This window comes from Corallococcus aberystwythensis (assembly GCF_003612165.1).
Classification (GTDB): domain Bacteria; phylum Myxococcota; class Myxococcia; order Myxococcales; family Myxococcaceae; genus Corallococcus; species Corallococcus aberystwythensis.
Genome location: NZ_RAWK01000058.1, coordinates 1 through 40,465, shown reverse-complemented (window position 1 = coordinate 40,465; position 40,465 = coordinate 1). Strand labels below are relative to the sequence as shown.

The window sequence follows — 40,465 nt, the reverse complement described above, 5'->3', positions numbered from 1 at the left end:
GTGCTGGGCGGGCTGGGGCGGCCGGAGTGCCTCCCCGCGCTCGAACAGGCGCTGTCGGTGGAGCAGGACGCGCTGGCCCGGGTGGCGCTGTCGGACGCGGTGGCCCGGTTGTCGGAGCGGTGAGGGGAGGACTCGGATGCCACGCTTCGACGAGGGCCGCCCGGAGATGACGCTGGAGGAGTTCCGGCTGCTGCGCGACCACGTCTACGCGCACTGCGGAATCCTCATCCACGAGAACATGAAGTTCGTGATGGAGCGCCGGCTGTGGCCCCGGCTGGAGGCGTTGGGCATCCAGGACTTCGGCTCCTACCACCGCTACCTGCGCTACGACGCCCAGCGCCACGCGGAGCTGGAAGCCGCGGTGGAGTCCCTCACCACGCACGAGACGTACTTCTTCCGCGAACCCGCGCAGCTCAAGGCCTTCTGCGAGGAGCTGCTCCCCATCCTGGAGAAGCGCAACGCGCACACGCGGCGGCTGCGCCTGTGGTCGGCGGGGTGTTCCTCCGGCGAGGAGGCCTACACGCTGGCCATGCTGCTGAAGGACAGCGGGCGCTTCAACGACTGGGACGTGGAGGTGATTGGCACGGACCTGTCGCGCCGCGTGCTGGCCGTGGCCCGCCGCGCCGAGTACGGCCCCAGCGCCCTGCGCGCGACGGCGCCGGACCTGCTGGAGCGCTACTTCATCCCCGTGGGGGTGAACCGCGTCCGCGTGCGCGACGACGTGAAGGCGTGGGTGAGCTTTGGCCACCACAACCTGGCGGACGTGGCGGGCAGCCAGCTGGTGCCGCGCACGGACGTCGTCTTCTGCCGCAACGTGATGATCTACTTCGACCAGGCCGCGCGCCGCCGCGTGCTGGGCGTCATCCGAGACAGGCTCTGTCCCGGGGGCTACCTGCTCCTGGGCCACGCGGAGAACCTGCTCAGCCTGGGCGCGGACTTCGAGCTGGTGCACCTGAAGGGTGACCTCGTCTACCGCCGGCCCGAGCTTCCGGGCGGGGAGGGCCGCTGATGTCACGCCCGCTCACGGTGCTCGTCATCGACGACTCCGCCACCAACCGCCGCACGCTCACCACGCTGCTGGAGTCCTCCTCCGACGTGCGGGTGCTGGACTGGGCGGGTGACGGCGAGGAGGGGCTCAAGAAGGTCCTGGAGCTGAAGCCGGACGTGGTGACGCTGGACCTGGAGATGCCCCGGCTGGGCGGCCACACCTTCCTGCGCCTGCTCATGAGCGCGTCGCCCACGCCCGTCATCGTCATCTCCAGCTACGCGCACAAGTCGGACATCTTCAAGGCGCTGGAACTGGGCGCGGTCGACTTCATCGCCAAGCCGCCCCAGGGCACACCGGCGGCGCTGGAGCACCTGCGGCGCGAGCTGCTCGACAAGGTGCACGCGGCCCGGCACGCGAAGTCCGGCGGACGCCCCGGGGCCGCGCTGCGCAGCGCCGTGCTGTCCGGGGAGGTGCCGCAGGTCATCGCCGTGGGCGCGTCCACGGGCGGGCCTCCCGCGGTGCAGCGGCTGCTGGAGGGGCTGGCCGCAGAGCCGGCCGTCAGCGTGCTGGTGGGCCAGCACATGCCGGCGCAGTTCACCCGGGCCTTCGCGGAGCGGTTGGACCGCATTGGTCCCTTCACGGTGACGGAGGCGTGCGAGGGCGACGTGGTGACGCCGGGCCACGTCTACATCGCGCCGGGCGGGCGGCACCTGCTCTTGTCGGACCGCACCGGGCGACTGGAGCTGCGCACGCCGTCGCCGGTGCCCTCGGAGAAGTACGCCCCGTCGGTGGACCGGCTCTTCGAGAGCGCGGCGGAGGTGCTGGGCCCACGGGCGGTGGCGGTGGTGCTGACGGGGATGGGCGCGGACGGAGCCCAGGGCGTGCGTGCCGTCCGCCGCGAGGGCGGCGAGACGTGGGCCGAGTCCGAGGACACGGCGGTGGTGTACGGCATGCCCAAGGAGGCGGTCGCCACCGGGGCGGTGACCCGGGTGCTTCCATTGGACGACATCGGTGCGGAGCTGGCCCTGCTGGTGCGCCGCCGCAAGCAGTCTTCCGGGCAGTGAATCGCCCGTTGCAGGACAGCCGCCGCACAAACCCGGGCCGGGCGGCGCGCGGGTGCTAGGCTGGGAGCCATGTCGCAGCAGATCCGCGCGCTGGTGGTGGATGACTCGCAGGCCATGCGCCGCAGCATCATGTACGCGCTCCAGCGCCTGACGGACGTGGTCTGCATCGAGGCGCAGGACGGCGTGGAGGGGCTGAAGAAGCTCGCCACGCAGGGGCGCTTCGACCTGGTGATGACGGACATCAACATGCCGTTGATGGACGGGCTGAAGCTCATCCACCACATCCGCCAGACGGACGCGCACCGGGCGGTGCCCATCGTCGTCGTGACGACGGAGGGCGCGGCCGCGGACCGGGAGCGCGCCATGGCGTTGGGCGCCACGGCCTACCTGGTGAAGCCCGTGCAGGCCCGCGTCGTGCTGGACACGGTGAAGGAACTCCTGAAGCTCGGCTGAGCTTCGACCAGGAGGCCCAAGGGCACGCATGGAACCGGCGCTGGACGTCGAGGGGCTAGAGAAGACGTACGGCGCGGTGCGGGCGGTGCGCGGGCTGTCCTTCCAGGTGGCACCGGGCGAGGTGTTGGGCCTCGTGGGTCCCAACGGCGCGGGCAAGACGTCCACGCTGCGGTGCCTGGCCGGCATCCTTCCGCCCTCCGTGGGGCGCGTGCGGGTGGCGGGGCACGACCTGTCGGTGGCGCCGGTGGAGGCGAAGCGGCGGCTGGCGTTCCTGCCGGACGAGCCGCGCTTCTTCGAGTACCTCACCGTCTGGGAGCACCTGAACTTCACCGCGCGCCTCTACGGCGTGGAGGACTGGGAGGAGCGGGGCCGCGCGCTGCTGGAGGAGATGGAGCTCACCGGCCGGGAGAAGTCGCTGCCCGGTGAGCTGTCGCGGGGCATGAAGCAGAAGCTGTCCATCGCGTGCGGCTTCCTGCACCAGCCCCGGCTCATCCTCCTGGATGAACCGCTGACGGGGTTGGATCCGCTGGGCATCCGCCGGATGAAGGCCTCGCTGCGCCGCCGGGCGGAGGAGGGCACGGCGCTGGTGCTGTCGTCGCACCTGCTGCCGCTGGTGGAGGAGCTGTGCCACCGGTTGCTCGTCATCGCCGGAGGACGCGCGGTGGCGCTGGGTTCGCTGCCGCAGATCCGCGAGCAGATGGCGGGCGGGGCAGGGGACGGCGCGTCGCTGGAGGAGCTGTTCGTGCGCATCACCAGCGCGGCGTCGGAGGAAGAGGAAGCGCGGGGGAACGAACCGGCGTGAGCTTTCCGAGCGCGGTGGCGTTCCTCTGGGTGAGGACGTGGCGCAACCGGGTGGTGCGCCAGGTGCAACGGCTGAAGCGCCCGCGCTACCTCCTGGGCGCGGCGGTGGGGCTCGCGTACCTGTACTCGCTGGTGGGGCGCAGCGTCTTCGTCCAGGGCACGGGCCGCGCGGTGTCCCCCAACGCGAGGCTGTTCGCGGAGTTCTCGCTGGAGGTGTCGGTGCTGGGCACGCTGGTGACGGCGTGGGTGCTGGGCGCGGACCGGCCGGCGCTGACCTTCACCCAGACGGAGGTGCAGACGTTCTTCACCGCGCCCGTCACGCGCCAGGCGCTGCTGCACTACAAGCTCCTGCGCGGCCTCTTGAGCGCCATGCTCGCGGCGCTGGCGGCGACCCTCTTCGTGGGACGCTTCACCAGTCCAAGGCCGGTGCTCTTCTTCCTGGGCGCGGCGCTGGCCATGGGGACGCTGTACCTGCACGGCACCGCGGCGTCCTTCGTGCGTGCGTGGCTCGTGTCGCGCGGGCGCTGGGGCAGCGTGGTGCGGTGGGCGGTGGTGGCGCTCGTCCTCGTGGCGGTGATGGGCACGCTCTTGTCCACCCTGAGCGAGCACCCGATGCCGGAGAACCTCTCCGCGCCCTTCGCCGTGCGCGAGTGGCTGCGCGACGTGCTCAACGCCCCCGGGCCCCGAGCGGTGCTGTGGCCAGGCCGGGCGCTGGTGGCTCCGTCGATGGCGCGCAGCAGGGAGGGGTTCCTGCGCTACCTGCCCGCGTCGCTGGCGCTGCTCGTGGCGCACTACGCCTGGGTGCTCGCGGTGGAGGTGCCCTTCGAGGACTCGGCGGTGGCCGGGGCGGACGCACGGACGCGGCAGCGGGCCCAGCGGTCCGCGCGTGCGGGGAACCTGCGCGTGGGGCGGGTGCCCTTCGTGCTCAAGGCCCGGGGGCGTCCGGAGGTGGCGCTCTTGTGGAAGAACCTCATCGCGCGCAGGCGCATGGGCAGCGGGCTGGTGATGCTGCTGGCCTTCGGCGTCCTGGGCGCCGTGTTCGCGCTGGTGATGGGGGACACGCGGCTGTTCTCCAACAGCCGTGAGTTCCTGGGACCCATGGCGCTGATGGTCGCGGTGGCCATGGCCGTGATTGGCCCGAGCGCGTTCCGCACCGACCTGCGCATGGACCTGCCCAAGCTGGAGCTCTTGCGCGCGCTGCCGCTCACGGGGCGGCAGGTGGTGGGCGCGGAGCTGGCGGCGTCCGCGCTGACGCTGGGCGTGGCGCAGTGGGTGATGTTGCTCGTGGCGCTGGTGCTGGGCGTGGGCACGGACGACGAAACGCTCGCGCCGTGGTCCGTTCCGGTGGTGTTGGGGCTCCTGCCGGTGTTGCCCGCACTGGGGCTCGCGGGGCTGTTCGTACAGAACGCGGCGGTGGTGCTGCTGCCCGCGTGGATTCCGGCGGACTCCGAGCGGGCGCGCGGCGTGGAGGCCCTGGGCCAGCGGCTGCTCACGCTGGTGGGCACGCTGGTGGTGACGTTCCTGGGACTGTTGCCCGCGGCGGTGGTGGCCCTCCTCGTGGGCTATCCGCTGTTCACTGTCATGGGGCGCTGGGCGGTTCCGCTCGCGGGGCTGGCGGCGTCAGGAGCACTCTTCGCGGAGGTGGCGCTGGGCGTCGCCGTCCTGGGCCGCGCCTTCGAGCGGCTGGACGTGTCCGAAGAACAGTCGAACGAAGCGTGAACGCGAAGGGAGCATCTCCATGAAGGTCGGCTTCATCGGGTTGGGGAACATGGGCACGCCCATGGCGAAGAACCTGGTCAGCGCGGGCCACGAGCTCAGCGTCTGGAACCGCACCGAATCCAAGGCGGACCCGCTGAAGCAGCAGGGCGCGCGCGTGGCGAAGACGCCCGCGGACGCCGCTCGTGACGCGGAGGTCGTCGTGTCCATGCTCGCGGACGACCACGCCGCGGAGGAGGCCGTGCTGGGCCGTGACGGCGTCGTCAGCGCCCTTCCGAAGAACGCCATCCACGTCTCCTCCAGCACCATCTCCGTCGCGCTGTCGGAGCGCCTGACGAAGGCGCACACGGACGCGGGGCAGGGCTACGTCTCCGCCCCCGTCTTCGGCCGGCCCGAAGCCGCCGCGGGCAAGCAGCTCTGGGTGGTCGCCGCCGGACCCAAGGCCCAGGTGGAGCGCGTGCGCCCGCTGCTCACGGCCCTGGGGCGCGGCCTCACGGAGCTGGGAGAGCGGCCGTCCGCCGCGAACACCGTGAAGCTGTCCGGCAACTTCCTCATCGCGTCGATGATGGAGGCCCTGTCGGAGGCCTTCGCGCTCTCGGAGAAGTGCGGCGTGGAGCGCGCCGCGTTCCTGGACGTCTTCAAGTCCGTCTTCGCCAAGGCGCCCATCTTCGAGAACTACGCGGGCGCCATCGCGAAGGGGCAGTACTCGCCCGCGGGCTTCGCGCTGCGCCTGGGCCTCAAGGACGTGACGCTGGCGCTTGAAGCAGGCCGGGCCGCGGAGGTGCCGCTGCCGCTCGCGAGCCTGCTGCGCGACCACTTCCTCACCGGCGTCGCGCAGGGGCGCGGAGACGAGGACTGGTCCGCGCTCGGAGCGCTCGCCCAGGAGCGAGCGGGCATCAAGCCGAAGGGCTGAGACACGAAGGGCCTCCCGGGAACGCGCCACGGGAGGCCCTTGCTGACTTCAGTGCGTCGCGGCGCGGGCTAGAACGTCGCGGAGCCCGGCACGCGCGGGTAGGGGATGGCGTCGCGGATGTTCTGCAGGCCGCACATGTAGACGATGAGCCGCTCGAACCCCAGACCGAAGCCCGCGTGCGGCACCGTGCCGTAGCGGCGCAGGTCGCGGTACCACTGGTAGTGCGCGGGATCGAGGCCGAACTTCCGCATGCGCGCGTCCAGCACGTCCAGGCGCTCCTCGCGCTGGCTGCCGCCGATGATTTCGCCAATGCCCGGGGCGAGCACGTCCATGGCGGCCACGGTCTTCCCGTCCTCGTTGATGCGCATGTAGAAGGCCTTGATGGCCTCCGGGTAGTTCATCACCACCACGGGCCGGCCCACGTGCTCCTCGGTGAGGTAGCGCTCGTGCTCCGTCTGGAGGTCCTTGCCCCACTCCGGCGCGTACTCGAACTTCTTCTTCGCCTTCTGGAGGATGGAGACGGCCTCCGTGTAGTCGATGCGCTCGAAGCTGGAGCCGATGAACTTCTCCATCCGCTCCGTGACGCCCTTCTGCTGGCGCTCCTCGAAGAACTTCATGTCCGGCGCGCACTCGTCCAGCACGGCCTTGAACACATACTTGAGGAACCGCTCCGCCAGCAGCGCGTCCTCGTTGAGGTCCGCGAAGGCGATCTCCGGTTCAATCATCCAGAACTCGGCCAGGTGCCGCGTGGTGTTGCTGTTCTCCGCGCGGAACGTGGGGCCGAACGTGTAGACCTTGGACATGGCCAGGCAGTACGCCTCCACGTTCAATTGCCCGGACACGGTGAGGTAGGCCTCCTTGCCGAAGAAGTCCTTGCCCCAGTCAATCTTGCCGTCCGGCCCGCGCGGCGGGTTCGTCGCGTCCAGCGTGGACACGCGGAACATCTGCCCGGCTCCTTCCGCGTCGCTGGCGGTGATGATGGGCGTGTTCACCCAGCAGAAGCCCTCGGAGTGGAAGAAGCGGTGCACCGCCTGCGCCGCAGCGTTGCGCACGCGCGTGATGGCGCCGAAGGTGTTGGTGCGCACGCGCAGGTGCGCCACCTCCCGCAGGAACTCCAGCGTGTGCTGCTTGGGCTGGATGGGGTAGGTGTCCGGGTCGTCCACCAGCCCCAGCACCTGGACTTCATCCGCCTGGATTTCGAACGCCTGCCCCTTGCCCTGGGACTGCACCAGCGTGCCCCGGCAGATGACGGAGGCGCCCGCGGTGAGGCGGAGGATCTCCTTCTCGTAGTTGGCCAGCGAATTGGGCGCGACGACCTGGATGGGGTCGAAGACCGACCCGTCGCTCACGTTGACGAAGCTGATGCCCGCCTTGGAGTCGCGACGCGTCCGCACCCAGCCGCGCACCTCCACCTTCGCGCCCGCTTCGACGGCCCCCGACAGGGCCTGCTTCACACTCACGACCTGCATGGTGCTCTCCCTCTGCTCCAGACCGGGAAGGCGAGTTAGTCGCGCCCGGCCCCGAGGGCAAGCACCGAGCGAGGCCCACCCCGGCCAGGGCTGTCCTTGGGGCCCCTCCTACACGGCCGCCCGGTCAGGAGCCCGGGGGCGCCAGCCGTCCAGGCTTTCGACGCGCCAAGACTTGTTGCCCGCGTGTCCTACCTCCCGCTAAGAGTCCGAGGAGCCATGGCGATGAACGAGCGTTACGAGCCGCAGTCGATTGAAGGAAAGTGGCAGACCCGCTGGGAAGAGGAGGGTCTCTTCCGGGCAGGCAGGCGTCCGGACGCCCCCAAGAAGTACGTCCTGGAGATGCTGCCGTACCCCAGCGGCCAGATGCACATGGGGCATGTGCGCAACTACCTCATCGGGGACGTCTACGCGCGCTACTACCAGATGCGCGGCTTTGACGTGCTGCACCCCATGGGCTGGGACGCCTTCGGCCTGCCGGCGGAGAACGCGGCCATCAAGGACGGCGTCCACCCGGCCATCCGCACCCGCGAGAACATCGAGTCGTTCAAGGCGGAGATCAAGACGCTCGGCTACAGCTACGACTGGACGCGCGAGGTCAACACCAGCCAGCCGGAGTACTACCGCTGGAACCAGTGGTTCTTCCTCCAGATGCTCGAGCGCGGGCTCGTCTATCGCCGCTTCAGCAAGGTGAACTGGTGCACCGGCTGCCTCACCGTCATCGCGAACGAGCAGGTGAAGGACGGCCACTGCGAGCGGTGCAGCAAGGAGGTGCAGGACAAGGAGATGCCCGAGTGGGCGTTCCGCATCACGAAGTACTCGCAGGACCTGCTCGACGCGCTCGACACGCTCAAGGAGTGGCCGGACCGCATCACCGCCGCCCAGCGCCACTGGATTGGCCGCTCGGACGGCGCGGAGGTGGATTTCCGGGTGCAGGGGCATGACGCCGCGCTGCGCGTCTTCACCACCCGCGTGGACACGCTCTTCGGCTGCACCTACGTGGTGCTCGCGCCGGACCACAAGCTCGTCGCCCAGGTGACGACGGCGGACCGCCGCGCGGACGTGGAAGCGTTCGCGAAGAAGATGGCCGCCCAGAGCAAGACGGAGCGGCTGGGCGAGGACGCGGAGAAGGAGGGCGTCTTCACCGGTGGCCACGCGCTCAACCCGGTGACGGGCCAGCCGGTGCCCATCTGGATCGCCAACTTCGTGGTGAGCGACTACGGCACCGGCGCGGTGATGAGCGTACCGGCGCACGACGAGCGCGACTTCGCCTTCGCGCGCAAGTACGCGCTGCCCGTACGCGTCGTCATCCAGCCCGCGTCCGGCGACAAGCTCGGTGCCGGCGAGACGCTGACGGAGGCCTTCACGGACGACGGCGTGCTGGTGGACTCCGGTGAGTTCTCCGGGATGCCCTCCGCCGAGGCGCGCCGGACGTTGACCGCGAAGCTGACGGCGCAGGGGCAGGGGACGGCGGCGGTGACGTACCGTCAGAAGGACTGGGGCTTCAGCCGCCAGCGCTACTGGGGCACGCCCATCCCCATCGTCTACTGCGAGAAGTGCGATCCGCAGCATCAGGGCATCCCCGTCCCAGTGGATCAGCTCCCGGTGCGGCTGCCGGACATCGACACGCAGACGGTGCTCACCGGCATGGGCGAGCCGCCGCTCGCGAAGGTGCCGTCCTTCGTCAACACCTCGTGCCCGAAGTGTGGCGGCCCCGCGCGCCGGGAGGCGGAGACGATGGACACCTTCGTCGACTCCACCTGGTACTTCGCGCGCTACCTCTCGCCGAACTACGACGCGGCACCCTTCGATCCGAAGGAGGGGAAGCACTGGCTGCCGGTGGACATCTACGTGGGCGGCCCCGAGCACGCCACGATGCACCTGCTCTACTTCCGGTTCTGGACCCGGGTGATGAAGCTCCTCGGGCTGTCGCCGGTGGACGAGCCCGTCACGCGGCTCATCACCCAGGGCATCGTCAACGGCGCGGACGGCACGAAGATGAGCAAGCGCCACAGCAACGGCGTGGCGCCCAACACCATCGTGCAGAAGTACGGCGCGGACACCGCGCGCACCTACGTGCTCTTCGCGGGCCCGCCGGAGCGCGACTTCGACTGGTCCCACGAGCAGGTAGAGGGCGTGTTCCGCTTCCTCAAGCGCGTCTGGACGCTCGCCGCCACGCACCATGCTTCGTCGGCGGACGCCACGCACTCGGGCCCCTACGAGGGCAAGGCGCTGGAGACGCGCCGCGCGGCGCACAAGTGCGTCAAGCGCGTGACGGAGGCCATCGAGCGCCTGTCCTTCAACACCGCCGTCGCCGGCGTCATGGAGTGCGTCAACGCGCTCTACGCGGTGGGCACGCCGGAGACGCCCGCGGAGAAGGCGGCGATGGGCGAGGCAGTGCGGCTGCTCGCGCGCATCCTCACCCCGTTCGCGCCCCACATCGCGGACGAACTGGCGGAGGCCTACGGCGCGAAGGCGTCCACCGTCACGGAGGCCTGGCCGGAGTTCGACCCGGCGCTCGTGGTGGACGACGTGATTCCGTACGCCGTGCAGGTGAACGGCAAGCTGCGCGCGGAGGTGCGCGTGGCGGCGGACGCGGATGAGGCGGCGGTGCGCGCGGCGGCGGAGGCGGACGACAAGGTGAAGGCCGCCCTCGAAGGCAAGACGCTGCGCAAGTTCGTCTTCGTCCCCAAGCGGCTGGTGAACTTCGTCGTCGGCTGACGGCGGGAGAGGGAGGGGCGGTGCCCGCGGAAGTGCTCGTCATGTGCTCCGCCTGCGGGCGCCCCCAGACGGCGGCCCGGCGCCGCTGCGCCTTCTGCAACGCGGAGCTGCCGGAGGCGCCCCTGCCGCCCCTGTCTCCGGCGGCTCCAGCTCCGCGGCCTCCTGTCGCCCCGCTGGCGGTGGACCTGGGCAACCGGCGCGCCCTGGCGGTGAATGACACGCAGCTGTCGTTCCAGGGGCGCCCGGGCGGAGGCCCGGCGCTCGACGTGCCCTGGTCCCGGGTGCGGCGCCTGGAGTGGCACACGCGGCCGTACCTGGAGGCCCTGGGCCTGCTCGCCTTCACCGCGCTGGGCCTCTTCTGGGCGCCGACGCAGGCGGTGCGGCTCATGGCCCTGATGGCGGGCGTCCTCAGCGTGATGCTGACGGGGCTCTACCGTCACCATGGCCTCACCGTGGAACTGGATGACGGCACGCGGATGCGGTGGCCGCTGGGCATGGCGCCACGAGGCTCGGCCCGCGAGGCGCGACTGCAGGCGGCCCGGGCCACGCTGGCCGAGGCGGGCCGCGCGCGCGACGTGCCGTTCGCCGGCCCCCGCATGTGAAGCCAGCGCAAGGCCGTGCGCGGGCCGGCCCCGGTGCTTGACGGAGGATCGCGGCCGGGTAGGGTGCGCGCCCATGCGGCCCTCAAGGAACGCGGTGCAGGCGGGTGCGGTGAAGGCGTTCCGGTGGGGCGTGGCGGCGGCGGCGGTGCTGGGGGCCGGGTGCGGCTACCGCTTCAGCCCGTGGGGCTCGGCGCTGCCGGAGGGCACGGGCCAGGTGTGCGCGCCCATCTTCGCCAACGAGACGCCGGAGCCCGGGCTGGAGAACCTCTTCACGCGCTACCTGCGGCAGCAGCTCATCCAGGCGGGCCGGCTGGCCAGCGCTCCGGGCTGCACGTCCACGATTGATGGGGCGGTGCTCAACATCTGGGCGTCCCCGACCATCATCCCCAACAACTACCGCATCTCCACGACCGTGCGGCTGCGCCTCGTGAAGGAGGGACAGCTGCTGTCGGAGACGGTGGTGTCGGGAACCGAGGACTACCTCCAGGGACGCGGAAACGTCCTGGAAGCGGAGGCAAACCGTCAGGCCGCGCTGTCGCGACTGGCGGAACAGCTCATGCGCGACGGGTACGATCGGCTGGCCAGCACCTGGTGAGGACCGGGGAGCCCGGTCCTCAACCCGCGGTGTGCAACGGGACGGCTAGGCCTTCTTCGCGGCGGCCTTGGCCAGCCGGGAGATGCGGCGCGCGGCAGTGCGCTTGTGGAGGACGCCCTTGCTGGCCGCCTTGTTGAGGGTCTTGGAAGCCGCCTTCAGCGCGTCCGTCAACTTCGAACCGTCCTTGGAGGCAATGGCCTCGCGGGCGGACTTGACGGCGTCCTTCACGGACGTCCGGACATTCACATTCCGGGCGCGGCGCTTCAGGGACTGGCGGTAACGCTTCTCTGCGGACTTGGTGTTCGCCAAGGCAATGCTCCAGCGGAAGGCAAGGCAAGGAAAAAGAGGGGCCGTCCTTACTGCGACGCCCCCGTTGCGTCAAGGCACGCGTGCGATCGCGATCAGGATTTCCGGTTCCGGAACCCCCGGGAGGTCCCCGGAATGCCCCAGGATGCACCATCGGCGCCCATCGCGGGAGGAATCAAGCCGGCGGGGCGGCATATTCCCACCGCAGCCCGGCCGGATCCGCGAACTGGAAGCCCGTTGGGGAGCTGGAGCCCGCCACCAGGCGCTCCGGATGGTGGGCCCGGAACAGCTCCAGGAGCCGGGCGACGGCCCCCGGGGAGGGCGCCTCCAGCGTGAGGGCCACCGGGGAGCCGGCCGGGGCCTGGGCGCCCGGCGTGAAGACGAGCCCCAGGCCCGCGCCCGTGTAGGCCGCCGTGCCTTCCGGCGACCGGGTGGGGGCCCAGCCCAGCCAGGAGGCCACGGCGTCCCAGAAGGCCCGCTGGGCCGCCACGTCCGGCACCGCCAGGCGCAGGGTGGCCACGGACGCGCGAGGCGGATGGGCCGGCGGCGGCAGCGCCTTCTCCACGGCCTTCGCGGCCTGCCAGTGGCGCTCCATGTGCTCCAGCGTGGCGCCGCCGAAGGGGACGCCCTCCTCGTTCAGCTTCGCCTCGATGTACTGGAAGCGGCTGGTGAAGCGGCGCGTGGCCATGCGCAGCGCGTCCTCCGCCGGGGTCTTCACGAAGCGGGCGAGGTTCGCGAGCGAGAACAGGACGTCTCCCAGCTCGTGCTCGATGGCGTCCCGGCCGCCCGACGCGATGGCCTCGTCCAGCTCCCGCAGCTCCTCGTCCAGCTTGCCGCGCACCCCGGGCAGGTCCGGCCAGTCGAAGCCGATGCGGCTGGCCTTCTCCGTCAGGCGCTCCGCGCGCAGCAGGGACGGGGCCGCGGTGGGCACGCCGTCCAGCACGGAGCCCGCGCGCCCCGTCTTCTTCTTGCGCTCCTCCGCCTTCAGCTGCGCCCAGTTGGCGAGCACCTGCTCGGCGCCCTTCACCTGCTGATCCCCGAACACGTGGGGGTGCCGGCTGGTGATCTTGTCGCTGATGGCCGCGCACACGTCCGCCATCGTGAACTCGCCCAGCTCCGCCGCCAGCTGCGCGTGGAAGACGATCTGGAAGAGCAGGTCCCCCAGCTCTTCACACAGGGGGCGCCAGGGGCCGCCGTCGGAGACGCGGTCCATCTCGTCCAGGACCTCGAATGCCTCCTCGGTCAGATAAGGGCGAAGCGAGCGCAGGTCCTGCTCCCGGTCCCACGGGCAGCCGCCGTCGGCCCTGAGGCGCCGCATGATCTCCACCAGTCGTTCCAGCTCAGTTCCAGGCGCCGCCATTCATTCACTCCCGAGCAAATCCCCCGCCGCGCGCTCCTGTAGCACGGGCACCGGGCACCACATGATTTCGGATCGTCCGCCCTGTCGCCTATCATCGGACGCCCGGATGCTCCGCTCGTTCCTCGGCCTGTGTTGCAGCCTCGTGCTGCTTGTCCCCGCGCGTGCCCCTGCGTTGACGCAGGAGCCGCTCCTGCGCATCGAGGAGAAGGTCATCGAGCCGGAGCCGGACCCCAGCACCTTCCAGGCCACGGAGGATGATCCACAGGACGACCCCGCCGCCGAGGAGGTCGAGGAACCGGAGCCCGAGCCCCGCCCCGACAACCGGCGCCGCGTCATCGCCCCGCCGCCCGTCAAGCCCGCTGAACCCGCGCCGCCCCCGCCCGTCGTCATCGTCCCGGCCCGTCCCGCCATCACGCCGGTGATGGCGCCCAGGGTGACGGACGCGGAACTGCTGGCGGTCTGGGAGAAGTGGAAGGCGGCCCGCTCGCGCAACGACCGCGCGGCGGCGGAGGCGGCCCAGAAGGAACTGCTCACGCTGCGCGAGGAGGTGCTCGCCTCCGACCTGGAACCGCTGAGCATGGGCTTCGTGCGCGAGGCCGGGGTCCGCCGCCGCGCCGGGGACCTGACGGGCGCGCTCGCGCTCCTGGATGTGGCCGTGGCCCTGTCGCCGGGGCTGCCCGCCGCGCGCTTCGCCCGGGCGGAGACGTACGTGGCGGCGGATCCGCTGAACGTGCCGCGCGCGCTGGGCGAGTGGAAAAGCGCGCTCATGACGGTGGCGAAGGACGCGCGCTACCGCAGGCCCGCCCTCACGGACCTGGGGGCGCTGGTGCTCGCGGCGTGGGCTGCCACGGCGGTGGCGGTGCTCGCCGTGCTCTTCCTGCGGCGGTTCCGCTACGCGCTGCATGACTTCCACCACCTGTTCCCCCGGGCGGTGACGCGCTGGCAGTCGGGGCTGTTGGGCCTCCTGCTCCTGGCGCTGCCCGCGGTGCTGGGCGCGGGCTTGGTGCCGGTGCTGCTCGTGCTCTTCGCCTCGGTGGCCCTGTACGTGGGCCGCGCCGAGCGCTGGGTGGCCGCGGTGCTGCTCATGGGCCTGGGCGTCCTGCCGCTCGCGGCGGGGACGCTGGCGCGCTTCACCGTCTTCGCCGGCACCCCCGCGGAGGACGTCTACCTCCTGGAGCGCGGCGGCCTGTCCGCGGAAGGCGCCGCGGCCCGGGTGCGCGCCCGCGCGGAGGCACGCACCGCGCGCTTCCAGGAGCTGGGGGCGCTGGCCTTCTACGAATCGCGCCGGGGGCTCCTGGAGGAGGCGAGGGCGGACTTCAAGGCCGCGTCCGCCCTGAAGTCCGGCGACGCGCGGATGCTCACGCGCTTCGGCAACGCGCTCCTGGGCCTGGGCGACGTGGAGGGCGCGGAGCTCCTCTACACCCAGGCGTCCAAGGCGGATCCGTCCATGGCGGCGCCGCACTACAACCTGGGGCAGGTGTACCGGCGCCGGGCCCGGCTCCTGCCGGATGATCAGCTGGGCAAGGAGCTGGACCGCTCCACCTCCGCCATCGCCACCGCCCAGTCCCTGGACGACTCGCTCCTGCGCCGTGACCCGCCGCCGGAGGACCGCCCCCTGCTCAACCGCCTGCTGCTGTCCCCGTCGGTGCCCGAGCGCGACTGGATGGACCTGGCGGACGGCACCCAGGAGGGGGCCCGCGTGGAGTCCCAGGTGGGCCGCTGGCTGTCGCCCGCCCTGCCGCAGGGGCCGGTGGGCTGGGGGCTGACCGCGGCGCTCGCGGCCCTGGCCGCCGTCCTCGGCGAGGCCTCCTGGCGCGTGAGGACGTCGCGTGGCTGCGAGCGGTGCGGCCTGGCGGTGTGCCAGCGCTGCGACAAGGACCTGGGCGTGGGCAGCGCGATGTGCGGCCAGTGCGTCCACGTCTATGCGCGCAAGAGCCAGGTGCCCAAGGAGCTCCGCGCGCGCAAGCAGAGCGAGGTGGACCGCCACCAGGCGTGGACGAAGCGGGTGACGTACGCGCTCGGAAGCCTGGTGTCCGGCGCGGGCCACGTGGGCACGGGACTGCCGGTGCGGGGCGCCCTCTACGCCTTCGTCTTCAGCTTCGCCGTGGCCGCGCTGGTGCTCCACCGCGGCCTCGTCCGCACCCCGTACGGGGACGCGCCGCTGTACCTCAAGCTCGTGCCCGCGGGCATCGTCCTCTTCTTCATCTACCTGCTGACGCTGCGCGGCCTGCGCCGCCACCAGCGCGGGGAGGCCTGAGCCATGTCCCTCAAGGGCACCCTCAAGGACTTCGGCATCGGCGACATCCTGCAGCTCATCGGGCAGCAGCAGAAGACCGGCACGCTCCACCTGCGCAACAAGGACCAGGAGGTGCGCGTCGGCTTCCAGGACGGCCACATCATCAAGGCCGAAAGCCTCACCCGGAAGCGCAAGGAGCTCATCGGCGCCATGCTGGTGCGCGCCGAGATCATCACGGAGACGCAGCTGGAGGCGGCGCTGGAGGTGCAGAAGCGCACCCTCAAGCGGCTGGGCGACGTGCTGGTGCAGAGCCACGCCCTCACCGCGGAGCGCTTCCAGCACATGGCCCAGCTCCAGGTGACGGAGACGCTCTACCGCCTCTTCACCTGGAAGGCGGGCACCTACGAGTTCATCCAGGAGCCCGTGGAGCCCGGCCCCGACGGCATCACCCCGCTGCGCGCGGAGACGGTGCTGATGGAGGGCTTCCGGATGGTGGACGAGTGGCCCGTCATCCGGAAGCGCATCCACCGCGACGACATGACCTTCGAGCGCGTCAAGGCGCTCCCGCCGCCCCGCGCCAACGCCGACGACGGCGGGGAGCTGGGCGTCATCGGCCCGTCGGAGCGCCACGTCTACGAGGAGATCGCCGTGGGGCGCGACCTGCGCCGCATGGTGGACCTCTGCGGCCTGGGCGAGTTCGAGACCTGCAAGGCGCTCTACAACCTGGTCAAGGGCGACTACGTGCGCGCCATCGACCCGGAGGGCCGCGCGCCGGTTCCGGAGGACACCCGCCTGGTCGCCCGGGTGGCGGGCCCGGTGGGCCGCATTGCGGTGACCATGGCGGTCATCGCGGGGCTCGCGTTCATCGCGTCCCGCTGGGTCGGGGGACAGGGTCCGGAGGCCGGCGCCTCCCGGTTGGGAGATCCTGCCGCCCAGCGTCAGATTGCCCACGCGCAGCGCGTCCGCATCGAGGCCGCGCTGGAGGTGTTCCAGCTGGAAAAGGGCACCCTCCCAGAGCGGCTGGATGCATTGGTGGATGCCGGATTGTTGAGCCCCGAGGAGCTGCGCTACCCCTGGCGGGAGGAGTACTATTACCGCCGCACGGCCGCCCGGCAGTTCATCCTCCTACCGCCCGTGCGCTAGCCTGCGGGCAGGCTCGCCGTCGTGAGATGGCGGGCGTGGGGGGAGGGTCGGCGTTAACTTGAAGGCGAGCGATCACTGAACGAGGAACGACGCGCATTGCGAAATCCCGCCACGCTGGAAGTGCCCGCCACTCGTACTGAATCCACCCCCACCTCCGCCAAGGTGGACGTCCGTGACAACGAGACGACCCTGGCCCTGTGCGGAAACCAGAACGAAAACCTCAAGCTGATGGAGCGGCGCCTGGGGGTCCGGGTGGGGCAGCGCGGTACGGAGCTGCTCCTGTCGGGTCCGGCGGACGCGGTCGCCTTCGCCGTGCGCCTGGTGGAGAACCTGGAGGAGATGATCCGCGCGGGACGCACCGTCTACCGCGAGGACGTGGAGCAGGCCATCAAGGTCCTGGGCCGCGGCTCGGAGTCGCTGCAGGAGGTCATGCTCGGCACCGTCCTCAAGAGCTCCGGCAACCGGCAGATCGCCCCCAAGAGCATCGCGCAGAAGCGCTACGTGGACGCCATCCGCGCCCACGACATCGTCTTCGGCGTGGGCCCCGCCGGCACCGGCAAGACGTACCTCGCCATGGCCATGGCGGTCGCCTTCCTCCAGGAGCGCAAGGTCAAGCGCATCATCCTGGCGCGTCCCGCCGTGGAGGCCGGTGAGAAGCTCGGCTTCCTGCCCGGCGACCTGGCGGAGAAGGTGAACCCCTACCTGCGACCGCTCTACGACGCACTGCACGACATGATGGCCGTGGAGCGCGCCCAGACGCTGGTGGAGCAGGGGGTGGTGGAGGTGGCGCCGCTCGCGTTCATGCGCGGCCGCACCCTCAACGACGCCTTCGTCATCCTCGACGAGGCGCAGAACACCACCGTGGAGCAGATGAAGATGTTCCTCACCCGCCTGGGCTACAACAGCAAGGCGGTCATCACGGGGGACGTGACCCAGGTGGACCTGCCCACGGGCAAGGCGTCCGGCCTGAACCACGCGCGCTCCGTGCTCAAGAACATCGAAGGCATCCACTTCTCGGAGTTCTCCGACGTGGACGTCGTGCGCCACCCGCTGGTGCAGGAGGTCATCCGCGCCTACGAGCGCGCCGAGGCCCAGAAGGCGGCCCCCGCGGCGTCTTCCGAAGACTGAGGTCGTGACGTCGCACCCGCCACCCCCGCTCCCAGGCTTGCGCCAGGGCGGGGGTGGAGTCGTTGGGTGACCCACACCGCTGCCTGTTGGCTTACCCGCATTTTTCGCAGAGCGAACTGGCGTCCGGGCGGCGGCTGTCCCACCCTCACGAATTTTCCCCGTCGCTGCTTCCTTCTAGGGAGCCTTGACGTCTTCGCAGGGTGAGGAGTTCCCCCATGGCCGATCCTGAATCACCAACCCCCGGGCCCAGTCCGCTGGACGCGCTCGCGGTCCGCCTGGGGCTCGGGCGCAGTGGGGATTGGGGCCGGCGCATCGTGCAGGGCCTGCTGCTGCTCGTGGTCTCCGTGGGGGCGGGTTTCGTCATCTCCCCGGGCCTCTACAGCCAGCAGATTCCGGCGCTCACCCAGGACAACCTGGGCAAGCCGTTCCGGGCCAACTCGCCCGCCGGCTTCAAGGCCGCGCGCGACTACGACATCGTCCACCAGTCCATGACGGAGCAGCGCCGCCGCGAGGCCCGGAGCTCCGTGCGCCCGGTGTACGACCTCAACCCGGCCGTGGTGGGCAACCTGCGCGCGTCCGTGCGCGCGGCCTTCGCCGGCGCGCGCGAGCACCTGGAAGAGGAGAAGGACGCCCGCACGGATGAATCCGTGCCGGAGGAGGGCACGGCGAAGCGCCGCAAGCCCGTGCCGCTCACGCCGGAGGCCCTGGAGCGCCAGCGCCGCGACCGCGAGGAGATGCAGGCCGGGTTCCAGGAGCAGCTCTTCGGCCAGCGCGACGCGGGGCTGGAGCCCGAGGACTTCCAGGCAATCATCGCCAATGGCTTCTCCGAGGAGGCGGAGGCCGCCACGCTGCTGCTGCTCGACCGCGCCTACCGCGCGGAAGGCAGCCAGGTGTACGTGGCCGGCTCGCGCGAGGAGCTGGTGCGGGAGGCGCCCCAGGGCCTCACCGTGCGCGACGTGCAGCACAAGAACGAGGAGACGCTGCCCGCGGGCGCCAACCAGGTGGTGGACATGCGGGAGGCGCACCAGGAGATGGACCGCTTCGCCTCCGTGCCCGGCAACGTGCTGCCGGATGCCCCGGCGGTGCAGCGCCGCGCCGTGCTGCGCATCGCCAAGCGGCTGGTGCGTCCCAGCCTGACCATCAACATCGCGGAGACGGACCTGCGCCGCCGGCTCGCGGGCGACGCGGTGAAGGACGCCGTCATCGCCATCAAGAAGGGCCAGCGCGTCATCGGCGACGGCGAGCTCGTCAACGAAACGCACCTCGTCATGCTGCGCGGCATGCGCGCGCAGACGGACCGCCTGGACCTGCTCCAGCTCCAGGTGGGCGGCACGGGCCTGGTGGCCCTGCTGGTGGTGTGCTTCTACGGCTTCTGCCGCGCGGCCTTCCGCCGCTTCCGCCCCACGCGCAAGGACGGCGTGCTGCTGGGCCTCCTGCTGGTGGGCCTGCTGGGCCTGCTCCAGGTCTGGGTGTCCATCGCGGACGCGGTGCAGGACCGCTACACGGCGCTGCCCATTGAAGCGTTCTATTACGCCTTCCCGGTCGCGGCGGGCGCCATGCTGGTGCGCTTCATCCTCGCGCAGGAGCTGGCGCTGTTCTTCGCCATGGTGTTCGCGTGCCTCGCGGGCGTGATGCTGGGCAACTCGCTGGCGTTCGGCATCTACACGCTGGTGGGCTCGCTGGTGGCGGCGGAGCGCATCGTCAAGGCGAAGGACCGCGTGGGCATCTTCCGCGCGGGCCTCGTCACCGGCACCGCCAACCTCATCGCCGTGCTGTTCCTGTTCCTCGTGGAGGGCAAGGGGCTGGCCGGGGACACGGTCGTCACGGGGCTGTGCGCGTTCGTCGGCACCTCGCTCGCCGTCCCGGTGATGGTGATGGCGCTGACGCCGCTCATCGAGGCCACGTTCGGCTACGCGTCGGACATCAAGCTCCTGGAGCTGGCGAACCTGAACCACCCGGCGCTCAAGGAACTCATCGTCCAGGCGCCCGGCACGTACCACCACTCCATCATCATCGGCACGCTGGTGGAGAACGCGGCGGAGACGATTGGCGCGAACCCGCTGCTGGCGCGCTCGTGCGCGTACTACCACGACATCGGGAAGGGCCGGAACCCGCTCTACTTCGGGGAGAACCAGAAGGGGGAGAACCGGCATGACGGCCTGGCGCCCGCGATGAGCGCGGTCATCATCAAGCGCCACGTCACGGAAGGCCTGGAGATGGCCCGGCAGTACCGCCTGCCCAAGCTGGTGGCGGACGCCATCCCCCAGCACCACGGCACGCGCACGGTGGGCTTCTTCTTCCACAAGGCCCTGAAGGAGCAGGAGGGCAAGGAAGGCGCGCCCCCCATCGATGAGAGCATCTACCGCTACCCGGGCCCCAAGCCGCAGTTCCGCGAGGCGGCGCTGGTGATGATCGCCGACGCGGTGGAGGCCTCCACGCGCTCCATGCCGGACCCCACCAGCGCGAAGCTCCAGGCGCAGGTGCAGAAGATCATCAACATCATCTTCTCCGAGGGCCAGCTCGACGAGTGCGACCTGACGCTCAAGGACCTGAACCTCATCGCCCAGTCCTTCCTGCACACGCTGGAGGGCATCTACCACACGCGTCCCGTCTACCCGGCGGGCGCCATGGGTGGGGGCAAGGCCGGGGGCGCGCCGCTGATGATGGCGCCCGCGCCCGCGAAGACCGAAGCGAAGGACACGAAGGTGCGAACGGCGGGCATGTCATGAGCCGCAAGGTGGAGGGCGTGAAGCTGCGCAAGGGCAAGGTGATTCCGCGCGACGACGGCAAGCGCATCGAGGAGTTCGTCGGCGTGGCCAGCACGCAGACCGAATCCGCCTCCGTGGCGCGCATGCGGGCGCCGCCAGGCTGGAGCGAACCGGCGCAGACGCCGGAGTTCGACGAGGTGGTGCTCGTCCTCACGGGCGAGCTCACCCTCGTGGTGGACGGCAAGCGCGAACGGATTGGCGCGGGCGAGGTGGGGCTGGTGCCGCGCGGCAAGCGCGTCGTGTACCGCAACGACAGCCAGGGCGCGTGTGACTACTGGTCCGTCTGCGCGCCGGCGTTCCGCGTGGAACTGGCCCACATCGAGAAGCCGGAGCCCAAGGCGAAGGCCTCGGACAACCAGGTGACGGTGCAGGTGGCGCACGGGCAGGGCGAGGACTACGAACGCCTGCTCACCACCTGGGGCCGCGACTACCTGAAGCGCCTGGGGCTCACCGGCTGCGAGCTGTCGCTGTCGCTCGTAGGGGACCGGGCCATCCGCCGGCTCAACCGCACCTGGCGCCAGAAGGACAAGGCCACGGACGTGCTGTCCTTCCCCGCGGGGGACCAGCCCAAGGGCACCCCGGGCCCGCGCCCGCTGGGCGACGTGGTCATCTCCCTGGACACGGCGAAGCGGCAGGCGAAGGAGTACGGCCGCACGCTGGAGTCGGAGATGGGCCGCTACCTCGCGCACGGCCTGCTGCACCTGCTGGGGCACGACCATGAGAAGCCTCGCGACGCGAAGCGCATGGCCGCCCTGGAGGAACAGCTGCTGGGCGAGCGGGGCATGGTGGCGGACTCGCTGACCATCGACTCGCGCGCCCGCCGGGCGAAGCTCATCTGAATCCCCGCCGGGGGGCTTGCGGCCCCCCGTGCCTCCTTCCGGGTGGCCGACACCCGTCCGGCCCCTGGCGTTGAGTCGGGGGCCGTGCGTGATAGGTAGTGGGCGCCCGCCTCCCGCGTGTTGGATGGAACGATGCCCCGCCTGTCGTCTCTCGTCGTCGCAAGCCTGTTGGGTCTCCTGCTGAGTGCCTCCTCCGCGCGCGCGTCGGTGCCGCCGTGGGGCACGGGCGAGAGCCGGGGCGAGGACCTGTCCATCTGGCTGGTGACCTTCAGCCCCGGCGACGACGTCTTCTCCTGGTGGGGCCACGGCTCGCTGGTGGTGGAGGACCGCGCCCGGCGGATGCAGCGGCTCTACAACTACGGGATGTATTCGTTCGACGACCAGACGGTGGTCCACTTCGCCAAGGGCCGCCTGGAGTTCTGGGTGGGTGAGTCGAGCGTCAACGGCACCTTCCGCTTCTACAAGTCGCTGGGCCGCGACGTGCGCGTGCAGGAGCTCAACCTCACGCCGGAACAGCGCGTGACGGTGGCGAAGAAGCTGGCGGACAACGTGCTGCCGGAGAACCGCGACTACCTCTACGAGCACTACAGCGACAACTGCGTGACGCGGCTGCGCGACATGATCGACGTGGCTGTCGGCGGCCAGTTGTCGGAGGCGGAGAAGGCCCCGGCCCGCATGACGCTGCGCGAGCACACGCGGCGCTACACGGCGGTGGGCCCGCCCCTGAGCTTCCTGCTCGACTTCATGATGAACGACTCCATCGACAAGCCCATCACCCGCCGCGAGGAGGCCTTCCTCCCGGATGAGCTGGAGCAGCAGGTGGCGGAGCTGAAGGTGCCGGGCCCGGACGGCAAGCCCGTGCCGCTGGTGGAGAAGCAGTGGAACTATTACGAGTCCTCCCGTCCCCGGCCTCCCGCGCAGCCTCCGGACTTCGGCCCGTGGATTCTGGCGCTGGGCGTGCTCCTGGGCGGGAGCGCGCTGGGCCTGGCCGCGTGGGAGCGCAAGGGCAGCCGCGCCGCGCGCATCCTCCTGGGCCTGGAGAACGTGGTGGTGGGGCTGGCGCTGGGCATCCCGGGGCTGGCGCTCGTCGTCATGTGGGTGGGCACGAATCACGTGGTGACGCACCACAATGAGAACCTCTTCCTCGCGAACCCGCTGACGCTGCTGGCCGTGCCGTACGGCCTGCGCCTCACCTGGAACAGCGCGAAGGCGCGGGCGCGGCTCAAGTGGGTGTGGGGCCTGCTCGCGGCCACCGGCGCGCTGGGGCTGGTCCTGAAGGTGCTGCCCTGGTTCGACCAGGACAACTGGCGCGCCATCGCGCTCATCCTGCCCATCTCCCTGGGCATGGCCGGTGCCTTCTGGCTGGACCGGCTCCGGGCGCTCGTGCCAGGAACGGCGCCCACGCCGCCCCGTCAGGATGCGCCGGTGTCGTCGCTCAAGGCCTCCTGAAACACCCGGGCATCCCCAACTGTTTTCGCAACGAAGGAGACGACGAACACCATGGCGAACGATTCGATGGAGAAGATCAACGCCCTGAAGGAGCGCCTCAACGCGCTCCGGGGGCATCTTTGACCTCGACCGCAAGCGGTCCCGCATCGCGCTGATTGAACGTGACTCCACGCAGCCCGGCTTCTGGGATGACAACACCAAGGCCCAGGGCTTGCTGAAGGAGAAGTCCTCGCTCGAGGCCAGCGTGGGCGCCTTCGACAAGACGCTGCGCGGGCTGGACGACGCGCAGACGCTGCTGGAGCTGGCGGCGGAGATGAACGACGAGGCGAGCGCGCAGGAAGCCGAAGGCTCGCTCGCGTCGCTGGAAGGGGAGGTCGCGAAGCTGGAGCTGGCGCGGATGCTCTCCGGGCCGCAGGACCGCAGCAACTGCTTCATGGACATCAACCCGGGCGCGGGCGGCACGGACTCCATGGACTGGGCCGCCATGCTCCTGCGCATGTACACGCGCTACGGCGAGACGAAGGGCTGGAAGGTCGAGATCAGCGACGCGTTGCCGGGCGAAGAGGCGGGCTTCAAGAACGTCTCGCTGCGCATCGAGGGCGAGAACGCCTACGGCTACCTCAAGGCGGAGGTGGGCGTGCACCGGCTCGTGCGCATCAGCCCCTTCGACGCCAACGCGCGCCGGCAGACGGCCTTCGCGTCCGTGGACGTGTACCCGGAGGTCGACGACAGCATCCAGATCGACCTGCCGGAGAAGGACTACGAGTTGAAGTTCATCCGCGGCAGCGGCGCGGGCGGCCAGAAGGTCAACAAGACGTCGTCCACGGCGCAGCTGCGGCACCTGCCCACGGGCATCATGATCACCTGCCAGACAGAGCGCTCGCAGTCGGCCAACAAGGACATGGCCTTCCAGATTCTGCGCGGCCGCCTGTACGAGCTGGAGATGAAGAAGCGCGATGCCGAGCGCGACGCGGCCGAGGCGGCCAAGAAGGACATCTCCTTCGGCTCGCAGATCCGCAGCTACGTGCTGGCGCCGTACCGCATGGTCAAGGACCTGCGCACCGGCGTGGAGACGGGCAACGTGGACAAGGTGCTGGACGGAGACCTGGACGAGTTCGTCACCGCGCAGCTCCTGGGCGTGAAGAACCCCAACCGCAACGCCTCCGCGGAATAGGGCCCACACCGGCCGCCTGTCAGGACATCCGGACGCATCCCACCCCTCCCGGGCCTCCAGGTCCGGGAGGGTTTTTCGTGCCCCGGAACCTTTTTCCCGGACCCGGTGTCTGGGGGGCGGGGCAGGGTGGTGCGGTAGGATGCCGTCGCAGGTGCGATGGCCCCACACGGGCGGGAGGCTCAGGTGTCACCGGGCGGAGTGCTCGAAGTCGGACAGCAGGCCCTGGCCACCGAGGCCGGTTCCGACGCGCGCCGCGAGGAACAGGCGCTGCTCGTCCGGCTGCGGCAAGGGGACCCGGAGGCCTTCGAGTCCCTGGTGCGCGAACACCAGGACCGCCTCTACGACTTCTGCTTCCGCATGCTGGGCGACCGCGAGGAGGCCCACGACCTGGTGCAGGAGATCTTCGTCAGCGTGCACCAGAACGTCCGGCGCTTCCGCGAGGACGCGCGCCTGTCCACGTGGCTGTTCCGCATCTCCAAGAACCACTGCCTCAACCGGCTGAAGTACCTCCAGCGCCGGGGCCGCGGCCGCTCGGAGGTCTATGACGAGGTGAGCGCCGCCGCCATCTCGCAAGGGGGAGGCGCGCCGCCACAGCCGGACGCCGCCCTGGACGCGGCGCGCGAGCGGGCCCGGGTGCAGCGGGCCATTTCCCAACTGGACCCCGATGCGCGCATGCTGGTGGCGCTGCGAGACATCGAGGGCCTGAGCTACGACGAGATTGTCGACATCACCGAGCTGCCCGAGGGGACCGTGAAGAGCCGGCTCCACCGGGCACGCGAGAAGCTGGCGGACCTGCTGGGGCGCTTCGAACCATGAGCGGCGGCGGGTGGAGGTCAACGGACGTGGAACCGCGATTGGATCACCGTGAGGCGAGGGCGCTGTTCCTGGCGCTTGCCGACGAAGAGCTGCCCGCCCCCCAGGAGCAGGCGGTGCGCAGCCACCTGGACGGCTGTGAGGAGTGCCGCCAGGGGTGGGACCGGTACGCCCGCACCGTGGAGCGCGTGCGCTCGGTGGAGCGGGAGAAGGCCCCCCCCGCGCTCGCGTCGCTCGTGGCGGGCCGTGTGCGCCGTCAGCGCCGCTTCGGCCTGCGCGGGCTGCATCTGGCCCATGCCAACTACCGCTTCCCGGTGGAGATCCTCATCCCCCTGCTCCTGGCGGCGGCGGTGGGCGCATTTCTCTTGATGTTTTCCTGAAGCAGAACGGCCTCCCTGATGCGTTGCGTCCCGGGGGCCGCTTGGCTAGCGTGCCGCGCCTTTCACGAGAGCGCGTCATGGCCGAGACCGATAACAAGACCCCCCCAGGTGAGAAGAGCGGCGAAGCGGCGGATCTCGGCTCCAAGGAGCAGGAGATCTACCAGCAGCGGTTGGACAAGGCCGCGAAGTGGCGCGAGGCCGGCTTCAACCCCTATGGCAACGGCTACGCCCCCCAGCACCGGGCGGCGGACATCCTGGCCACGCACGCCAACCACTCCATGGAGGACCTGGAGAAGGACGCGCCCGTCTACGACGTCGCCGGCCGCATCGTGGCCATGCGCTCGTTCGGAAAGGCCGCCTTCATCAAGCTTCGCGACCGCACCGGGGAGATCCAGGCGCACGTGAAGAAGGACGCGCTGGGGGACCTCTATGAGGTCTTCAAGCAGTGCGACCTGGGCGACTTCGTCGCGGTGCAGGGCCCCATCTTCCGCAGCAAGACGGGCGAACTGTCCCTGTCGGCCACGAAGTTCGTGCCCCTCACCAAGTCCCTGCGCCCCATGCCGGAGAAGTGGCACGGCCTCACGGACGTGGAGATCCGCTACCGCCAGCGCTACCTGGACCTCGTCTCCAACCCGGACGTGAAGCAGGTCTTCCTCAAGCGCAGCAAGCTGGTCAGCTTCATCCGGAGCTTCCTCGACGGGCGGGACTTCGTCGAAGTGGAGACCCCGATGATGCACCCGCTGGTGTCGGGCGCGGCGGCGCGGCCGTTCGTCACGCACCACAACACCTACGACATCGACCTCTTCATGCGCATCGCGCCCGAGCTCTACCTGAAGCGGCTCGTGGTGGGCGGCATGGAGCGCGTCTACGAAATCAACCGCAACTTCCGCAACGAGGGCGTGAGCACCCGGCACAACCCGGAGTTCACGATGCTGGAGTTCTATCAGGCGTACGCCACGTACGAGGACCTGATGAACCTCACGGAGGAGATGCTCTCGGAGGCCTCCCGCCACGTCACCGGCGACTCCAAGGTGAAGTACGGCGAGCACACCATCGACTTCGGCAAGGGCTGGAAGCGCATCCCCATGCCTGAGGCCATCCGGGAGGCCGTCCCCGGCCTGTCCGACAAGGACATGGTGGACGTGGACCGCCTGCGTCACGAACTGCTCAAGACGGTCCACTCGGAGGTGGAGCGCCGCGCCGTGGACGCCATGAACCACGGTGAGCTGGTGGGCGCCCTCTTCGAGGCCCACGTCGAGCACACGCTCATCCATCCCACCTTCATCACCCAGTATCCCACCGCCGTCTCCCCGCTCGCCCGCCGCAACGACCAGAACCCGGAAATCACGGACCGGTTCGAGCTCTTCGTCGCGGGCCGGGAAATCGCCAACGCCTTCTCCGAACTGAACGACCCGCTGGACCAGAAGGGCCGCTTCCAGGCCCAGCTGGACGCGAAGCAGCGGGGCCAGCAGGAGACGATGGACTACGACGAGGACTACATCCGCGCCCTGGAACACGGCATGCCGCCCACGGCCGGTGAAGGCATCGGGATTGATCGCGTCGCCATGTTGTTCACGGACGCCGCCAGCATCCGCGACGTGATTCTTTTCCCCCTCCTCAAGCCGCTGGCGAAGTAGCCACGAGGCCTCGTGCACCCCGCCGAACGGCAGACTGACTATCGCTGGCCCCTCTTGTGGGCCGGCGCCCTCGTGGCCCTCGTGGGAGCCATCCTCCTGGGGCTGGCCATCTCCGAGTCCGAGGCGTGGGCCGAGGTGGCCGGCGCCCTGGGCCTCTCCTTCGTGGGGTGGGGTGGGCTCGTGCAGGCCTTCGACGCCGGGTCGCTCGCCCTGGGCGCCCAGAAGGCCACGTCCGTGGCCGGCCCCAAGATGCTGGTGGCCGGGACGCTCGTCTGGCTGGCGGGCTGGGGCCTCGTCGCCGCCGGCATCCGCCGCTCGCCGGCCTCCAGTGAAGGGCCCAGCCCCGCCGCGGGTGCGACCCTGTACCCGCGCCTGGCGCGCTACCGGGACTTCTACTGGAGCACGCTGGGCGCCTACGGCGGCGGCATCCTCCTGGCGGAGCTGGCGCTGCTGCTCCTGCAGACCGTCCTCTCCAGCGGCGTGCCGTCCGACCTGGGCGGCGCCGCTCGCGAGTCGGGCGGGGGCCTGTCCCTGCCCCCCACCATCGCCTTCGCCATCGCGTTCATCGTGAGCATCGGCGTGGCGTTCGCGTCCGGCTTCGTGGGCGCGTCCCGGGCGCAGCGGCTGTCGTTCCCGGAAGCGACCATCGGCGTGTTCTACCTGGGCCTGCCGGTGCCCATCCTCCTGTCGCTGATGGAGCGCGTGCCGTCGCTTCAGCTGGCGCTGGGCTACCGGCTGCGCGAGGTGACGTACGTCGCGGGGCTCATCGGCCGGCCGGAGCTGGCGTACTGGCTCGTCTTCGCCGCGCTGGTGCTGGCGCTCATCCTGGGCATCAACACGGGCTTCATCGCGGCGGGCAGCGGCCGGGTGGACCTGCGCCTGGGCTTCGAGCTCTTCGTCGCGCGCCGGCACGTGGCGGTGTTCCGCCCGTCGCTGCTGTTGGGCGCGCTCGCGGTGCTGATGTTCGGCATCATCCCGCCGCTCATCGTCTACTTCATCATCCGCGGGGCGGAGGCCGCCGTGGAGCGCACGCGCGTCCGGGCCCTGGGCCTGGCGGATCCGCTCGCCGCCGCGTCCGCGCAGCACCGGATGAAGCTGCATGAGCAGTCACCCACCATGATGATGACCGCGCTCTCCGTGGGCGGCGTGGGCGTGGGCGTGATGGCGCTCATCATCGTGCTCAGCGTGATGAGCGGCTTCGAGGCCGACCTCCAGCAGAAGATTCTGGGCACCAACGCGCACGCGGTGGTGTCGCGCTACGCCGGGGACCTGCCGGACTACGACAAGGTGATGCAGCAGGTGAAGCGCGTGCCCGGCGTGGTGGGCCAGACGCCCTTCATCATCAACCAGGTGATGATCGCCTCGGAGGGCAACGTCGACGGCGTCATCATCAAAGGCATCGACCCGCATTCGGTCGGCTCGGTGACGGACCTGCCCCAGAACATCCTGCCCGGCGGCGACCTGGGCCACCTGGAGCAGCCCGCGAAGATCCTCCCCAGCAGCGCGGTGGAGGACGGGGAGAAGAAGGACGCCGAGGAGGAGGACCCCATCATCGGCAAGGCCTCCAAGCCCGCGAAGCCCACGGTGCTCCCGGGCATCATCGTCGGCCGCGAGCTGGCCGCCTCCCTGCGCGTGGTGGTGGGGGACCGGGTGAACGTCGTCTCTCCGCTCGGCACGGAGCTGGGCCCCACGGGTCCCATCCCCAAGAGCCGCGCGTTCCGGGTGGCGGGCGTCTTCTACTCGGGCATGTACGAGTACGACTCCAAGTTCGTCTACATCCTGCTCAAGGAAGCGCAGGACTTCTTCGCGGTGAAGGGCGCCACCGGCATCGAGCTGAAGGTCGCGGACATCGACGACGCGCGCCGCATCTCCAACCAGGTGGTGCGCGTGCTGGGCGGCTACCCCTACCGCGCGCGCGACTGGGGGGAGATGAACAAGAACCTCTTCTCCGCGCTGCGCCTGGAGAAGCTGGTGATGGGCATCATCCTGTCCATCATCATCATCGTCGCCGCGGGCCTCATCGTCGCCACGGTCATCATGCTGGTGCTGGAGAAGCGGAAGGAAATCTCCGTCCTCAAGGCGCTGGGCGTCCCGGACGGCGGCATCGTGAAGATCTTCCTCGCGGAAGGGCTCCAGATTGGCGTGGCCGGCGGCTTCCTGGGCCTGTTCTCCGGCCTCGCGTGGTGCCTCTTCATCGAGAAGGTCGGCATCAAGCTGGATCCGGAGGTCTACTACATCCCCGCGCTGCCGGTGCGCATCGAACCGGTGCAGACGGCGCTGGCGGTGATCATCGCGGTGCTCGTCACCTACCTGGCGTCCATCTACCCGGCCCTCAAGGCGAGCAGCGTGGAACCGGTGGAAGGTCTGAAGGCAGAGTAGCCATGGCGCTGTTGTCCATCCGCAACGTCTTCAAGAGCTACTTCCTGCACGGCAAGCGCATTGACGTGCTGCGCGACGTGTCGCTGGACATCAACGCCGGCGAGCTCGTCTCCATGATTGGCGCGTCCGGCGCGGGCAAGAGCACCTTCTTGCACGTGCTGGGCACGCTGGACGCCCCCGCCGCCGGTGAAGTCCTCTTCGACGGCAGGTCCGTCTTCTCCATGAACGACGCGGAGATCGCCGAGTTCCGCAACCGCACCATCGGCTTCGTCTTCCAGAGCCACTACCTCCTGCCGGAGTTCACCGCGCTGGAGAACGTCGCCATGCCCGCGCTCATCCAGCGCAAGGACCGGGGCCCCGCCTACGCCTACGCCCGCGAACTCCTGGAGCGCGTGGGCCTGGGCAGCCGCGTGGACCACCGCCCCGGCGAGCTGTCCGGCGGCGAGGCCCAGCGCGTGGCCCTGGCGCGCGCGCTGGTGCTCAAGCCCGCGGTGCTGCTCGCGGACGAACCCACGGGCAACCTGGATCCCACGACAGGCGAGGGCATCCACCAGCTGCTCCGGGACGTCAACCGGGACCTGGGCATCACCGCCGTCGTCGTCACGCACAACGAGACGCTTGCTCGCTCCATGCCCCGCCGCCTGAGACTGGCTGGCGGGCAGGTGTCGGAGGCCTGATGGCCGCTCGCTTTTGGATTGAGGGGGCCTCCCCCCATCCCGTACATTGCCCCGCCTTTTCCTGGCCGGACTGCACTTGAGGCTCACCGTTCTGCGCAAGTCATTGCTCCCGCTGCTGGCGGTCGCCCTGTGGGCGCTCGGGCCGGTTCCTGCCCACGCCCAGGTGGACGTGGACGCGGGTTCGCCCGCCGTCCTTCCTCCGTCCACCCCCGCCGCCACGCCCGTGCTGCCTCCGGACGCGGGCACCCCCGGAGGCGCGGACGCGCCGCTGGCCACCTCGCCGGACGACGACGACACCAACGTGTCCTCCGCGGACCGCGTGGTGGAGGTCCGCATCGAGGGCAACCGCCGCGTGGAGTCGGAGGCCATCCGCCGCGCCCTGCGCACGCAGGTCGGTGACGCGCTCACCCGCACCGCGGAGGACCTCCGCGCCATCTGGGCCCTGGGCTACTTCTCGGACGTGCAGCTGCTCGCGCAGCGCATGGCCAACGGCATCGCGTACGTGGTGCGCGTGGTGGAGCGGCCCACCATCCGCGCCGTGCAGCTCCAGGGCAACGAGGAGCTCAGCGCGGACGACCTGAAGGAACAGCTGGAGCTCAAGGCCGGCACCATCCTCGACATCGAGGCCGTGCGCGCCACGCAGAAGAAGATCCAGGAGAAGTACGTCGAGAAGGGCTACTTCCTGGCGGAGGTGACGTACCGGCTGGAGCCGGTGGAGGGCGGCGCCGCGGTCAACGTCGTCTACGTCATCAACGAGCACTCGAAGGTGATGGTGAAGCAGATCATCCTCCAGGGCGCGGAGAAGGTGTCCCCGGAGGAGCTCAAGGCGACCATGATCACGAAGGAGGGCGGCTTCCTGTCCTTCTTCACCGGCGAGGGCACCTACCGCGAGGAGGCCTTCCAGCGCGACCTCGCCGTCATCCAGATCGCCTACTACGACCGCGGCTTCATCAACGTGCGCGTGGACAAGCCCACCGTGCAGCTGTCCGCGGACAAGCGCGACATCTACATCACCCTGCACATCACCGAGGGTGACGCGTACGACATCGGGAAGATCGACTTCGCGGGCGACCTGGAGCGCCCGCCCGAAGAGCTGATGAAGCTCATGAAGTCGCGCCCCAAGGAGCGCTTCAACCGCGGCCAGCTCTCCACGGACATCTCCGCCATCTCCGACGTGTACTTCGACAAGGGGTACGCGTACGCCAACATCAACCCCGTCACCTCGGTCAACGCGGAAGACCGGACGGTGGACCTCACCTTCGACATCCAGAAGGGCCCGCTCGTCAACATCGAGCGCATCGACGTCGTCGGCAACACGAAGACGCGCGACAAGGTCATCCGCCGCGAGCTGCGCGTCTACGAGGGCGAGCTCTACAACGGCACCGGCGTGAAGCGCAGCCGCGAGCGCGTCACCGCGCTGGGCTTCTTCGAAACCGTCGAAATCACCCAGCACCCGGGCAGCACCGACAACGCCATCGTGTTGCAGGTGGAGGTGAAGGAGAAGGCCACCGGCACCTTCCAGGTGGGCCTGGGCTTCTCCAACGTGGAGAACTTCATCTTCACGGCCCAGGTGTCGCAGAACAACTTCCTCGGCTGGGGCCAGAGCGTGTCCGCGTCCGCCCAGATTTCGGGCCTGCGCTCCCTGGTGCAGCTGTCGTTCTACGACCCGTACTTCCTGGACACGAACTACCTGCTCTCCGCGGAGTTCTTCCGCGTCCAGGCGGACTACGAAGGCTTCATCCGCAACTCCACGGGCGGCACCGTCTCCCTCGGCCGCCAGCTGGTGGACGACGTGCTGGCCACGGTCGGCTACTCGCGTGAGTACGTGGACGTGCAGGCGGGGCAGGGCATTGGCGCGGTGCTGCTCGCCAACCAGTTCCAGTCCGGCGTCACCAGCGCGCTGCGCCTGTCGGTGTCCTTCGACCGGCGCGACAACCGCCTCTTCCCGTCGCGCGGCTTCATCCACTACGGCTCGGTGGAGACGGCGCCCTCGTTCCTGGGCGGCACGTTCCTCTTCAACCGCTACACCGCCTACTCGCGCCTGTACTTCCCCCTGCCGCTGGGCTTCGTCTTCAAGACGAACGCCACGCTGGGCTACGTGCAGCAGTTGGACGCCAGCAAGCCGCTGCCCATCAGCGAGCTCTACTACGTGGGCGGCATCAACACGATCCGCGGCTACTACCTGCGCAGCATCAGCCCCACGCTGCTGGTGCCGCGCGCGGACAACCCGGACGCCAACGTCACCGAGTTCCGGGTGGGCGGCAACAAGCAGCTCATCTTCAACTTCGAACTGGAGTTCCCCATCTTCGAGAAGGCCGGCCTGCGCGGCGTGCTCTTCTACGACGCGGGCAATGCCTTCGGCTCCAACGAACGGTTCTTCGAGGACCGGCAGAACAAGCTGCCCCTGGGCCTCTTCCACTCGGCGGGCTTCGGCTTCCGCTGGTTCTCGCCCATCGGCCCCCTGCGCTTCGAGTGGGGCATCCCGCTGACCAAGCGGCCTTCGGACGACCCCATCCTGTTCGAGTTCACGATCGGTAACTTCTTCTGATAGGCATTGACCCCAAGGCCTTCCCGGCCCCGTCGCCTCCGCCCTTCACGGGCGGAAGTGAACAGGCCGGGCGGGTGGACGTCGGAGCCTGCAGCACCTTTTCCGAGGAGCCGTAACCCATGTCGCTTCGAAGCACCCTGGCGGCCGCCGCCGCTGTCCTGTCGCTCGCCCTCCCGGTTGCCGCTTCGGCCGCCGAACTCAAGGTGGCCTACGTCGACCTGCAGCGCGTGCTGCTGGAGGTGGATGATGGCAAGGCCGCCAAGGGCCGCCTCCAGAAGTGGCTGGAGGACCGCCAGAAGGAGATCGACAAGGAGCAGGAGACGCTCCGCAAGGAGAAGGAGACCCTGGACAAGCAGGCCAGCGCCATGAGCGAGGCCACGCGCACCCAGAAGGCCACCGAACTCCAGAAGAAGGTGATGGAGCTGGCGCAGAAGTACGAGCGCAGCCGCGCCGAGGCCGCCAACAAGGAGCGCCAGGAGATGGAGCCCATCGTCAACCGCATCGACCAGGTCATCGCGTCCATCGCGGAGCGGGACGGCCTGGGCATGGTGCTGGACAAGCGGGACTCCGGCATCGTCTTCGCGCTGTCCCAGTACGACATCTCCAACGAGGTCGTCCGCAGCTACAACAACAGCGCCAAGAAGACCGCGCCGGTGGCCAAGGACGCCCCGGTCAAGAAGTAGCCGTTGGACACCCCCGTGCCATCCGCACCGAACGCGCACCGGCTGGGGGACATCGCCACCCACGTCCGGGGTGAGCTCCTCGGCGACCCCGGACTGCTCGTCCATGGCCTGAACGGCCTGGAGGAGGCAGCTCCGGGGGAGGTGTCGTTCTACGGCAACCCCCGCTACCGCAAGCAGTTCGAGGCCACCCGCGCCTCGGCGGTGCTGGTGGGGATGGATGCCACCGCTCGCGACGGCGTGGCCCTGGTGCGCGTCTCCAACCCGCACCTGGCCTATGCGAAGCTCCTGACCCTGTTCCATCCGGCCACGCGGCCCCCCGCGGGCATCCACCCGGCCGCCCACGTGCACCCGGAGGCCACGGTGCACCCGGAGGCCACGGTGAAGGCCGGGGCGGTGGTGGAGAAGGGCGCCCACGTCGGCGCCCGCACGGTGCTGCACCCCGGCGCCTACGTGGGGGAGGACGCGCGCGTCGGCGACGACTGCGTGCTCTACCCGCACGCCACGGTGCGCGAGCGGTGCGTGGTGGGCTCGCGCGTCATCCTCCATGCTTCGTCGGTGGTGGGCGCGGACGGGTTCGGCTTCGCCTTCGACGCGGAGGGCGACGACGGCCCCCGGCACTTCAAGATTCCCCAGGTGGGCATCGTCCGCATCGAGGACGACGTGGAAGTGGGCGCCTGCACCTGCATCGACCGCGCGACGGTGGGTGAGACGGTGGTGGGGCAGGGCACGAAGCTCGACAACCTCGTGCAGATCGCCCACAACGTACGCGTGGGACCGCTGGCGCTCATCTGCGCGCAGGCGGGCGTGTCGGGTTCGGCGGAGGTGGGCACCGGCGTGGTGCTCGCGGGGCAGGTGGGCGTGGTGGGCCACATCCGCGTGGGGGACCTGGCCAAGGTGGGCGCGCAGTCCGGCGTCGCCCATGACGTTCCGGACGGACAGGTCGTCAGTGGCAGCCCCGCCATCCCCCACAAGGACTGGCTGCGCGCCAGCGCCGCGTCGGGGCAGCTGGCGGACCTGCTCAAGGAAGTGCGTGCCCTTCGCAAGAGGGTGGAGCTGTTGGAGAAGGAGAAGGGCGGATGATGGACATTGGCGAGATCCAGGCGCTGCTGCCGCACCGCTACCCGTTCCTCCTGGTGGACCGGGTGGTGGAAATCGTGCCGGGCCAGAAGCTCACGGCCTACAAGAACGTCACCATCAACGAGCCCTTCTTCAACGGCCACTTCCCGGGGCACCCGGTGATGCCGGGCGTGCTCATCCTGGAGGCGCTCGCCCAGGCGACGGCCATCCTTGCGTATAAGACGGAAGCCATGGACCCGACGCGGCTCGTCACGTACCTGATGGGCGTGGACAACGCGCGCTTCCGCAAGCCGGTGGTGCCCGGGGACCGGCTTCAGCTGGACATTGAAGTCATCCGCCACAAGGGCGCCATCTGGAAGACGAAGGGCGTGGCGTCGGTGGATGGCGCCAAGGTGGCGGAAGGGGAGTTCCTCGCCACCGTGGTGGACAAGAACAAGGCCGCCAAGGGCGACGAGAGCGCGGCGCCGTAGGGCGCGTTACACGCGCTGCTGAGGAGAGAAGGACATGGCGCAGGTTCATCCCACCGCGGTCGTCCATCCGGGAGCCCGGCTCCACGACACCGTGGAGGTGGGGCCGTTTTCGGTCATCGGGCCCCAGGTCGTCATCGGCGCGGGCACCCGTATCGGGCCGCACGTCGTCATCGAGGGCCGCACCACGCTCGGGGAGCGCAACCACCTCTTCCAGTTCTGTTCGGTGGGCGCGGCGCCCCAGGACTTGAAGTACGCGGGCGAGGACACGGAGCTCGTCATTGGTGACGAGAATCAAATCCGTGAGTTCGTCACGGTGAACCTGGGCACGGTGGCCGGCGGCGGGGCCACGCGCCTGGGCCACCGCAACCTGCTGCTCGCCAACAGCCACATCGCGCACGACTGCGTCGTGGGCAATGAGGTCCTCCTCGCCAACGGGGCCGCGCTCGCGGGCCACGTCACCGTGGAGGACTCGGTGAAGATTTCGGGCCTCGTCGCGGTGCACCAGTTCACCCGGCTGGGGCGCTACGCGTTCATCTCCGGCGGCTCCATGGTCACCATGGACGTGCCCCCGTACTGCACCGTGCAGGGGGACCGGGCCACGCTGGTGGGCCTCAACACCGTGGGCCTGGAGCGCGGCGGCTTCACCGAGGAGCAGATTGGCCGCGTGAAGGAGGCCTACCGCATCCTCTTCCGCTCCAAGCTGGGCCTGCAGGAGGCGCTCGCGCAGCTTCGCGGGGAGCTCTCCTCCCACCCGGAAGTGGAGCACCTGGTGCAGTTCGTGGAGACGAGCAAGCGCGGCGTCACGCGCTAGCCTTTCGCGCGGACGAAGAAACGGAGCTCAGCGCGTGGAGCGCATCGGCCTCATCGCCGGCAACGGCCAGCTTCCCTTCCTCTTCGCGCGGGCCGCCCGCGCGCGCGGCCTGGAGGTGGTGGTGGCCGCGCACCGGGGAGAGACGGACCCGGCGCTGGAGCAGGAGGTCGGCCCCTTCGCCTGGGTGCGCGTGGGGCAGGTGGCCCGCATCCAGAAGGTGTTCCTCCAGGCGGGCGTCACCCGGGCGGCCATGGCGGGCGGCATCGGCCGGGTGCGCGCGCTCACGGAGGCCCGGCTGGACCTGGGCGCGGTGCGCATCATCTCCCGCCTGCGCAGCTTCCGGGATGACGCGCTCCTGCGCGCCGTGGCCGCGGACTTCGAGGCGAAGGGCATCACCATCATCGCGCCCACGGACTTCCTGGGCGAGGTGCTGTGCCCCGAAGGCCACCTGGCCGGCCCCACGCTGAAGCCCGCGCAGGAGAAGGACGTGGCGCTGGGCCGGGAGGTGGCGGTGCTCCTGGGGCAGGCGGACGTGGGCCAGACGGTGGTGGTGCGCGACGGTCACGTGCTGGCGCTGGAGGCCGTGGAGGGCACCGACGAGACCATCCGCCGGGGCGCGAAGCTGGGCGGCCCGGGCGCGGTGGTGGTGAAGCGCTGCAAGCCGGAGCAGGACCTGCGCTTTGACCTGCCCGCCGTGGGCCCCCGCACGCTGGAGGTCATGGCGGAGGTGGGCGCCCGGGTGCTGGCGCTGGAGGTAGGGCGTACGGTGCTGTTGGACGCACCTGCCCTCTTCGCTGGAGCCACCAGGCGGGGCATCACGCTGGTGGGCGTGCGGTAGGCTTCCGCGGGAATCCGTTCCCCCGGGCTGGAGTTGCCTTCCCACCTCCTCCCGCGACGCCGAGGCTGACGCCGCATGTCCGTTCGACTCCTACCTCTCGTTGTGCTGCTGGGCCTGCCGCTCCCCGCGTTCGCGGAGGCCATCCGGGTGTCGCTGGAGGGCAAGGCGGCCCTGGGCGAGGGTGTGCCCACGCTGCTCGTCCACATCGAGGAGCCCATTGACGGCTTCGAGGTGAAGCTCAAGCGCAGCGACGGCAAGACGGTGGAGCTCAAGGGGGGCGGCAAGCCGGGCGTCACCCGCCGCGTCGCCCTGGAGCAGCCGGAGGGGAAGTTCCACTACGAGGGCGAGCTCACCGTGCGGTTCCCCGGCGGCGCGGAGCCGGGCACGATGCCGCTCGCCTTCGACACGGAGCTCAACGGCCCGCTGAAGCTGGAGGTGCGCCCCGAGGACGTGGACGTGCCCGGGCGCAAGCTGCGCTTCACGCTGTCCCGCCCCGCCGCGAAGACGGAAGTCACGGTGAAGATGGACACCGGCAAGACGGCCTTCGCGGGCGACGTGGACTTCAAGGGCGCGCCCGCGGGCACGCCGCTGGAAGTGAAGTGGCTGCCGGCGGAGGGCAAGGTGATGCACATCCGCCTGCGCGCCTACGACACCTCCGACTTCTACACCGGCGTGGACCTCTATCCTTGGCAGGTGGACATCCCGCACGAGGAGGTGACCTTCGCCTCCGGCCGCTCGGACGTTCCGCCGGCGGAGAGGGGCAAGCTGGACGCCAGCTACAAGAGCATCACGGAGGCGCTGAATAAGTATGGCCGCTGGGCGTCGCTGCGCCTGTACGTGCTCGGGCACACCGACACGGTGGGCCGCACGGAGGACAACCGCGAGCTGTCACTCAAGCGGGCGAAGAGCCTCGCGTCCTACTTCCGCCAGCGCGGCTTGAAGGTGCCAGTGTTCTACGAGGGCTTTGGTGAGCAGTCCCCGGCGGTGCCCACGCCGGACGAGACGGCGGAGGCGGGCAACCGCCGCGCCGAATACATCATCGCGGTGGAGGACCCGTCCTTGACGAACGCGCCCTTCACCCCTCGCTGGCGCAAGCCTTGAGGTGTCACATGGTGGAGTTTCCTCGCATCCGTTGGGCGCTCGCCGTGGCGGGCCTGGGTTTCATGGGCACGGTGGGCTGCGTGCGCACCGTGCCGTACGCGCAGCGCATGGAGGTGGAGGACGAGAAGTGCACGCTCCTCCAGGCGCTGATGCGCCAGCCCGCGCCCGCGCAGGCCATCCAGCGCTTCGTGGCGGAGGGCAAGGAGGCGAAGGCCCCCGTGGTCGTCTACGTGCGCCGTCCGGAGGACGCCACGCTGGAGCGCTTCTTCACGGGTGAGCCCCGGTGCGCGGACGACTCGTTCAAGGTCGTGCAGGAGAACGTGGTGGACGCGGTGGTGGTGTACCTGCAGGAGGTCCAGGGCGGCTACGCGTACGACGCGCAGCGCTCCAGCCCAGAGCACCTCACCATGGAAGGCCGTCCCCAGGGCACCGTGCGCAAGGACGGCACCGTGTGGGTGGCGGGCGCGGACGCTATTTGAGCAGGTCCTTCGCCCCGTCCGCGATGAACTGCACCGCGATGGCGGCCAGGATGAGGCCGGACACGCGCTCCAGGATGGCCACACCGGACTGACGCAGCACCCGCTGCACCAGGCTGGACGCGTTGAGGATGAAGTAGGTCGCGGTGAAGGTCAGCACCACCGCGGCCACCACCGGCAGCGCGGACACGAAGGACGTCCCGGAGCGCGCCATCAGCACCATGGCGGTGGCGATGGCGCCCGGCCCCGCGAGCAGCGGAATGGCCAGCGGGACGATGGCCACGTCGTCCTTCACCGCGCCCTCTTCCTCTTCCGTGGGGCTGGTGCGCGTGGAGGACGGACGGGCCCGCAGCATGTCCAGGGAGGTGATCAGCAGCAGGATGCCGCCCGCCACGCGGAAGGCGCCCAGCGACACCGCGAACACCTGGAAGATGACCCGGCCGAAGACGGCGAAGAACAGCATCATCCCGCACGCCACCAGACAGGCGCGCAGGGCGGTGCTTCGTATCTGCTGCTTGGTGTCCCCGCCCGTCATCGCCAGGAACAGCGGCACGACGCCAATCGGGTCCACCACGAAGAAGATGGCGGACAGCGACACGAGGAACGTGGACACCATCCCGGACGTCGTCATGGCGGCTAGACCGTGAAGCGCAGCTTCCACACCATGCCCAGCGCTTCGATGAAGATCTTCTTGTTCATCTTCGAGTGCCCCACGCGCCGGTCCTCGAACACGATGGGGACCTCGCGCACGGCGAAGCCCTTGCGCAGGGTGCGGTAGGTCAACTCAATCTGGAACGCGTACCCGGTGCTGCGCACCTCATCCAGGCCGATGCTCTCCAGCACGCGGCGGTTGAAGCACTTGAAGCCGCCGGTGAGGTCGCGCACGTCCACGCCCAGGATGCTGCGCGCGTAGAGCGAACCGCCGCGGCTGATGATCTTGCGGCCCACGCCCCAGTTCACCGTGCCGCCGCCCGCCACGTAGCGCGAGCCCAGCACCAGGTCCGCGCCGCCCTCCGCGGCGTCCAGGAAGGTGGGCAGGTAGCGCGGGTCGTGGCTGAAGTCCGCGTCCATCTCCAGGATGTACGTGTAGCCCTCGGCCAGGGCCCAGCGGAAGGCGGCCAGGTACGCACGGCCCAGGCCCTCCTTCTTCTCGCGGTGGAGCACGCGCACGCGCGGGTCCTTCGCGGCCAGCTCGTCCGCGAGCTGCCCCGTCCCGTCAGGCGAGTTGTCGTCGACGACGAGGATGTCCACACGGGGATCCGCCGCCAGCACCGCCTGGGTGATGGGGCCGATGTTTTCCCGCTCGTTGTAGGTGGGGATGCAGACCAGCGCTCGGTTCATGACCCGGCCGACATACCCCAAACCCGGCGCTGGAACAGCAGAACCCGCGCCAATCCGGTCGGTTCCTCGCCTCAGGCGACAGGGCGCGGGGGCAGCAGCTCCAGGACCGTCTCGGCCGCGCGGTGGGCGGCTCCCACCTCGCCCAGGCGCCCGCGCACCTCGGCCAGCCCCTGGACCATGGCGTCGCGGGGCGCGCCCGGCAGCCACACGCGCCGCACCTCGGAGGCGATGTTCTCCGGCGTCATGTCCCCCTGGAGCAGCTCCGGCACCACGCGCCGGCCGGCCAGCAGGTTGATGAGCGACACGAAGGCCACCTTCAGCATCAGCCGTCCCACGAGGTACGTCACCAGGGACACGCGGTAGACGACGACGAGCGGCCGTTCCATCAGGCCCGCCTCCAGCACTGCCGTGCCGGAAGCCACCACCGCGGCGTCGCTCGCGCCCACGACCTCCGGGGCGCGTCCGTCCACCAGCACCGGCGTGACCCCGCTGCCCTCGAAGCGGGAGGTGATCTCCTCCTTCGCGATGGTGGGCGCCACCGGCACCACGACCTGGAGCCCCGGCCGTTCGGAGGCCAGCTGCTTCGCGGCCCTGACGAGCGTGGGCAGGATGCGGCGGATCTCACTCATCCGGCTGCCGGGCAGGAGCGCGAGCGTGGGAGCGTCCTGTGAAAGGCCCAGGCGCTGCCGGAACTCGCGAGCGCTGGCGGAAGGGGGCATCTGCTCCAGCACGGGACTGCCCACGTAGCGTGCGGGCACCCCGGCCTCCCGGTAGAAGTCCTCCTCGAAGGGCAGGATGCAGAGCATCCGGTCCACCAGCCGCTGGATGGTGCGCACGCGGCCCCGGCGCCAGGCCCAGATCATCGGGGACACGTAGTAGGCCACCGGGATGCCCAGGGCCTTGAGCTTCTTGGCCAGCCGCAGGTTGAAGTCCGGGATGTCAACCAGGATGGCGCAGTCCGGACGGCGCTCCTCGGCGGCGTGGGCCAGGTCCTTCATGATCCGCAGGATGCGCGGGATGCGGGGGAGCACCTCGGTGATGCCCATGACGGACACCTCGCGGGCATCGTGGATGAGCTCCACCCCCCGGGCGGCCAGCCGGGCGCCTCCCATGCCGAAGAAGGTGAGGTCGGGGCGCAGGGCCTGGAGGGCGGCGACGAGCTCCGCGGCGTGGGTGTCGCCGGAGGCCTCGCCGGCCACGACGAGGATGCGGGGGGAGGTTGGCTGCGTCATGGGCAAGACCCTCATCGTAGCTGATGCGCGGAGGGAGGGAGGCTGTAGACTGCGGCCCCCTTGAAGACGCTTCTGCTCGCCGAGAGCCACCCCCCGACCCTCGAGCACCTGACGGGCCTGCTCTCGCAGGCCGGGTACACCGTTCGGGCGGTGAGTGACGCCGTGATGGCGTTGGAGCACTTCTCGGCGGACAACCCGGACGTGGTGGTGCTGGGCGTGGACCTGCCGCGCGTGGACGGGCAGCACGTCGTACACCTCATCCGGGGGCACAGCCAGGGCG

Annotated in this window: 36 protein-coding genes; 30 read left to right on the top strand and 6 right to left on the bottom strand. The window is 70.1% G+C overall.

The window, feature by feature from the left end; translation table 11 throughout:
- Positions 1 to 136 precede the first annotated feature (136 nt).
- From D7W81_RS11995 to D7W81_RS11970, 6 genes are all read left to right on the top strand, one after another.
- Entirely contained in the window at positions 137 to 1,009 is an 873-nt protein-coding gene (locus tag D7W81_RS11995; protein ID WP_208721271.1) for a CheR family methyltransferase, read from the top strand.
- Positions 1,009 to 2,052 (top strand): protein-glutamate methylesterase/protein-glutamine glutaminase, encoded by a 1,044-nt coding sequence (locus tag D7W81_RS11990; protein WP_120555492.1) that lies wholly within the window; start codon positions 1,009 to 1,011, stop codon positions 2,050 to 2,052. The genes D7W81_RS11995 and D7W81_RS11990 overlap by 1 nt, the downstream gene beginning before the upstream one ends.
- A gap of 69 nt (positions 2,053 to 2,121) precedes the next feature.
- Positions 2,122 to 2,505: a response regulator gene (locus D7W81_RS11985; protein WP_120555491.1), complete on the top strand. Its 384-nt coding sequence runs from the start codon at positions 2,122 to 2,124 to the stop codon at positions 2,503 to 2,505.
- Between the two features lie 28 nt (positions 2,506 to 2,533).
- Positions 2,534 to 3,307, top strand: a complete 774-nt coding sequence (locus tag D7W81_RS11980; protein WP_120555490.1) for an ABC transporter ATP-binding protein — start codon at positions 2,534 to 2,536, stop codon at positions 3,305 to 3,307.
- The gene (locus D7W81_RS11975; protein WP_120555489.1) at positions 3,304 to 5,025 is read left to right on the top strand and encodes a putative ABC exporter domain-containing protein; all 1,722 of its coding nucleotides are present in this window, start codon (positions 3,304 to 3,306) and stop codon (positions 5,023 to 5,025) included. Before D7W81_RS11980 ends, D7W81_RS11975 begins: the two co-directional genes overlap by 4 nt.
- Before the next feature lie 19 nt (positions 5,026 to 5,044).
- Positions 5,045 to 5,935, top strand: coding sequence for an NAD(P)-dependent oxidoreductase (locus D7W81_RS11970; RefSeq protein ID WP_120555488.1), 891 nt, complete (start codon positions 5,045 to 5,047; stop codon positions 5,933 to 5,935).
- Positions 5,936 to 6,003: 68 nt separating this feature from the next.
- Here D7W81_RS11970 and asnS read toward each other — a convergent pair whose 3' ends face one another.
- Positions 6,004 to 7,404 (bottom strand): asparagine--tRNA ligase, encoded by a 1,401-nt coding sequence (gene asnS, locus D7W81_RS11965; RefSeq protein ID WP_120555487.1) that lies wholly within the window; start codon positions 7,402 to 7,404, stop codon positions 6,004 to 6,006.
- 216 nt (positions 7,405 to 7,620) lie between these two features.
- Here asnS and leuS point away from each other — a divergent pair, with 216 nt between their 5' ends.
- From leuS to lptE, 3 genes are all read left to right on the top strand, one after another.
- Positions 7,621 to 10,122: a leucine--tRNA ligase gene (leuS, locus tag D7W81_RS11960; protein WP_120555486.1), complete on the top strand. Its 2,502-nt coding sequence runs from the start codon at positions 7,621 to 7,623 to the stop codon at positions 10,120 to 10,122.
- Positions 10,123 to 10,142: 20 nt separating this feature from the next.
- Entirely contained in the window at positions 10,143 to 10,724 is a 582-nt protein-coding gene (locus D7W81_RS42770) for a hypothetical protein (protein WP_167508053.1), read from the top strand.
- Positions 10,725 to 10,797: 73 nt separating this feature from the next.
- Positions 10,798 to 11,319: an LPS assembly lipoprotein LptE gene (gene lptE / locus D7W81_RS11945; RefSeq protein WP_120555483.1), complete on the top strand. Its 522-nt coding sequence runs from the start codon at positions 10,798 to 10,800 to the stop codon at positions 11,317 to 11,319.
- A gap of 45 nt (positions 11,320 to 11,364) precedes the next feature.
- Here the strand turns inward: lptE and rpsT are convergent, their stop codons facing one another.
- Together rpsT and mazG are read right to left on the bottom strand one after the other, a co-directional pair.
- Positions 11,365 to 11,628 carry a 30S ribosomal protein S20 gene (rpsT, locus tag D7W81_RS11940; RefSeq protein ID WP_120555482.1) on the bottom strand — a complete coding sequence of 88 codons (264 nt, stop codon included), beginning with the start codon at positions 11,626 to 11,628 and terminating at the stop codon, positions 11,365 to 11,367.
- 172 nt (positions 11,629 to 11,800) lie between these two features.
- Positions 11,801 to 12,985, bottom strand: coding sequence for a nucleoside triphosphate pyrophosphohydrolase (mazG, locus tag D7W81_RS11935; RefSeq protein WP_120555481.1), 1,185 nt, complete (start codon positions 12,983 to 12,985; stop codon positions 11,801 to 11,803).
- A 106-nt stretch (positions 12,986 to 13,091) separates the two neighbouring features.
- On the opposite strand from mazG, the gene D7W81_RS11930 reads away from it, so the two are divergent.
- The 20 genes from D7W81_RS11930 (at position 13,092) to D7W81_RS11835 (ending at position 37,615) form a co-directional block, all read left to right on the top strand.
- Entirely contained in the window at positions 13,092 to 15,242 is a 2,151-nt protein-coding gene (locus tag D7W81_RS11930; protein ID WP_120555480.1) for a tetratricopeptide repeat protein, read from the top strand.
- A gap of 3 nt (positions 15,243 to 15,245) precedes the next feature.
- Positions 15,246 to 16,364, top strand: a complete 1,119-nt coding sequence (locus D7W81_RS11925; RefSeq protein WP_120555479.1) for a DUF4388 domain-containing protein — start codon at positions 15,246 to 15,248, stop codon at positions 16,362 to 16,364.
- Positions 16,365 to 16,460: 96 nt separating this feature from the next.
- Positions 16,461 to 17,492 (top strand): PhoH family protein, encoded by a 1,032-nt coding sequence (locus tag D7W81_RS11920; RefSeq protein ID WP_120555478.1) that lies wholly within the window; start codon positions 16,461 to 16,463, stop codon positions 17,490 to 17,492.
- A gap of 215 nt (positions 17,493 to 17,707) precedes the next feature.
- The gene (locus tag D7W81_RS11915) at positions 17,708 to 20,221 is read left to right on the top strand and encodes an HD family phosphohydrolase (protein WP_120555477.1); all 2,514 of its coding nucleotides are present in this window, start codon (positions 17,708 to 17,710) and stop codon (positions 20,219 to 20,221) included.
- Entirely contained in the window at positions 20,218 to 21,099 is an 882-nt protein-coding gene (ybeY, locus tag D7W81_RS11910) for an rRNA maturation RNase YbeY (RefSeq protein ID WP_171438147.1), read from the top strand. Before D7W81_RS11915 ends, ybeY begins: the two co-directional genes overlap by 4 nt.
- Positions 21,100 to 21,231: 132 nt before the next feature.
- Positions 21,232 to 22,548: an Lnb N-terminal periplasmic domain-containing protein gene (locus tag D7W81_RS11905; protein WP_120555476.1), complete on the top strand. Its 1,317-nt coding sequence runs from the start codon at positions 21,232 to 21,234 to the stop codon at positions 22,546 to 22,548.
- 51 nt (positions 22,549 to 22,599) lie between these two features.
- Positions 22,600 to 23,722 (top strand): peptide chain release factor 2 gene (gene prfB, locus D7W81_RS11900; RefSeq protein ID WP_244227153.1). Its coding sequence is split into 2 segments (ribosomal slippage): positions 22,600 to 22,668 and positions 22,670 to 23,722, totalling 1,122 coding nucleotides; the frame shifts between segments, so codons are not numbered across the junction.
- A 183-nt stretch (positions 23,723 to 23,905) separates the two neighbouring features.
- Positions 23,906 to 24,538 carry an RNA polymerase sigma factor gene (locus D7W81_RS11895; RefSeq protein WP_120555475.1) on the top strand — a complete coding sequence of 211 codons (633 nt, stop codon included), beginning with the start codon at positions 23,906 to 23,908 and terminating at the stop codon, positions 24,536 to 24,538.
- Entirely contained in the window at positions 24,535 to 24,915 is a 381-nt protein-coding gene (locus D7W81_RS11890; protein ID WP_120555474.1) for an anti-sigma factor family protein, read from the top strand. Before D7W81_RS11895 ends, D7W81_RS11890 begins: the two co-directional genes overlap by 4 nt.
- 77 nt (positions 24,916 to 24,992) lie before the next feature.
- A complete protein-coding gene (gene lysS / locus D7W81_RS11885; RefSeq protein WP_120555473.1) occupies positions 24,993 to 26,552 on the top strand; it encodes a lysine--tRNA ligase in 1,560 nt (519 codons plus the stop codon).
- Between the two features lie 12 nt (positions 26,553 to 26,564).
- Positions 26,565 to 28,931, top strand: coding sequence for an FtsX-like permease family protein (locus tag D7W81_RS11880; RefSeq protein ID WP_120555472.1), 2,367 nt, complete (start codon positions 26,565 to 26,567; stop codon positions 28,929 to 28,931).
- A 2-nt stretch (positions 28,932 to 28,933) separates the two neighbouring features.
- Positions 28,934 to 29,608: an ABC transporter ATP-binding protein gene (locus tag D7W81_RS11875; RefSeq protein WP_120555471.1), complete on the top strand. Its 675-nt coding sequence runs from the start codon at positions 28,934 to 28,936 to the stop codon at positions 29,606 to 29,608.
- Between the two features lie 76 nt (positions 29,609 to 29,684).
- Positions 29,685 to 32,156 (top strand): outer membrane protein assembly factor BamA, encoded by a 2,472-nt coding sequence (gene bamA / locus D7W81_RS11870; protein WP_208721270.1) that lies wholly within the window; start codon positions 29,685 to 29,687, stop codon positions 32,154 to 32,156.
- Between the two features lie 119 nt (positions 32,157 to 32,275).
- Complete coding sequence (locus D7W81_RS11865) at positions 32,276 to 32,839, top strand: OmpH/Skp family outer membrane protein (protein ID WP_120555469.1); 564 nt, start codon at positions 32,276 to 32,278, stop codon at positions 32,837 to 32,839.
- Between the two features lie 15 nt (positions 32,840 to 32,854).
- The gene (lpxD, locus tag D7W81_RS11860; RefSeq protein WP_120555494.1) at positions 32,855 to 33,919 is read left to right on the top strand and encodes a UDP-3-O-(3-hydroxymyristoyl)glucosamine N-acyltransferase; all 1,065 of its coding nucleotides are present in this window, start codon (positions 32,855 to 32,857) and stop codon (positions 33,917 to 33,919) included.
- The gene (gene fabZ, locus D7W81_RS11855; RefSeq protein WP_043323005.1) at positions 33,919 to 34,386 is read left to right on the top strand and encodes a 3-hydroxyacyl-ACP dehydratase FabZ; all 468 of its coding nucleotides are present in this window, start codon (positions 33,919 to 33,921) and stop codon (positions 34,384 to 34,386) included. Before lpxD ends, fabZ begins: the two co-directional genes overlap by 1 nt.
- Before the next feature lie 34 nt (positions 34,387 to 34,420).
- On the top strand, positions 34,421 to 35,197 hold the full coding sequence (gene lpxA, locus D7W81_RS11850) for an acyl-ACP--UDP-N-acetylglucosamine O-acyltransferase (RefSeq protein WP_120555468.1): 777 nt from the start codon (positions 34,421 to 34,423) through the stop codon (positions 35,195 to 35,197).
- 34 nt (positions 35,198 to 35,231) lie between these two features.
- Complete coding sequence (locus tag D7W81_RS11845) at positions 35,232 to 36,035, top strand: LpxI family protein (RefSeq protein WP_120555467.1); 804 nt, start codon at positions 35,232 to 35,234, stop codon at positions 36,033 to 36,035.
- A gap of 75 nt (positions 36,036 to 36,110) precedes the next feature.
- The gene (locus tag D7W81_RS11840) at positions 36,111 to 37,136 is read left to right on the top strand and encodes an OmpA family protein (RefSeq protein ID WP_120555466.1); all 1,026 of its coding nucleotides are present in this window, start codon (positions 36,111 to 36,113) and stop codon (positions 37,134 to 37,136) included.
- An 8-nt stretch (positions 37,137 to 37,144) separates the two neighbouring features.
- On the top strand, positions 37,145 to 37,615 hold the full coding sequence (locus D7W81_RS11835) for a hypothetical protein (RefSeq protein WP_120555465.1): 471 nt from the start codon (positions 37,145 to 37,147) through the stop codon (positions 37,613 to 37,615).
- Here the strand turns inward: D7W81_RS11835 and D7W81_RS11830 are convergent.
- The 3 genes from D7W81_RS11830 to lpxB all read right to left on the bottom strand — a co-directional run bounded on the left by D7W81_RS11830 (position 37,608) and on the right by lpxB (position 40,185).
- Entirely contained in the window at positions 37,608 to 38,243 is a 636-nt protein-coding gene (locus D7W81_RS11830; RefSeq protein WP_120555464.1) for a MarC family protein, read from the bottom strand. The genes D7W81_RS11835 and D7W81_RS11830 overlap by 8 nt on opposite strands.
- 5 nt (positions 38,244 to 38,248) lie before the next feature.
- Positions 38,249 to 38,953, bottom strand: a complete 705-nt coding sequence (locus D7W81_RS11825; protein WP_120555463.1) for a polyprenol monophosphomannose synthase — start codon at positions 38,951 to 38,953, stop codon at positions 38,249 to 38,251.
- Positions 38,954 to 39,024: 71 nt separating this feature from the next.
- Entirely contained in the window at positions 39,025 to 40,185 is a 1,161-nt protein-coding gene (gene lpxB, locus D7W81_RS11820; protein ID WP_120555493.1) for a lipid-A-disaccharide synthase, read from the bottom strand.
- A 60-nt stretch (positions 40,186 to 40,245) separates the two neighbouring features.
- On the opposite strand from lpxB, the gene D7W81_RS11815 reads away from it, so the two are divergent.
- Positions 40,246 to 40,465: response regulator transcription factor (locus D7W81_RS11815; protein ID WP_147445442.1), on the top strand; the 220-nt coding region annotated here is incomplete at its 3' end.

Bases quoted from the DNA above. Each gene is read 5' to 3' on its own strand.
- D7W81_RS11925 (WP_120555479.1), top strand. From the start codon at position 15,246: ATGTCCCTCAAGGGCACCCTCAAGGACTTCGGCATCGGCGACATCCTG.
- lpxA (WP_120555468.1), top strand. From the start codon at position 34,421: ATGGCGCAGGTTCATCCCACCGCGGTCGTCCATCCGGGAGCCCGGCTC.
- D7W81_RS11830 (WP_120555464.1), bottom strand. From the start codon at position 38,243: ATGACGACGTCCGGGATGGTGTCCACGTTCCTCGTGTCGCTGTCCGCC.
- D7W81_RS11990 (WP_120555492.1), top strand. From the start codon at position 1,009: ATGTCACGCCCGCTCACGGTGCTCGTCATCGACGACTCCGCCACCAAC.
- D7W81_RS11995 (WP_208721271.1), top strand. From the start codon at position 137: ATGCCACGCTTCGACGAGGGCCGCCCGGAGATGACGCTGGAGGAGTTC.
- D7W81_RS11865 (WP_120555469.1), top strand. From the start codon at position 32,276: ATGTCGCTTCGAAGCACCCTGGCGGCCGCCGCCGCTGTCCTGTCGCTC.
- D7W81_RS11980 (WP_120555490.1), top strand. From the start codon at position 2,534: ATGGAACCGGCGCTGGACGTCGAGGGGCTAGAGAAGACGTACGGCGCG.
- D7W81_RS11875 (WP_120555471.1), top strand. From the start codon at position 28,934: ATGGCGCTGTTGTCCATCCGCAACGTCTTCAAGAGCTACTTCCTGCAC.
- lpxB (WP_120555493.1), bottom strand. From the start codon at position 40,185: ATGACGCAGCCAACCTCCCCCCGCATCCTCGTCGTGGCCGGCGAGGCC.
- D7W81_RS11840 (WP_120555466.1), top strand. From the start codon at position 36,111: ATGTCCGTTCGACTCCTACCTCTCGTTGTGCTGCTGGGCCTGCCGCTC.
- lysS (WP_120555473.1), top strand. From the start codon at position 24,993: ATGGCCGAGACCGATAACAAGACCCCCCCAGGTGAGAAGAGCGGCGAA.
- D7W81_RS11905 (WP_120555476.1), top strand. From the start codon at position 21,232: ATGCCCCGCCTGTCGTCTCTCGTCGTCGCAAGCCTGTTGGGTCTCCTG.
- D7W81_RS11985 (WP_120555491.1), top strand. From the start codon at position 2,122: ATGTCGCAGCAGATCCGCGCGCTGGTGGTGGATGACTCGCAGGCCATG.
- D7W81_RS11890 (WP_120555474.1), top strand. From the start codon at position 24,535: ATGAGCGGCGGCGGGTGGAGGTCAACGGACGTGGAACCGCGATTGGAT.
- lptE (WP_120555483.1), top strand. From the start codon at position 10,798: ATGCGGCCCTCAAGGAACGCGGTGCAGGCGGGTGCGGTGAAGGCGTTC.
- ybeY (WP_171438147.1), top strand. From the start codon at position 20,218: ATGAGCCGCAAGGTGGAGGGCGTGAAGCTGCGCAAGGGCAAGGTGATT.
- D7W81_RS11825 (WP_120555463.1), bottom strand. From the start codon at position 38,953: ATGAACCGAGCGCTGGTCTGCATCCCCACCTACAACGAGCGGGAAAAC.
- mazG (WP_120555481.1), bottom strand. From the start codon at position 12,985: ATGGCGGCGCCTGGAACTGAGCTGGAACGACTGGTGGAGATCATGCGG.
- fabZ (WP_043323005.1), top strand. From the start codon at position 33,919: ATGGACATTGGCGAGATCCAGGCGCTGCTGCCGCACCGCTACCCGTTC.
- D7W81_RS11835 (WP_120555465.1), top strand. From the start codon at position 37,145: ATGGTGGAGTTTCCTCGCATCCGTTGGGCGCTCGCCGTGGCGGGCCTG.
- D7W81_RS11915 (WP_120555477.1), top strand. From the start codon at position 17,708: ATGGCCGATCCTGAATCACCAACCCCCGGGCCCAGTCCGCTGGACGCG.
- leuS (WP_120555486.1), top strand. From the start codon at position 7,621: ATGGCGATGAACGAGCGTTACGAGCCGCAGTCGATTGAAGGAAAGTGG.
- asnS (WP_120555487.1), bottom strand. From the start codon at position 7,404: ATGCAGGTCGTGAGTGTGAAGCAGGCCCTGTCGGGGGCCGTCGAAGCG.
- D7W81_RS11930 (WP_120555480.1), top strand. From the start codon at position 13,092: ATGCTCCGCTCGTTCCTCGGCCTGTGTTGCAGCCTCGTGCTGCTTGTC.
- D7W81_RS11970 (WP_120555488.1), top strand. From the start codon at position 5,045: ATGAAGGTCGGCTTCATCGGGTTGGGGAACATGGGCACGCCCATGGCG.